The sequence below is a fragment of the Pseudomonas sp. NPDC086278 genome (assembly GCF_050280905.1).
Classification (GTDB): domain Bacteria; phylum Pseudomonadota; class Gammaproteobacteria; order Pseudomonadales; family Pseudomonadaceae; genus Aquipseudomonas.
The window spans coordinates 1-55453 of the sequence record NZ_JBNNWE010000020.1 but is presented as its reverse complement, the minus strand read 5'-3'; the positions used below and the strand labels follow the sequence as shown (position 1 = coordinate 55453).

Genomic DNA, 55453 nt, shown 5'->3' with positions numbered 1-55453 from the left:
ATCCTCAGTAAGGCGGTCGGCCCATTTCCCAGTGCCTCCGTTGGCGCCTCACGCAATTACTCACTCTCGGCTTCGCGTGCCGAGGACGGCATTACGATCACGTTGCAACGCGATGGCATCGGGTCGGCGACTGGCGGTGTCGGGGCCAGCAAAGACTTCTTGCCGGGCATGGTCGGTCATGAAAATTATGGGTTGGGCATTGGCCAGCGAACCCTGACGCCACAGGTGCGTTTTGGCGCCGACGTCACCGCGTCCGCCAGCGCCACGCAGCGGGAAGCGATGACATTCACGGTGCCCAATGAAGAAATTGGCCAGTTTAGCCACGACCTTTTCAACGGCAAAATGAATCCCATGGAGTTGATGAAAAAAGTCCAGGACTCCTCAACCCAACAAGGCCGCCTGGTCAATGTCGATGTCAATGCCGGCATCAATGCGGAGGTTCGCGGCGGTATGGACCTGACGAGCGCAGGCGCCAATCCGTCGTCGAGCACCCGTGCCGGATTGGCCGCCGGTGCTTCCGTCAATCTGTTGAACTACAACAGCCAGGCAACCGAAAAGCACACGTACAAGGGCGATACGCTGGAAAACAGTCATAACCGACCTCGCGCATTCACCAGCGCCTCGGCGTCGGCATCTTTAAAAGCCACGCTGGCGGGTGGTCACAAGTCAGAGCACACCCAGCAAGGGATTGGCATTTCGTTAGGCGGCGGCGTGACGGCCAAGGTCGACAACAAGACCACCAAAGTCGGCAATGTCACCTACAAGCAAGCTGAACCGCTGACTGCCGACAACCTCAGCAAGCTGAGTAAAAGTCTGGGTGCCGCGTTCAAGGACCCCGCCTCGCAACGAGAGCTGGCCCGCCTGGCCGACCGCACCCAGCCAGAGTATGTCGGCGCTAGCCCCAAGGACGCGCTGAACACCCATCTGCAAGGCCTTGAGCATCACTTCTCGAACAAGGCGCCAGATAGCGAAGAACGGTACGCGGCGTTGCGCGAGCTGAGAAACAGTACCGTTCAACAAGCCGCTGCCGAGCAGAATCGCAGCTTGGTCGTGAGCGCCGGCTTTGCTACCAATTACACCGACTTGTCTCGTCTGAACCACCAAGGCGTTGCCTCCAAGCTGTTGAGCCTGGCCAGCCCGTATCATTCGCCAAGCAATGCCGAACATGTCGCTGACCTGCTGCTAAGAGCACCCAACCTCAAGACTGCCATCGAACGGATGCAGGCTACCAACGGAACCGAAGGCAAGGTCGAGCTGGAGCTCAAGGATGATGTCAAAGACCGTATAAATGCCGGTATTCACGACGGCACGCTGACGCAGAAAGGTATTGATTCTCTGACGGCGGACCGCAGCAACATGCGGATCAAATCCATTACCGTGTCACGCAACGTCGGCAAGCAAGAGAGCTTCACTTCGCCGTTGCCATTGGTCAGCTACTCCAGCGCCGCCTCAGTGAGCGAAACCAAGACACTCGGCAAAATCGAGTTCAGCTATGGCAGGGACCAAAACAATCCAAAGGGAAGCACCATCTCGGGTGAAATTGGCAAACCGACAACGAACCAGAAGGCGACCATGGCGGGACTGAAAAACGAGGGCATGCAATTCAAGAGCTGATCTTGGGTTGAAACACATTCGCCCCGCCCCACAAGGGCGGGGTTTGCGTTTTTCAAGGAGACTTTCATGCGCCCTGCATTTTACGCCCTCGACACCTTCCCGGCCCTGGCCAACCTGGCGGCTAACTGGCAACTGATGCAACAAGAACTGCTGGACTTGCAGGCCCCGCTGCTGGATATCGACCGCACCGACAAGGATCACCAGCAAGTTCACGGCGAAGTCATCGCGCACCTGAATCAGGGCGGCCACTATGGCTGGCTCAAGGGTTGGGGGGATGCCGGCGGCAATCGTGACTGGGTGCAATACCCTCTGATGTTCAGGGATCAGCCGATCGCCCCGGCCCTGGCCGCGCTGCCCAAAACGCTGGCGCTGCTGAGTGCCGTAAGCGGAGTGAAAGTGGCGGCTCTGGCGCGTCTGGAACCGCACTCATGGCTGAGCACCCACCGTCACCCCGAGGTGCTGGATGAGGGGTTGTTGCAAATGCACCTGACCCTGGGCGCCGCGTCCGACCGCAACTACGCCTACCTCAACGTCGCGGGGGAATTTCATCAGCACCATTGCGGCGCGGCCGTGATCTTCGACGGTTCCCAGGATCACTTTGTGGTCAATGCCAGCGATGCACCGCGAACGATTCTTTACCTGGAGTTTGAACAGGCACGCCTGACCCTCGACACCGCTGTGCAGTAGCGACAAAAAAAGGGCTCATCATTCGATGAGCCCTTGATGTTTCAGTGATTACACATGACTAGCGGGTCTTGTCGCCCGCGGCTTCGAGCAAGCGGTCGGCGATAATCCGCACGATCCAGAACGCCGTCACGGCCGCCGCTGCGTTGACCTGGTCAGTACCGGCATTTCGCTGGAAGTCAGTCTCCAGGCTGTCGACGTGTGCCGCCAGATCGAAGCGTCCATGAAGGCGCTCCGGTGGTTTGCCCAAGGTGGTGTGCAAAGAGTCGCTGACCATGCCAATCGCTTGCCTGAACGCCTGGCACTGAGCGGGATCGAGGTAACCATCGCCCTGGACCAGACTGCGCCAACTGTCCGCCGAAAAGTCATTGTCAGCCCGTTCAGAACTCATTTCAGTCGTCCTCCACCCTCACCGCCAGCCTCAGCGCCGCCCCCAGCTCCAGCCGCAGGTGTGCCAAACGTTTCCGGGTGGCTGTCCATGAACTGGCCGATCATCTCCAGCAACTCCTTGAGCTTGTCGTCCTGAGACACTTGGCCGCCGCCATCGCCGGTGGGGCTGATGGATTTATCCAGCGAACCTTCGCCCAGGCTTTTCAGCAAGGTATTGGCCTGCTCTTCAACACTTGAGCCACCGTCCGCACCACCGGCGCCTGATGCACCTTTTGCGCCACCAAGCCCTGAAACGCCGCCGTTTTCGGCGGATTTATTGCCGTCGGCACCCTTGGACCCGTCCCCACCGAGAATCTTCTCGAACAGTGCCATGAGCACCTGAGTCAGAATGTCCTTGGCGGATCCGCCCCCCGTACCATCGGCGGATTTCTCGTCCTGGCCGGGCTTGTCGTCTTCACCCTTGAGGCTTTTCAGCAAGTCTTCACCGGAGTTCTTGCCGGCACCGGCCGCACCGCCAGCACCACCAGCGCCGCCGCCCTTGTCCGAGGACGACCCCAACAACATGTCGGCCAGCATGCCGGCGAGTTCCTGAAGTCCCGACTGGCCGCTCGTGGCGCCTTTGGCTCCTTGCTCAGGCGCCGCGCCACCGCCCGCGAGGCCTACAAGACTCTGTGATGAACCGGAAAGTACACTCATGTCTGCCATTTGCTTCGCACCTCATTTCTGAAATTGTCCGAAAGCGACCACCTTCATCGCTACACCTGTTGGCCAATGTCCGGCAGCACGCGCCGGAAATTCCAAAGGGTCACCGTCACTGAGTGGTCCATGGGACCAGGTGGTTCCTTCGAACGTCAGCTGATTACCCGGACGAGCTCGGTACGCGTGGCTTGCGCCTGTGCGATGAAACCCTGGACGAGGTCGCAAAACCGCTGTTCGTCAAGTTGCGCCAGCGCATGTTGGGTGCACAGGCGCACATCCTGCTGGTCCAGCGCCAGCCAGCAGCCATGCAGGTTGGCCACATCAAAGTTCATGCTCAGCAGGCGTTGCATGTTGTTCGGCCCAGGGCGCAAACCTCCCAGTCGACAATGCAAGATGACACCGTCGCTGTGGTCCGGGACCTCGATGACAACCGCCTGCTGCTGCGCACTGTCATTCAACGCGCACACGCCATCTTGAAGGTTTAAAGGAACACCCAGTTGCGCGCCCAAATGGGCAATGAAACGCTGGATGTCCGGTCGGGAGTTCGCCATGTAATGCTCCTCAGGTTGAAGTCGCCAAGCTGATGCCGGCTTGCAGCCTGAGTGGAGAAAACAGGGAGGAGAGTTCCGCCCTGAATAATTTTTCTGAAGTCAGCACCTCAACCCGGCCAGCGACAACAGTTGCGAAACCAACGATTGCAGCTGAGCGCTTTGACAGGTGTGATCCAGCTCGTGCCAGACCACAAACGTTCGCCGGCTATCGAGACAGATGTAGTAACCCTCGTACGATTCGGCGTTTTCAAAACGTCGTCTAAGCGTTTCCGAAAACAGGTCGGGACGCTGCGCCTGACGCTCGATATTGAGCATCAATGCCCAGCCCAGACTTTCCTGGCGACAGACAAACTCGATACCCGGCGCCCATTGCCATTTGCTGGCGCGTTTTTCACTTACCTGATTAAGGAAGCGCTGCTGATCACTCATTTGCAGGGTAGATTCAGTCATTGAGAGATACCGTACTGTATTCGCCACCTCCGTCACGCAGTACCGGAGACCACCACACGCTCAACCCTGGTTTGTCGGCCTCATAAGGCGGACAGTTTTGTGCCGTACAGGAAGTGTCTGGCGTAACAGCACAACCATTCAAACAAAGCAGACTGATCACCAGGACTGCGGCATAAGAGAACTTCATAGCTTCACCTTCCTTGTTTGTTTTTGAACACCCTACTCTGTCGCGGAGCAACGTTTATGGACTGCGCGCCCCGTCACCGGGCGTCGCGCTACTGTGTCTTGCTATCCCACCCTTAGCGTTCGGGCAACATCGACATCCGTGCCGGAGCACCGGGGGTCGAAGGCATTGCCACGGGCCGCGTGGCGACGAAAATCTCTGTCGACTCACCCGGCTGGATCTGAAATTGCGGGGCAGCAGTGACCGCCAGTGTTTGCGGTCCCGCGCACATGGTTGGCGAAAGGTATTGCGGTTTGTCGCTGATGTTTTTGATCACACCCACCGCCACCGTAAATCGCTCCGCGCTGAACCACTGCATGCGCTCTCGATCCAGTGCAAACGAAGCGTTCACTTTGCACAAATCGTGCAGCGCGACGCCGGAAGATGCCGGTTTGATGTTGCTGGAAATCCGCCCCCGGACCAGGTCTGCGAACGTCGTACCGATTTGCGCGCGCAAATCCGCTGCTTGCCCCGGTTGCCTGCCCGAGGCCAGTGCGCTGTCCAGCTGAGCGCGATTTTCGCTGGCGACGTAACGTGACGGGTCGACCTGATCGCCGATCAGCCGAGGGGTCAGAATGAACAAGCGCTCGCGCCGGGACACTTCGCGTCGCGTCGAGGAAAACAACGACCCGATCAGCGGCAGTTTCCCCAGGAATGGCACCTGGTCCTTATGGTCGCCGCGCTCATCGACATGGAAGCCGCCGATGACCAGCGAGCGGTTCTCACTGACCACCGCCTGCGTGCTGACCGTGCCGCGCTTTACCGTCGGGGTTTGCTGGTCGGCTTGTTGTTCCAGCTGGCCGTCTTCGATATCGACAATCAACTGAAAACGATTGTGCTGCTCCCCCGGAATCGTGCGGGGAATCACCTGCAGGCTGGTGCCCGCCGTGATGGGCATGATGTCGGCGACACGCTCGCCGGTGGCCGTGATGTATTGGGTGCGACTGAAATCGATCACCGCCGGTTGGTTTTCCAGGGTCAGCACCGAAGGACGGGCAATCACCGAGGCGACGCCCTGCCCCTCCAGCGCCTGGATATCGGCGTAAAAGCGATCAAAGTCGCGAATGAACAACGTTGACGACCCGCTGCCAAGCAACGAGCTGCCAAAGTCCACGCCACCGGCTCGGGCCGACCAGCGAGAACCGAGGCTCTGCAACTGACTGCGATCGATATCAAGAATGATGGCGTCGATTTCCACCAGGTTACTGGGCAGGTCCAATTGCTCAATCAACTGCTGGTACTGCGCGCGTTTTTCCGGATCGTCGTAAATCAACACGGCGTTATTGCGCACATCCGCCGCCACCCGGCGCTTGCCACCGCCTCCGGTGGCGGGTTTGCCGCCGGACTGACCGTTGGCGGCCCCGGCAGCCAGATTCATGATTTTGCCCCGGGCCATATCGGCCATCCCTTGCAACGCCTCGACATTGGCTCTGGGATTCTGCGCCGAAGGCATGGGCGAGCGCTGGCTGTCCAACAGGCCTTCAAGAATGCCGGCCACGCCGGGGACAGTGATTTGCTGTTCGCGGTAGCTGATATGCCGGTCGGACACGGCGGCATACCGCAGTGGAAACATCATCACCTGCTGCTTTTCATCGGGCTTGACCTTTTCCTTGCTGAAGCTGCGGATAAACTCCACATAACGCGCCGGCCCGCTGACCAGGACCACGCCTTCATCAGGTAGCTCGCCCCAGCCGAAACGCTTGTCCAGCAAGCCTATATCGGTCAATGCCTGCTTCAGATCCGGGGCGGCGTCGGCGGACACTTCCAGACGCTGGGACACTTGCGCCGATTGCGGGCTCACGTACAGCTTGCCGTTGTAGAGGAACCACTGGAACTGATGCTCCAGCGCCAGGCGGTCAAGAAACGCCTCGGCGTTGGGCGCGCGCAGCTTGGCGTCCACCACGCCGCTGACGCCCCGCATGCTCAGACCGACGCCATAGGCATCGGCGAAGTCTTTGAGGACGGTTTCCAGCGGGGTTTGCGAGGCTTCATAGCCGTACGCCGATTGGCGCCAGTCTTCGGGCACTACTGCCTCTACCGGCCACGACAAGAGCGCCAACAGAGAAAACCCGCAGAGTTGCTTAAACATAAGGGCTTCCCAAGGTTGGGCGATGAACGGGACGAGACGGTGCGGTGCTGCGTTCGAGCATCACTTCCCAGACATCCCATTGATTGGCCAATTCTTCGAGGGCAGCGAGAATCACTGCCACATCGACAAATGTCAGGTAACGCATCAGGCACAGCCGCCGCTCCACCGGGTCAAGCGCCAGTGCAGCGCTGAAACGCCCCAGGCTGGGGCCGGACAGGTGCAAGGCGGCCTCCAGTCCGGCATCGTCTCCTCGCCATGCAGCACTCAGCACTGCAATGCACACCACGCCGCCTGGACGCCGCTGCAACCGAAACGATGCCTGATCGATCAACAACTTCAACTCGCTGTCGCCACTGTCTAGCCAGTGCAATAAGCTCAACTTCAGCTCAGCGGATTTCATTGATGATTGCCTTTGCCAGGTTGTGCTTGACCACGATCTCCTGGTTGGCAGCCCAACTGGCCGTTGAGGATTGGCGAATGGCGGAGTTGAAGGCGTGCCAGTCATCCGGGGAAAACGCATCCATATTGGTCGCGGCGGTGCCCAAGTCCTTTTGTGCCTGCTCGAAGTTGTTGTCGAGACGACGGCGCAGAGCGTCGGCAGAAATCATCGTAATTACTCCAGGTCCGAGAACTACTCACTGAGTGGCACTTCGCGAGAGTTGGTTCCATGGCATCGATCAATCAATCGCGCGATCGGCCGTCGCCCCCGGCCAGAAGGCGTCTGTGAGCGCGGTCCAGCTCAGGCTGAACTCGCCTTGTTCGGTGCGCAGGCAAAGCGTCTGCGGGGGCAACAACGGGTCTGCACGCAAGGTCCACGCCGCACTGGCCTGCTGCAACCTCTCGGCCGCCGGTTCGAACCAATCCGGATGGCAATAAAGCACGGCGGCGTCATCTTCCGGCTGCGCGGCGAGGAGTTGCTGCACCAGGGCACTGATGCGCGCTCCGTCCGTTTGCTCTGCCAGCAACTGCTGCAACGCCGTACCCACCAGCGCTTCTGCCGTAGCGGTGATGTTTTCCCACATCTGACGGCGTTGAAGCTGCCAGTTTTCCAACAGCGCATCGGCCTGACGCCAGACCTCGGCGACGGCCCCCTTCTGCGCATCTTCACGCAGACGATCGGCTTCCACGCGCGCACTCTCCAGCAGCGCATCGGCCTGCGCCTGCGCGTTCGCCAGCAATTGCTCGGCGAGCACACTGTCGCTGAGAATCTCGCGACGTAACACCAGGCCGTCAGGCAGAACCTGAAGTCGACTGAGGGTCAGGCTGCGATGGGTCAGCATGGGGCGGTCCTTCTGCAAATAGAGTAATGGCGTACCACGCGACCGCTTGCCACAAGGCCTCCAGCCGCGACGCGGGCAAATTGTCGAAAGCAACGCACTCGGCGTCTTCGATCCGGCGACGGTCAAAATGCAGGCGCAGGCGCTGCCAGACTGGCTCACCCACCCAGGCGCGCAACAGGCGCAAACCTTGCACGTGCGCAGCGCTGCCAGGCCATTGCGCCGGCAACCAGCGCCCCGGCTGTAATGCCCTGCCCAGCCGGCGACACCAAATCAGGTCGGCGGCGTCGAGGTCGGTCTCTCGCAGCGGGTCATTACCCGCACACACCTGCACCACCAGGTTCAAGACACGCGACCACTGCGCGGTGTTCAAACGCAGCAACGGCAACAAATTGGCTTGAGGTGTCGGCGGTAACGTCGCGGTGAGGCCCACATATCGATCGAGCCCGGCACTCGGGTGGCGTTGCAGCCATGCCCAAAGCTCAGGCCGCACCGGCGCGTCACCCAGACACCAACTCGAATCGGCGACGCGTGCTCCGCTCACCCACCATTGCACCCACGCCAACGCCTGCTCATCGCTGATGTTGAGCAAACTCATGAGGGATCGGGCGGCGGACGATTCGTCTCGCCGGTGGCACCCGTCAGGCGTTTGCGCCAGGCCGGGTTGATGGCGACCAGCCCGCCGAGCAGCATCAACAACGCCACAGCGCACAGGCCCCCGATCCACTGCCAGAATTGCAGACGTTCAGGCGTCAGGCTGAAGGGACCGATGTTGATGAGCTCTTCGGTTTCCAGATAGTCCTGCGCGGGCACGAAGATCACCGCAAGCTTCTTGTCATCGGCGCCATTCATGCCGGGAATACTGCTGGCCACCATGCGGCGGATGCGCGGCAATACGCTATCGGGGTCCAGCTCGGCCCGGTGCTTGATGAACACGGCGGCGGAGGCCGGCATTACCGGTTCACCCGGTGCAATGCGCTCGGGCAGCACGACGTGTACTCGCGCGACCACCACGCCATCGATCTGCGACAGTGTCTGCTCCAGTTCCTGGGACAGCGCATAAAGATACCGGGCACGTTCTTCCAGCGGCGAGGAAATGACCCCTTCCTTGCGGAACACATCACCCAGGCTCGAACGCGAACGGCGAGGCAGACCGACAGCCTCGAGCACGCGAACGGCTCGAGACAAGTCGCCCGTCGCTACCAGCACTGCCACGCCATTCTTGTCCAAACGTTTTTGCACATCGATATGCTTGTTCGCCAGCTCAGCCAGTACTTCGTTGGCGTCCTGTTCGGACAAGCCACGATGCAACTCCATGCGCTCGCCGCAGCCCGTCAACAGCAAGATCATCAAGGCCATCACGATTGGCCTGAATACCTTGGGATGCATGGTCACGCCTTATTGGAGACTTGTGAGTTTTTCCACGCTCTGCGTCGCCTTGCTCACCAGCTTGGCGCTGAGCAGGCTTTCCAGATAGAACGACGACAGCGATCGGTTGGCCTGTAGCGCTTGCTGCGGGTCAATGGACCGAGCGGCTCGCTGCAAATCCCGATTCGCTTTCTCGCCATCTTTCAACAAGCTGGTCGATGCCTGAGCAATCGACGATTTTGCCGATTCCTCATGCGCGGGGCGACTCGCGCCCTGCTGCATCTGCACATTGAACCAGGCTATGTCCGCCTGGGCAGGCGCTGCGCTCGGCACCGCTTCGGAACCGGATAGACCCGAGTGGTTAGCTGATACCCCTGAAATCGCCATTCACGCTCTCCTGCCAGGACAAAATTTCACAGTCAGCTGCGGTAGCTGGTTGCACTCTGTTGCGTCAGCACCGACAGCACATTGCCGGCGGTAATGCTGGCATCGGTCTTCAACGTGTTGCCCGCGCCGCCATTGGCAAAGTTCTGCTCGGCATCGGGAAACAAGCCGCCCAGTGAATTGCCTTGGGCGCTGTCTTTGACTTCGGCCTTGATCATGTTGATCGCTTTCTGGAACTGTTCGCTTTCGCCGCGAGACATAAACTGATCGCCTTCGGACAACTCACCCATCCAGTCCTTGGACTTGCCATCCGGCTTGCCAAACTCCTCGGGGTGCATGTCCATGAAGCGCGAAACTTCCTTGAGGACATCTTTGTCGTCGTTCGAAAATTCCATCTCCCCGCGCCCGTCGCGCGCGGCGTCGCCGGTAGGCTTGAGCAGATTGTCGAGCTTCTCCTCACCCAGACTGCCCAGCAGCGCCGACAGCAGCGCCTGGATGTCATCCGAGCCGCCAGCGTCGCCAACTTTCTGCTTCTGGTCCCAGCCACCGTTGTTGTTGGTGCCGAGGCCTTTGGTGTCTTGAGTGCCGCCGCCAAGGATGTCCTTGATCAACCCCTCCAACCCCTTGGTAAATGCCTTGGTTTCATTGGCATCAAGGTAGTTGTCCTCGCCTAGCTCATCACGCCAGTTACGAACTTTGCCATTGGCGTCGTCAGGTTTGCCGAACTCGCCAGGGCTCTTGTCCATGTAATCGGCAATCATGCCCAGCAATGGATTTTTCGCATCGCCGATTGTGGAGCCACTTCCGGATTTCTTGAACAAGGCGTCGCCTAACAAAGACGCAATCTGACCCGCTGCACCATCGGAACTGCTTTTGAAATCCGACATATTGGAAGCAGTGCCCAGGCTGGCTTGAAAACTGGCGCCTTGGGGCATGCTTATCGAATTAGCATTCATAGACTCACTCCTGATTGACTGCGCAAGCCTTCGCCCCCTCGACTAATGTCGAGGGGGCGGGACCTATTAGTAGTTGATCGCCTTGCCGTTTTGCTGAGCAGCGTTTTGCGCTTTAGTTGCGGAGTCCTGATAGGCGGCAGAAATACCGTTAACGGTATCGGTCATCATCTTGTTGGACTGGGCTTCTGCGTTCATCGTGGTAGTTGCAGCGGCAGTGGCGTCCATCTTTGTCATTGCTGCCATCGAAGCGCCAAGGGATGCGGCACCGGCCATAGTTATTCTCCTGATCATCGATAATGGTTTGAACACCGGATTGATGTTCGAACATTGAGTGGGCTGTTTTCCAAAGCAGTTCCATGATTAACGGCAAATAGCTTGATTGCAGTTCATGAGGGCAGCTCGGAACAGTCGATGCTCAGGGTTTTTATTCGGTGGTAGAGGGTTCGGCGTGGGATTCCCAGCTCGTTGACCACCGCCTCGATGCATTTGGGGTGACGGGACAGGCAATCCTGTATCAAGGCTTTTTCAAACAGCCGTAAATAGCTTTTAAGATTCTCGGTGCCCTCGAAGTCAGGCTCGTCATTCTCCGTCTGGATCGGTGGCATGCCCAATACAAAGCGTTCGGCGGCGCATTTCAACTCTCGAATATTCCCCGACCACCGATGGCACAGCAGTTGTTTAAGCAGATGGGGGTCGGGGTCCGGAATGGGCTGGTGGTGGCGTTTGGCGGCTTCATGCACGAAGCGCTGGAACAGCGGCTGGATGTGCTGCAACTCCGACCGCAAGGTCGGTAGCAACACCTTGATCACGTTCAGCCGAAAGAACAGATCTCGGCGAAACTTGCCCTCTTCCACCAGTTTTTCCAGCGGTGTCTGGGTGGCGACGATCACTCGCAGATCCAGGGGCACAAAACGTGTCGAACCCAGTCGCTCAATGCCGCGCATTTCCAGCACCCTGAGCAGCTTGGCCTGGAGCAACAACGGCATGCTGTCGATCTCGTCGAGATACAGGGTGCCGTGATTGGACGCTTCGATATAACCGGCGCGGGATTTTGAAGCGCCGGTATAGGCGCCGGCGATCACTCCGAACAATTCACTTTCGGCCAATTGTTCGGGAACTGCTGCGCAATTCAACGCGATCAATGGCCCCTCACGCCGGGATAGCTTATGGATGCATCTGGCGAGCGTGTCTTTTCCGGTTCCGGTTTCCCCCTGCAATACCATGTCAACCTTGAGTGGCGCAGCTTTGCGGATGAAATGTTTCAACGCACCGATGACGTCGAGGACTTCATGTTCGAGTGGTGGCGCGAGATCGTGCGGCCGCTCCCCAGTCATTTTTTCCCCCCCCGATGATAGTTGCCGTCACTTGGATCGAGGAATACCGAACGCTGCGTCACGCACCGGTCCGCCGGTGCAAAAACACGGAGCAGCAGTCCTCCAAGGTATTCCTGTTTCACCATGATTTTATTTTTAGAGTACTCACACCAGACATCGTCCTGGAATCAGGTATGGGAGCTGTCAATTGATCGTTAATGTCATGTAAATGAACAACTGGATGAACGACGAAAGGAAATATCAAAGAGCCTTAAAGGGATTTCCTGTACGCCATAAATTCAACGGGCGTGAAACAAGCATGCTCACCAAAAGACCTGCCGTTGAATCATCCAAACAGACCGACCAGCGTTTTTCTGAGCAGGAGCGGCGACAGCGGCTTATACAGTAACGGTATGCCCGTCGCGGTAGCCTCCCGTAGTCGTTCAGGCGCGGTATCGCCCGTCACCAACAAGGCCGGTACGTCATGTTCGTAATAGTCTCTGAGCAAGCGGATGACATCACCGCCACTGAAACCTTCGCGCAGACGGTAATCACAAATGATGGCGTCTGGGGTCTGCGTTCCCAGTTGTTTGGCCTGATCGAGCGTTTCGACTGTAAAACATTCACACCCCCATCCTTTCAACAAGAGATACATGCCTTGCCTGACCGCTTCGTCATCGTCGATGACCAGCATGTATTTGCCGCTGAGTTGCTGATCATCAATATCAAGTTGTTGTGACGGCTCATCCACAGCAGCAAGGCTGCCGCTGACAAGCGGATCCACCAGCGGCGCAATCACCCGGAACCGACTGCCCCTGCCCAACCTCGAGCTGAGTGAAAGCTGATGACCCAGCGATCGGATAAGCCCATCCGTAATCGCCAGTCCCAGTCCCAGGCCCTTTCGCCGGTCCCGTTCCGGATTGCCCAACTGATAGAACTCACGAAAGATATTAAGTTGCTGCGCAGGCTCAATTCCGATGCCGGTGTCATAGATTTCGATCAACACTTCACCGCCACGTCGTCGGCAGGCAATCAGTATTCCGCCGATATCGGTGTAACGAATCGCGTTGGAGATCAGATTGCGCAAGATAAGCTCCAGTAAGGCCGCATCGGAGCGGACCATTAGTCGAGTTTCCCGGCAGCGATAAATCAATCCTTTTGAATCCGCTTGAGGCGCCAGTTCATTTTCCAGTTTGTTCAACAACGGCTGTAACTGACAATCGCGAAACCTGGCCTCTATCACCCCTGCTTCAATGCGTGAAAAATCCAGCAGTGTGTTCAGCATTTCGGCGGAAGCCAACGCGGCGGCGCTTGCGTTGTCGAGTACCTGCCGTTGGCAGGGCGTCAGATTGCCGCGCGAAAGCACTTCCAGAAATAACCCCAGCGCGTGAATCGGTTGACGCAAATCGTGGCTGGCGGCTGCAAGGAACTTGGACTTGGCCAGGTTGGCCTCTTCCGCTTCATCTCGCGCTTGTGCGGCGGTTTCCGATTCAGATTTGAGATTGGCAATCAGCCCAAGGTTCTGAAAGCGCAACGCAATGGATTCACGCAGAGAACGCCGGTAAGTTCGCGCCTGACCGAACTGTGCCCCGACATACAACGGGCATGCGCCGGCCAGGACAAGGTACGCACTGTCGCCTTCAAGCCAGAGTTTTGTGGCCACCAATACCAGCATGGGCAACACCAGCGAAAGATAAACCGCAATGATCGGCGACAGCAGCGAAACGGCGTTGCCGCTGATCGCCGCCATCAGCGAAATCAGCAAGATTCTTTCGGCTAACGTTGCACTGTCGAAACTGATCCATACCAGCGCGCCCCAGGAAAGACCCTCGAGAATCTTGTTAAGCACCAGCGTTCTCTGAATGCTTTTTAGATAGCTGTCATCCCAGCCGATGAAGCAATGCCGCAACATGTGATGCGAGTACATGACGCCACTGAGGCGGATCACCACAAACGTCACGAACCAAATCACTAACAGCAGGTTGTCGGCAGGGCGATACAGTGCCCACAAAAGCATGCACGACAACAACATTCCGACAACAATCGACTCGCGCACGCCCGTCAGTATTAACCGCAACTGCTCGGAGAACATTGAGATTTCATCCTGCTCCGAGTTCAACGAACAAGCCCAAGCCGACGCGCTGCATACGTGGCTTCGGAACGGCTCGAGACTCGCAGAGTCGCCAGCATCGCCTGCACGTGCCCGCGCACCGTGTGCTCCGACAGATCAAGCTTTCTGCCGATCATTTTGTTCGACAAACCCTGGCAAAGGAGATCAAGCACTTCGCACTGCCGCGGCGTGAGCCTTGGCCGGTTCGATTCATTACTGGCAAGATTCGAGGGCGTCGAGGCGTCGCTATCGTCGAGAAGTGCACGGACCAGTTCCAGCATCCGCTCGGCTTTCTCCGTTTTGGAAATGAACGCCGCGGCCCCGTGTTCAACCGCTTCTATGACTGCCTGCGGCAGATCAAATGCAGAGACGACAACAATGCGCGTCAGCGGCCATTTACGTTTCAGCGACCCTATTCCCTCGAGCCCGCTCACCCCTTGCAACTGCACGTCAAGCAACACCAGCGCAGGGTCGCAACCTTCGAGCCGAAGCGCTTCCTGAAGCGTTCCAGCTTCGAACACGCGCATATTCTCCAGTCCCGTTTCCAGCACCATTGCGATGCCCGAGCGGAACAATGCGTGGTCATCAATGAGAAGAATCGAAGTTGTATTCATAGCCGTATGAATAGCGCGTCCGCTCGCTACCAGCAAGCGCTTAGATATAGTCCTTATGGACTATATAAATTTCTCGACAGCTGCCCTACCTTTAAGAAATTTCTTTTTATAACAACCAAATACGCGGTAGTCGAAAGGGGGGGCAATTCAGCTGTCGAATTCACGCGAGTGCGCATTGTAGACATCTTTCCCTCACCTATTCATCGAATGTATTTGGGCCCCGGAGGTGCGTAAGAAGCTCATTGAACACTATTATTTCGAAGTGACCCCATGTAATAAAAACTCAAACTCCGGCAGTGGAGAGAGGTGTTTTCAGAAACAGGGTGTCGAAGACATTTCACAAACAATGGTCGTTACGCAACGGCCTGGCACACTGCGCCCTAATAAGAAGTGAGTGACACTTCTCGGCAGCGTGATTTATAACAGGCGTCGATAAGCATGAGGGTTGCACCGCCCCTGGCTAATGATGCGATAAGTAATGGACGGCACTTTGTTCATCCGGGCTTGGGCCGCCATTTTTTCGCGCATGACAATCCCCATCCATCTATAGATAGATGCGCTTCATTGCAGTACGAAAAAACCGACCACATCGCTGCCACATTGGCCGGTTTTTCAGGCATCAATCATCAACAGACGCTTCGAGCACCTTCGCGTTGTCCGTGTGTTTGGTGCTACTTGGGGGTGATCAGGTGCAGCACGCCGCCCTCCAGCAACATCAACCCCGTCACGCCTTCCGCACTTAGCCCTTGCCGATCTACGCGTTGCACGTCTCGCAACTCCACCCGCACCCGCGTCAGTGCCACCAGTTGCTGAGATTTGAGGTTCTCCAGCCCGCCCAAGGCCGTCACGATGCCCTGTGCCAGACCAGAAGCCGGTCGAGTAGAGCCCGACGAATTGTCCACAATCAGATCCGGGGTCAAGGCTTTCCAAAACGCCCTTTGCATTTTCTCAAACATGTTCAGTTCTCCAGAACCAGTGAGGTATCGACTGTGGACACTTGATACGCGCGTAAGGTTTCGCGCACCTGCTCGGCACTTTCAAGGCCCAGCGTTTGTTTGGCGATGGCTTGGCAGTCCAGCAGACTCACTTCGCGTACCGCCGCTTTGATCGCCGGAATCAGCGGCACGCTCACCGACAACTCATCCACCCCAAGCCCCAGCAACAGCGGCACCGCCAAAGTTTCGGAAGCCATGGCACCACACACGCCGACCCATTTACCGTGCGCGTGGGCGGCCTTCACCGTGCTGGCGATCAGTCGCAACACCGAAGGGTGAAAACTGTCGGCCTGGCTGGCCAGACGTGGATGGTCGCGATCCATGGCCAAGGTGTATTGGGTGAGGTCGTTGGTGCCGATGGAGAAAAAGTCCACCTCGGGCGCGAACAGGTCCGCCATCAGCGCGGCGGCAGGCACTTCGATCATGATCCCCAGTTTCGGCAATTCGGTGAGGCCCATTGCCAACGCCTCCTCCTCGAGCAACTGCCGGGCCAGACGCAACTCCGACAGCTGCGCGACCATGGGTAACATGATGTGCAGACGTGCCTGTCCGGCGCTGCTCAGGATCGCCTTGAACTGGTCGCGCAACAGTTGCGGACGCTCCAGGCATAAACGAATGCCGCGCATGCCGAGGAACGGATTGGTTTCGCTGTCCATCGGCACGTAATCCAAAGGCTTGTCGCCGCCGACATCCAGCGTTCGGACCACCAGACGACGGGTCGGCCCCAACGCCTGGGCGATGGCACTGTAAGTAGCTACCTGCTCCTCATGACTGGGTGCATGGTGGCGGTCCAGATAAAGAAACTCCGATCGCAACAGCCCCACGCCCTCACCGCCCAGATTCATCGCCTGCTCGGTTTCACCCAGCGAGGCAACATTGGCCGTTACTTCGACGTGATGACCATCGCGAGTACAGGCCGCCAGCGTGGCGTGTTCCAGCTCATGCTGGTGACGCTTGTGTTGTTGCTGACGGTTGGCCTGCAACTGCGCGATAGCTTCCGGATCCGGTGCCAGGTGCAGCTCACCCTTGTCGGCATCCAGCAAAACCTGGGTGCCATTGACCAGCTTCAGTATCTGAATGGGCAAACCGCAAATGGCCGGCAACCCGAACGCCCGGGCGAGGATCGAGACGTGGCTGGTGGCGCCACCGCCGACCGTGGCGAAACCCAGAACCTTGCGCGTATCGAGTCCGGCGGTTTGGGACGGCGTCAGTTGATCCGCGATCAGAATCGCCCCTTCAGGCATATCAATCGAATGATCCTGAACCCCCAGAATCAATTTGAGTACTCGCTGGCCGACGTCAGCCAGGTCCGCCGCCCGTTCGGCCAGCAAAGGGTTATCAAGGCCCTTGAACAGCGTAGCCGTCGCCTCGGTCGCCGCCCGCCAGGCGAACGCAGCGCTTTTGCCTTCGCTGATCAGCGCCTGCGCCTGATCCAGCAAACTCGGATCTTCGAGCAGTTCCTGGTGAGCCTTGAAGATCTCTGCCTGCGCGTCCCCGGTGGCGTTATCTCGCAACCGCTGCAAGGCCCCTTTTGCTTCAGTCAAGGCGCGCGACAGATGCTCGCTTTCAACCTGCGCGCCGACGCCGCTCTCCTTGACCTCAAATGTTTGCTCGGCAATCTGCACCACCTGGCCGAACGCCGATCCTGCCGACGCACACACACCACGCAAAACCGTCAGTGATGAAATCACATCTGGTTCAACGTGCGCCGCCACTGCTTCTCCGCAACCCGCCGTCAGCAATTCGGCCAATGTCTTGATCGCCACTTCGGCATCCGGCCCCACCGCGCTGACTTGCAGACTGTCACCAAAGGCTGTCTGCAACGCCATGATCGCCACCAGGGATTTGGCATTCGCACTCGCCTGCTGTTTATGCAGGCAAATGCTCGCTGAAAATCCTTTCGCCGCCTGGGCAAAAACGGCGGCCGGTCGGGCGTGCAAGCCATTGGGGTTAGCCAGCGTCACTGGTTTGGAGAACAGCGCTTCGCCCTCTTGCGGCGTGGGCTCAGCGGTGGCCTGATCGACGCGCTGCAAACCCAGCAGAGGCTGACCACTTTCCACCAGACCGGTTTGCGGGATCAGCCAGGTGAATGGCTCACCACTGATCACCAGCATCAAGGTCAACAAACTGCGCGCGTTCAAGGCGACGTAATCGGCGTCGAACTCGATCAGCGCCTGCCCCGCTTCAACCCGCTGTCCTTCCACCACCAATGGGGTGAAGCCCTTACCGGCCAGGTTCACCGTGTCGAGTCCAATGTGCATCAACACCTGCACACCGTCGTCGTCGGTGATGCTGACGGCGTGCCCGCTGGCTTGCACATTGCTGACCACCCCGGCGATCGGCGCGCACAGGATCTGGGAAGTCGGATCGATGCACAGACCATCGCCGATCACGCGACTGGAAAATACCGGGTCCGGCACCTCATCCAGCGGCATCAGTACGCCGGACAAAGGTGCCAGCAGTTGCAATTGTTGGGATGTGGCCATGACGTCACCTGCTGTTCTGTTCTTTGAAGTGCCGATGGAGCGCAAGGCTCCGACAGCATTGCTTATTTCCACCAGTACTCGACCTGTAACCCGACGTTCGAACCGTGTCGCGCGGTGCCGAAAGCGCCGGTGTCGGACAGCGCCGAACCCGCCGCCAGTTCATTGGCCGCCCGCTTGGCCGCCTCGTTCCAGCTGGCATAGGTGTAATACAGTCGCACCTCGGGCCGTGCCCAGAACTCCGGCCCCTTGGGCGACCATGTCGGGGCGAAGGTGAACTTGCTCAGTTTGCGCGTGCCGCCCGTGGCTTCGACCTGATCGTGCCCCAGCTCGGTCACCAGTTTGAACTGCTCAGTGAGCGCATAAGTCGGACGCACGCCCAGCGACAGCCAATTCTGACCGGCGCCATCGGAGCGGATATCTTTCTGATAGACCGCCTCGATCTGCCCGCCAAAGCGCGGCGTCACCTGCCAGTCGAAGAACTCCACCACGCGGTAGCTTTTGTTGCTGTCGTCCAGCTTCACGTTACCGGTATAACCCAACCCGGTACCGGGACCTTCGCCGTACTGGAACGCCAGTTTGTTCTTGCCGCCGAGAAAGCCTTTTTGCACATGCTGCGTGGTGATCGCCCAGCCGCGATGAGCGTCTCGACTGTCGGGTTTGTCGATGTAGCTCAAGCCGACTTCCAGCTGGCCGCCAGGGTTGGTGTTGAAGCCGGCCACATTGAAGTCGTGACGGTTGATGTAGTCCTTCTGGTACAGATTGTCCTTGCGCGAAAAGGCGTAGCTGTATTTCAGATCGCCGATCAACACATCTTCGATACCGGCACCCGTGGCACTCTGGTTCCAGTAGTAGTAGTCGGAAATGTGGATATCGTTTCGTTTGTAATAACGCCGGCCGGCCCACAGCGAACCGCCGTTGAGGCTGGGCATGTCTGACCATTGCGCATACATCTGCGGCATGCGCACCGAGCCGTTGTCGCCGTTGAACGTCAGGTCTTTGTTGTACTGGTTATACAACGAAGCCATGCCGTCGACGCTCAGCACCGAACCATCCTCCAGCTTGTACAAATCCTGGCGCAATTCCAGCTCTGCATACTGCTCGCATTCGTTGCCCAATCGGTACTTTGTCTGCGCCCCCGGCAATTGAAAACATGACTGGGCACTGCTGTTGACCGACGTCCCGACACCGCTACGCACGTAACCTGCGAACTCCAGCGCTTCAGCCGACAGTGGCAACACCAGGCACACGCTCGCGGCAGCCAGTCTGCGTTTTATTATTGTTTTCAAGCACCACCCCATTATTTTTATTGTTGGTTCGCAAATTCGGCGCGCAAAAGTCCTCCGCGCAACGTTCTGCGTGTTTTTTGAAAGTGTGTTTTTTAGTGGTTGATCAGGTGCAGCACGAACGACTCATAGGGTCGCAACCGGATGTGCCGAGTTCGCTCCGCGCAGTCCTGGTAGTTGCTGATCACCAAGCGTTGGGTCATGGCCTCGTTGATCACCTCTTCGGACAGTTCGACCTCGCACGGCGAGCCATGGAAGTTGTTCAACACCAACAGTCGCTCGCCATCGCCTTCGCGGACATACGCCCAGATCTGCGAGTGTTCGGGCAACAACTGCCGGTAAACGCCATCGAGCATCAATGCTTCACAACGCCGCAGAGCGATCAACCGGCGGTAGTGATGCAGCACCGAATCCGGATCTTCCAGTTGGGCGGCAACGTTTATCTGCGCGGCGTTGGCTGGCACTCCGATCCATGGCTTGGTCACACTGAAGCCTGCATTCGGCCCGCTGTTCCATTGCATCGGCGTTCTGCCGTTGTCTCTGGATTTCTGCATGATCGCGGCCATGTTGTCGGCATCGCTCACCCCGGCCTCGCGCTTGAGGCGATGGATGTTCAAGGTCTCGACATCGCGGTATTGATCGATCTGATCGAACCCCGGATTGGTCATCCCCAACTCTTCGCCTTGGTACACAAAAGGCGTCCCCTGAAGGAAGTGCAACGCCGTGGCGAGCATCTTCGCCGAGACAACGCGATGCTCACCGTCATTGCCAAAGCGCGAGACGACACGGGGTTGATCGTGATTGCACCAGAACAACGCGTTCCAGCCGCCGCCCGCCTGCATGCCGGTCTGCCAGTCCGAGAGGATTCTCTTGAGTTCGAGGAAATCGAAATCGGCGCGAATCCACTTCTGCAGGTTTGGGTAGTCCACCTTCAAATGATGGAAATTGAAGGTCATCGACAGCTCTTTCGAATCCGGTCGAGAGTAACGGATGCAGTGTTCCAGTCGGGTGGAGGACATCTCGCCGACATTGATCAGGTCATGCCCCTCGAACACTTCGCGATGCATTTGCTGCAGGTATTGGTGGATGTTCGGGCCATCGGTATAGAAACGACGACCGTCGCTGTTGTCTTCGGGAAAATCCGCCGGTTTCGAGATCAGGTTGATCACGTCCAGACGAAAACCGCCGACACCTTTGTCACGCCAGAAACGCATCATCTTGAACACTTCCGCGCGCACCTGCGGGTTGTCCCAGTTCAGGTCGGCCTGGGTGTGGTCGAACAGATGCAGAAAGTATTGGCCGGTCTGGGCTTCGTATTCCCAGGCCGAACCGCCGAACTTGGATTCCCAATTGTTCGGCTGGTCGCGCCAGATGTAGAAATCACGGTACGGGTTGTCGAGGCTGCTGCGGGCCTGCTGGAACCAGGTGTGCTCGATCGAGGTATGGTTGACCACGATATCGAGCATCAATTTGATTCCGCGCTTCCCGGCTTCGGCGATCAACAACTCGCAATCGGCCATCGTCCCGTAGCTCGGATCGATGGCGTAGTAGTCGCTGATGTCGTAGCCGTTATCGCGCTGTGGCGAACGCAAAAACGGTGTGATCCACAGGCAATCGACCCCCAGCCAGTGCAGGTAGTCGAGCTTGTCCACGACACCCAGCAAATCCCCCGTGGGATTGCCGGCGTGGCTGTGAAAACTCTTCGGGTAGATCTGGTAGATCACCGAACGTTGCCAGTCTTGCATGGCGCATTCCTTCAATTAATTGATGCGTTATGCAACCCGGTACCCAGGCCGAACGAGCTTCATGCTCAACCCACAGGTCAAAACAAAAGGCACTACCAGGGAAATCATCATCCCGATGACGAACATCGGTATGAACTGCGGAATGATCGAAATAAAACCGGGCAAGCCGCCGACGCCGATCGCCGAAGCCTGCACCTTGTTCAGCGACAGGAAAATGCACCCCAGTGCGGAACCGATCAGTGCGGCATAGAACGGGAATTTGTAACGCAGGTTGACCCCAAACATCGCCGGTTCGGTGATGGCGAAGTACGCGGAAATCGCCGAGGACGAAGCCATGCTTTTATCTCGCGCGTTTCGGGTCGTATAGAACACCGCCAGCGCTGCGCTGCCTTGGGCGAGGTTGGACATAACGATCATCGGCCAGATAAAGGTGCCGCCATGAGTCGAGATCAGTTGCAGGTCTACCGCAAGAAACATGTGGTGCATGCCGGTGATCACCAGCGGCGCATACAACAGACCGAAAATCGCGCCGCCGACCATCGGAGCCAGGTCGAACAGCGTGACCACGCCTTCAGTGATGAGAATCCCCAGGTGACGGGTGATCGGGCCGATCACCGCCAGCGCCAACATTCCGGTGACCACAATCGTGGTGATTGGCACCACCAGCAATTGCACCGCGTTCGGCACCCGGGCCCGCAGCCATTTTTCGATAACGCTCATTACGTAGGCTGCCAGGAGGATCGGCAGGATCTGCCCCTGGTAACCGACCTTTTCGATCTGGAACAAGCCAAGAATGTCGAAGTACGGCAGGCTCTGGCCATCCAGCCCGGCCACCGCCTTGCCGTAGTTCCAGGCGTTCAGCAGGTCAGGGTGAACCAGCATCAGGCCAAGCACGATGCCGAGGATTTCGCTGCCACCAAAACGTTTCGCTGCCGACCAGCCCACCAGCGCAGGAAGAAATACGAACGAGGTGTTTGCCATCAGGTTGATCAGGCTCCAGAGCCCGTCAAGCGTCGGGTAGGCGTCCAGCAGGGTTTTGCCCTCGATGAACATGCCTTTGGCGCCGAGGAGGTTGTTGACGCCCATCAACAGGCCGGCAACCACCAGCGCCGGCAGAATCGGCATGAAGACGTCGGAAAACACCCGCACCAACCGCTGCATGGCGTTGATCTTGTCGGCGCCTTTCTGTTTCACATCGGCGATGGTCGACGCGGCAAGACCGGTCTGGCGGCGAAGTTCGGCGTAGACCCTCTCCACTTCGCCGGGGCCGATGACGACCTGGAACAGGCCGCCGGTGAAGAACGAACCTTTCACCAGATCGATCTGGTTCAAGGTGGCGCTGTCGACAAGACCGGGGTTTTTGAGTGCCAGGCGCAACCGTGTCACGCAATGCGCGGCCTGCTCGATATTGTCTGTGCCGCCGAGGCTTTGCAGCAGCTCGCTGGCGATATTCGCATAGTCGTGGCTCATGCTTGTTCTTCCATTGTAGTTTTTTGTTATTGGCAGCATGCCGACGTGAAAAGTACTCGTCTGTACGAGTTAAAGCAACATCTCGTACAGACGAGTTACATTTTTTCTTCTACGCTATGAGTGGAAGGCGAAGGTTTTTCAGTTCCGCAAGCTCGAAATTCAAACCCGCATGGACAATTCCCCACCCTGCCCTTATGGTTCGAAACCTTAAGCGCAGCCCGGTATAGAGCCATCACCATGAGTAAATACAATCAGATCTACAGCGATCTGCTTGCCAGCATCACTACCGAACGGCTGGAGCGCGGCGCGCGGTTGCCTTCCGAGACTGAGCTGATGGAAACCTACCAAGCCAGTCGCGGCACGGTACGCAAAGCCATCGAACAATTGCAGGAGCGCGGTTTCGCCCACAAAATCCACGGCAAAGGCGCGTTTGTATTAGCGACTAATCCAATTGAATTTCAGCTCGGTGGCATCGTCAGTTTCCAGGAAACCTATCCGCGACTGGGCAATGACGTCAGCACGGAGGTGGTCGAATTCAGTCAGATCGCTCTCGGCGGCGCGCTGCTGGAACACATTCAGGCCGCAGAAGGCAGCCTGATTACCCGTATCAAACGAGTGCGGCATATCAACGGCCGCCGCGTCATCCTCGATATCAACCATTTCGTCAGTGAGGTCATCCCGGGGCTTTCCCGCAACATTGCCGAACAATCGATTTACGCCTTCATCGAGCAAAACCTGCAGCTGCAAATCGCCTATGCCCGGCGCACGATCGAAGCGGTACCTCGGAGCAAGGACGACCAGCAGCACCTGGATCTTGACGGCCAGAGCCATGTCATTGTGGTCAGTAACCAGACGTTCCTGCAGGACGGCCGCCAGTTTGAATACACCGAGTCACGGCATACCCTGGACAAATTCTATTTTTCGGATATCGCCCGCCGTTGACGATGCCGCAAACGCTCGGACAGCGCCGTAGCATTACGCCCGCGTAGGCACTGCGGCCTTTGAAACGAAAGCATTGCACCTTCGCTGCCCGCCTGATCAAACAATCGGCTGACTCGCCACGACCACGATGACTGCCCCGCCACTCGCCGCGAAAAAAAATCCGATGCCTGCCCAAGGCATCGGATTCTGATTTATCGCAGCACATGGTTAATTAACGAGGCTCAATAAGCCCATGCCGGCCGACAGTGAAGCCCGCCATATGGCCCTCGCCAGCAGCGGCCACCACCGTAAGGCCCCCAAGGCCCGGGATGCCAATAATGGCGTGGCCCCCAGCCCGGCCCATACCACCAATCAATAAACAGGGTGGCAGGTTGGCCGACGGCAGGCGGCGTGCCATCAAGCAACTTGACGGTATACGTCAGGGTATCGCCCTTGAGTTGTGGGTTGGTCAGCTCGACGACAGACAGTTGCGGTTTGCCGTCGACTGTCACAGAAAGAGTGGCGTTCGGCGGATCCTTTTCGAAGTCATTCTTGCCCGAAGTCCAGAAGCTGACGAACTTGCCAGTGGAGGCGTCGCCCGTCATGCGCTCGGGCCGGTCAGCGAACATGAGTGTTTGCGGCGCCACGCCTTTGAGCGTGAGCGTGTTGCCTTCGAAAGTCATGGAGCTGGCGGTCTGGACAAACAGCCAGGTAGCGGCGGGCATCGGCTCTGCGTTTTCTTCTGGATCTCCTGGTGTGGCCTGTTGCTGGGCGATGACTGGCGCACTGATCAGCGCGGCAATCGTCAGGGTGAAAGCGACTAAAGCATTTCTCATACTGAAACCCCTTCCATCAATGAAGCGACAATAGAATGTGTCGTTCCGGCCGCAGCCCATCCCCCACCGTAGACTGCAAATATCCGTCGAATGACTGTAGTAGATACGCAAGCGGCCGGCCAATGCCCATTCGCGGGAGCTTCCAGGCGGATACAAGCAGCGTCCCTGATTGAAAGCGAACACCATCGCGCTTGATGCTGGTGCCTGGAAGACGACTTGGCCGGACGCTTGCGAAGGGTGCTATCCGAGATGGTTGTGGGACCCTTGCAGCCTTCGACAGGCCGCTATCGGCATTGCTTTAAAGCCACACATTTTTCAAGGCACTGACATCACCCATGCCAACGGCGCTGTTGGGTTCATCATGTTCGCCTGTAGCAAAAGCGGCCCCCTCGATGTGATAGACCCTCGGTTCTTCCGAAAAATATTTCTCCAGGCCCATCATGAACAGCCGATGGTCTTCACTCGCCTCAAAGCCTGGCGTGTGATCCTCGAGCGATTGCCATCGGACGATCAGGTTGAATTGCTGGGGGGTTTCGATGCCTTGCGCGAGCAAGTGACCGCGGTAACCCTTTGCGCGCCTGAGCAAAGGAGCGACCTCGGCAAATGCACGTCTGAACGTTTCGATGTGTTCCTTGTGGACGGGGAGCAGAGCGATTTCGTAAATCATGGCGTTCCTTTGAAGTGAATTGAACGGTGAAAAACAAGTGCTGACGAGATAAGCCTACGGCTCGACGGCGATCGCGATTTTTCCCTGGAGACCGTTGTTGAGACTCTCCAGCCGGGCATGGGCGAGCGGGATTTCGGCAAGCGAATAGACGGCGCCAACATGGGGCCGCAGCTGACCGCGCGCGATCAATGCGCTCAATTCATCAAGCTTGCCGCGGTTTTGTCTGGTGAAAACGAAGTGATAACTGGCGTTCTTGCCCCAGGCCTGAACGAGGTTTTGTGGCTGCGCAATGTCCACAATCGTGACAACGCGGCCAAGTTGAGCGAGCGCGTCGGGGCTGCGCGACAAGGTGTTGCCGCCGATGGTGTCGAAGATCACATCGACGCCATGGCCAGCCGTTTCCCGAATGATGGCGTCGACGTAATCCTCTTTTTCATAGTCGATGACCACGTCGGCACCCAAACTTCGTGCGAACTCGACGTTTGCTTCGCGCACGGTCGTGAACACCCTGGCGCCCATGGCTTTCGCCAACTGGATCGCCACATGACCGACGCCGCCCGCGCCGCCATGTACCAGAATGCTTTCCCCCACCCTGAGCGCCGCACGTACGACCAGTGCTTCCCATGCCGTCCCGCCGACCAAGGTCAGGCTTGCCGCCTCAAGATGGCTCAGCGAAGGAGGCTTCATTCCGATAATGCTTTGGGCAGCAACGTGGTACTCGGCATAACTGCCAGGCCCATCGAATATTTGCGGGGTGTACCAGACTTCGTCTCCAGGCGCGAAAGCCGTCACGCCCGCCCCGACTGCTTCGACGACACCCGATACGTCATGTCCGGTAATGGCTGGCAGTTGCACCAGGTCGGGATAATCGCCACGCCGGACCTGGTAATCCAGCGGATTGATGGAGGTGGCGTGTACCCGCACCAGGACTTGTCCCGCCTGCGGCACGGGCTTGGGCACGTCGCAGAGTTCGAACGATTCCGGGCCGCCAAATGATTTAAGTATCAACGCTTTCATTGCAGTACCTCGTTTCGACAAAAAGGGATATCGAGATTTTTCGATATCTTGGGGTAAAAAAATCGGGCGATTCTTTCCTATGGTTTCAGCACATTCTAAATCCTCGCTTCGATAAAACGGGATATCGGGATTTACCGATATAACAAAGTAAAAAATTACAGCTCTTTCCCGATGATTTCGGCAAGAACACTGATGGTTGCTTCATTGCGCTTGTAGTAGGTCCACTGACCGATGCGCCTGACTTCGACCAGGCCCACTCGTTGCAGAGTTGCCAGGTAATCGGACACCGTTGACTGCGACAGCCCGACGCCTTCCTGAATACTGCTGACGCAAACGCCCACCGTATGAACGTCACCTTCATCTTGCGCAGGGAAGTTCTTCACCGGGTCCTTCAAACCTTTCAGGATTTCAAGACGCGTGCGGTTGGAGAGAGCTTTGAATATTTCGAGTAAGTCCATGAACGCGAGAGTATCGACATTTACCGATATGTCAATGCGAAAATTAATCGTGTTATGCAGCGTCGGCCCGACTCTGAAGGAACGATCGATTGAATTCCACTCGATAGCAGTCCAGCTTTGTCGAATGGTTGCTGAACAATCTGCCCGCCCCGACTACTTGATCAGGCGTTTTTCCTTGGAGGGGCGGTAGCCGAAGTACGCGCTATAGCATTTGCTGAAATGGCTCGGCGACACGAAACCACACGCCACCAGCACATCCACCTGGGACAGTTCGGTGTGCTGCAACAGGCGCCGCGCTTCGGTGATGCGCAATTCCATGTAATAGCGTTGCGGCGTGGTGCCCAGTTGCTCCTTGAACAAGCGCTCAAGCTGTCGACGCGAACGGCCGGCGTACACCGCCAGTTGCTCCAGCTCCAGCGGCTCTTCGAGGTTGGCGTCCATCAGCTTCACCACCTCGCGCAACGGTGCGCTGACGCACCTGTTTTCGGTCGGTTTGATGCGCCGGTAGCGCGACTCTTCGAAGGCCAGAATGTCTTCGATGCCCTCGACCAGCGCCTTGTCGTGCAGGCCTTTGATCCAGTCCAGCGCCATGTGGAACGCGCCGGACGGGCTGGACGCGGTGAGCCGGTCGCGATCAATCACGTAGGGCTCGCTGGTGACCTGCGCAGCCTTGGCAACTTCCGCGAGAGCGGGACGATGCTCGGGGTGAATCGCGCAACGATAGCCGTCCAGCAAACCCGCACTGCCGAGAAACCACGCACCGTTCCACAACCCGGCCAGGCTAACGCCGTGGTCTGCGGCCGACCGCAACAGACTGGCCAGCTCATCACCGGCCTTCAGTTCGGTACGGTAGCCGCCACAAATAACCAGCAGATCAAGCTCATGAATTGCCGAATGATCGAGCCGCGCATCGGGCCGGATCACCAGCCCCAGATCGCTGACAACCTCGCCCTCGCTCAAGCCGAATGTTCGGGACGCGAACAGTTTGGGCCGCAGCAGATTGGCGGTGACAATCGTGTCCAGCGCCTGGGTGAACGCGGGCAACGAGAAATGTTCGAGCAGCAAAAAGCCTGTTCGTGTGAGTTGAACAGGCTCGTTGGGATTGTCATTCAGATAGCGAAGATTCTTGCCCTTCATGCCTCCGCTAAATTGGCGTCGTTCGATCAATGCTGAGCCACTCGGTTGCGCTGCCCTGGAATAGCCCCATGCTACCCGATTGGCGTCAGGTTGGTTTCAAGGGCGACGTTTCAAATCTGACCGGTGAGCAGTACAGTCATCGTGGTTCTTACCCAGGCCGTCCAATGGTGAATTCGTGTTACGCATTTATTTAGATTGTGTGAGGGTCGCGAGCGCGGCGGTTGTGCTGCTGGGCCTGCTCGCCCCCGGCCTTGTCAACGCCGAGCCACGGCCCGAAAACATGGTGTATTTGCGCTCGATTGACCCAAGCATCGAGCAAGACATGCGCTACGCCGGCGCCCACAACTTCACCGGGCACAGGCTCGATGGCTACGACGCGGCCGAGTGCGTGTTGTCACGCGACACCGCCGAGGCGCTGGCCCGCGTCCAGAAAACCCTGCAAGCCGAGGGCTACGGCTTGAAGGTCTTCGACTGCTATCGCCCGAGCCGCGCGGTGGCCGACATGGGCCGCTTCGCCACTGAACCGGGCGACCCGCGCAAGGTCGAGTTCTACCCGCGCGTCGACAAGCAGGACTTCTGGCGATTGGGCTATGTGGCGCGGGTGTCCGGGCATTCCCGAGGGTCAACCGTCGACCTGACCCTGACAGGCCCGAGCGCCCTGCCCGCTGCCACGTGGTCGCCCTCGGCGGCGCAAGTCGATTGCACCGCACCGTATGAGCAGCGCTGGCATGACGGCGGACTCGACATGGGCACCGGTTATGATTGCTTCGACGAGCGCGCGCACACTGCCAATCCGTCGATCAACGCCACCGCGAAAGCCAATCGCCAACGCCTCGGCAGCGCCATGGAAAAACAGGGTTTTACCGGGTATCCGCAAGAGTGGTGGCACTTCACCCTGGGTAGCAACGGCGCGCAAAGGGACGTGATGGATTTCCCGATCACGCCGCTGAGTTCAAGCGCCGCCGATGTCATCGGCACCAGCGGCCAGTTGATTGTGGTCACCAGCAAACACTGGGATGACCTTCAAGCCAGCGCCCAGCGTTATCAACGCGACGGTTCGGGTTTTGAAAAAGTCGGCGATGCGTTTGCGGTGGTGGTGGGCAAGAACGGCATGGCCTGGGGCAAAGGTTTGAACAGCGCGGTGGCTGACGGCCCGCAAAAACGCGAAGGCGACGGCAAAGCCCCCGCCGGGATTTTCAAGTTAGGCACCGCGTTCGGCTACGACGCCAGCGCCACGACCAAACTGCCCTACCTCGCACTGACGCCGGACACCGAATGCGTCGATGACAGCCAGTCCAGTCACTACAACGCGCTGGTCGACGGGGCCGCAACGGCGAAGGACTGGAACAGCGCCGAACACATGCGCAGCGAGGCTGGCTATCGCCAAGGCATTTTCATCGAGCACAACACGCCGGCCGCCCCGGCCTCGGGCTCGTGCATTTTCTTCCACATCTGGCGCGGCCCCACCTCGCCGACGGCGGGATGCACCGCCATGGACCCGGCCAATATCTCTGCGCTGTTCAACTGGCTGGACCCGCGTCAATCGCCGCTGCTGGTGCAAATGCCCGAAGCGCAATACGAGCAGTTTCGCCAACGCTGGAACCTGCCCCAACGCTGATCAGTCAGGATTTTTTCAGATCCAGGCAATAGGTGTAATACCCCTCATCGCGCACGTAGCCCAAAGACTCATACAAACGTTGCGCGACGAGGTTGTCGGTGGCGGTTTCCAGCGTCATGCCTTTGGCCCCGGTCAGCAGCGCAAAGGCGCGGGCGCTGTTCATCAACTGCGTCGCGACCCCTCGCCCTCGCGCCTCGGGCGTGGTGAACAGGTCGCCGAGCAGCCAGGTGCGGTGCGCATCGATGGAGGAAAACGTCGGGAATAACTGCACGAAACCTAGCGCCGCCCCCGTGACATCTTCGGCGAGGAAAATCACCGATTCGTCACGAGCAATGCGCTCGGCGATGAACGCCCGCGACTGCGTCAGGTTCGAAGGCTGGCCGTAAAAGCCTCGGTAGGCGTCGAATAGGCTAGCGACGGTGTCGATGTGCTGTGCGTCGACGCGCAGGACCTGAACGGCCATGTCTGAACTCTCCAAAAAAAATGGGTTACTTCGGTTGCGCCACCGTGCGCAAGTAAGGTTTCACCGTTTTGAAGCCGTCCGGATATTTCTTTTTCGCGTCTTCATCGGAGACCGAGGTCGGGATGATCACGTCCTCGCCCGGGCGCCAGTTCACTGGTGTGGCAACGGTGTGTTTGGCGTTCAATTGCAACGCGTCCAGCAGGCGCAGCACTTCGTCGAAGTTACGTCCGGCGCTCATGGGATAGATCAGCATCGCCTTGACCTTTTTGTCCGGCCCGATGATGAACACCGAGCGCACGGTGGCGTTGTCCACGGCGGTGCGGGCGCCGCCGCTGGCGTTCGGGTGGATCATGTCATAGAGCTTGGCCACCACCAGATTCTCGTCGCCGATCATCGGATAGTTGACCGCATGGCCCTGGGTTTCTTCGATGTCCTTGGCCCAACTGGCATGGTTGCTGACCGGGTCGACGCTGAGGCCGACGACCTTGGTGTTGCGTTTGTCGAACTCGGGTTTAAGGCCGGCCATGTAGCCGAGTTCCGTGGTGCACACCGGGGTGAAGTCCTTGGGGTGCGAAAACAGGATCGCCCATTTGTCGCCGATCCACTCGTGGAAATGCAGGGTGCCTTCGGTGCTTTCGACGATAAAGTCCGGGGCTTCGTCGCCAATGCGGATGCTCATTTTCGTTCTCCTGGCTGGGGGTCGCAGGGACACCGCCGGCGCGCTGATAACGGCGCCGACGGCGTTCGGAATCCGGGTTGAACCGGTCAACGCGGATCAGTATAGGAGACGCCGGAAGACACGTTGGCCGCCGTCCACGCTCGATCAAGCCCCACGAACGGCGCCTTGGCCCACACGACCTTGCCGCCGACCAGTGTCAGCAGCACGTTATTGCGCGCCAGTTGATCCTCGGGCACTTGCATGAAGTTCTTGTCCAGCACGATCAGGTCGGCGAACTTGCCGACTTCGACCGAGCCGACAACCGTGTCCAGTTTCAACTGCTCGGCAGCGTTGAGGGTGATGGTGCGCAGTACTTCGGCGCGCGACAGCGCCGGGTCGGCGTTCAATCTGCCCGCGTACTTGGGGCCGTAACTGTGCGGGTTCAGCGGATCGCCCGAGCGGGTGACGCCGACCTTCAGCGCGAGGAATTCGTCGAGCGGATCGACCGGCCAGTCGCTGCCATACGCCACGCGACCACCGGCGAGGGCGATGCTGCCCGACGGTTCCATGCGCGCAAATCGCGCGACGCCCAAATGTTCGCTGGTGCCGTCAACGGTCGACGGCGCCTGCTGCGCCCACTGGAAGGACATGTTGGCGGTCACGTCGAGTGCCTTGAAGCGCGGATAGTCAGCGGGGTCCACTGATTCGTTGTGGGTGATGGTCGGGCGAAACGCGTTGCCCGGCAGCTGCTGGCGCACGTATTCGATAGCGTCCAGCGAGTCTCGCACCGCACGGTCGCCGGTGGCGTGAAGGTGGGGATCGAAGCCGGCCTGCACGGCTTGCAACAGCAGCGGCTTGAGCACTTGCGCCGGGAAATACAACTCGCCGACATTTTTGCCCGGCGCCCACTTCGGCGCCTTGTCGGTGCCGGCGTTGTGCAGGTACGGCGTCAGCATCGCGCCGGTGTCGGCCGGCGCATTGATGATGCCGTCCATGAACAGTTTGACGTGACGCATGCTCACGCCCGGCGCGACCTTGGTTTCGCCCTGGTCGTAGACGTTGGCCAGGGTCTTGGCCTCGGCGATGGTTTTCACCGGGTCCGCCGCCGCAGCCGACGGGTCCAGTTTGATCGCCAGCAAGGCCCGCGCCGTGAGTTCGCCGGATTGCTGCAGGCTGGTGAAGGCTTTGCCATTCTCCGGCCCCGACAACGCATCGAAGAAACTGGTGATGCCTTGCTGGCGCATGGCGTCGAGCGCCGCGCGAATCTGGATCAGCTTCTCGGCATCGGTGGCGGCCGGCACCACGGCCGCCATGGCATCGGCGGCACCGTCCTCGCAAATCCCGTTCGGATTGCCGGCGGCATCGCGCACGTATTTGCCATCCCCCGGATTGGCCGTGTGCTTATTGATGCCGGCCACTTCCAGGCCGCGCGAGTTGGTCAGCACGGTGTGAAAGTCGGTGGAACGCACTTGAATCGGCCGCTTGGTGTTCAGCGCATCCAGCGTCGATTTATCCGGGTCGCCGTCGAGCCCGTCCATGCCCATGCGATCCCAACTGCCCACTTCCAGCCACACGTCCGGGCCTTTGTCCTTGTCGGCATCCAGGCACGCCTGAATGGTTTGCTGAAACACCTGGCGCGTCATCGTCTCGTACTTCAGATCGCACAGTGTCATGGCGCGACCGCCATCCCCCGGATGCATGTGCGCGTCGATGAAGCCCGGCATCAGCATGCGCCCGGCCAGATCGATCAGTTGCGTCTGCTTGCCAACGTAGGCGGAAACGCCTTCATTGCTGCCGACATAGACAATCTTGCCGCCCGTTACCGCAATCGCTTGCTGCACCGAATTGTTGCCATCGACGGTATAGACATAGCCATTGCGCAGGACCATGTCGGCGCCTGTCGAACCCTGCGTCTGACACCCGACCAACGCCATGCCGGAAACAGCCGTTGCCGCCGCAACGCCAATAAACAACCTGGAAAATTTCAAATGCCTCACCTCTGTTTTTATAGTTTTGAAGGTGGCCCGAACGGGCTGCCGCACCCTTTGATATGCAGGGCATACCCTATAGCGCGCGGCGCGCGGTGGGACCTCTGCAAATGAGGAGGGGTAAGGCAAATAGTTGAGCGCTCAGGCGTTACTCGCGGCGCGTTGCATCCGCCGACGCGTGTGGCGAACGCAGCACATAACCCAGTTCGACCTTGCTCTTGACGCCAAGCTGCAAGTAGCAGTTGCGCAAATACGTGCGCACGGTCGCCGGGCTCAAAGTAAGGATTTTGGCGATTTCCTTGTAGGAATGCCCGGCCGCGAACAGCATGGCTGCCGTCCGTTCGCGAGGCGCCAGCACCGCCCCGCGCGCCTGCGTTTCAAGGGACAGAATCACTTGATCGGCGTTCGGGCTCAGCGTCAGCGCACACCGGCCGAGGCGCATGACACACGGCGCTGTAGGCAGCTGCGCAATGACCTGCGCCGGCAGCATCGAACCGCTCCAACCCGGCAATTCACGCTGAATCGCGGCGCACAGCGTGGCCCCGACGAACAGCAGACGACCGTCCAGCCGAGCGACGCCAAAATCGCTCGCCCCGCTGCCTGTGTCGAAGCGAATCATGTCCTGTACTTGAAAGCGCCACAGCTGCAACAGGTGATCGCAGAATGCCGAGAACAGCTGGGCTTCGTCGTCGCTGAACGCCGGTGCGCCCGCGCCACGGTAGAGACAGACGAAAAACATCAGGCCACTTTCCGGCAATTCGAAAGTGATGCACATCGGGTGGTAGAGATCGTGGCGCCGGGCGAAGGCGTCCACTTGTGCATCGGGATCCGTGAAACCGCTGTCTCGTACGACTGCACCGGGCTGACTCAGGGTGTCATGGGAAAACTTGTCGCTGCCCGCGCTCTGGTGCCATTCGGCAGCGAACGACTCGGGCAGATTGATCCGTCCGTGCATCCAGCTTTTCGGCGGTGCGTCGGCGACCGACGCCGACATCTCGCCCCACCAGGCTGACGCGAAAGGCACGAGTTGGCGAAAGGATTGCAGGCCGTCGGCGATGAATTCGGCGGCGCCGCAATCCCGGGCAAGGCGCCCGAGGTGTAGCACGCAATGGTTGAACGCCCGCAGTGTCTCCATCGACATGGTTGCGCCCGAATCATCAGTTGCTTGCATCGAACACGTTCCGTATTGAAAAGAGTTAATTACGTGAAGTTCGCCGCGAGGGCAACGGTGACGAATGAGTCATCCATCGACCGGCAGTCTTCGCCGCTGGCCCTAACGCTATATAGTTTTGTATATTGCGAAGCTCAAAACGCCAAGACACTCTCATGAGCCGCATTCGCCAGCATAACCAACACCTCATTCTGGAGGCCGCCAGCGAAGAGTTCGCGGCCAGGGGCTTCGATGCCACGCAGACCCGCGACATCGCGGCGCGCGCAGGGGTGCCCAAGGCGAATCTCTATTACTACTTTCACAGCAAGGAAAATCTCTACGCCAAGGTGTTGCTGGGTTTCGTCCAGCCATTGCTGGAGGCGTCCGCCGTGTTGCGTGAAAGTGATAATCCGATCGCCGGGTTGCAAGCCTACATCACCGCGCGGATCCGGATCGCTCGGGAACACCCGCACATCGCCAAGGTGTTCAGCGGCGAATTGTTGCTGGGGGGCCGGCAATTGCCGCAGGAGTGCCGCGACCTGCTGTACGCCGAGGCCCAGCGCAATGTCGAGTGCCTGCGCAGCTGGATCGACCGCGGGTTGCTGGCGCCGGTGGACCCGGAGCATTTGATGCTGTTCATCTGGTCAGCCACCCGCACCTACACGAATCTGGGTTGGCAGATGGCGCATATCACCGGGCGGCAGGCGCCCCAGGATGAGGATTACGCCATGGCGGCAGCGACGATTACACGGCTGGTGCTGGAGGGCGTAGTGCCGGAGGTTGCGCAAACACGAAGCGTGTTGCTGTTTGCGACATGAAGGGCATCGGGATCTGCCGTTCGCGCGTCATGCCTACGCGTTGACACCTCGGGCATTATCGGTCACGGCCTGTACCCCTTCGCGATTTCGCGCGGCAGCGCGCGCACTACAGATCGGCTGCGGGGCGCAGAGCATGAATCTGCGTGGCTGATTCTGCGTTTGAAAACCGGAGCGGGTTAAACGCGGATTTCGCGGGTCGGCAGGACGTCGATCCGCGCGACAGGCCCGGTCAGATGCCCCAGCTCCGCGTTGTACCCGGCGATGATGTCTTCGGCGGTGAGGTGGCCGTCGTCGACGGTGGAATGCGCGTCGGCCGCCAGGACTACTTCGTAACCCAGGGTCAGTGCCTGGCGCACGGTGGCGTTGATGCAGTAATCGGTTTGCAGGCCACAAATGATCAGCCGTTCAAAATCCTCTAACGGCAGCAGCTTTTGCAGGTTGGTCTTGTAGAACGAATCCGGTGTGGTTTTGCGTACGCGCTGGTCTTCGGGTGAAGTGTCCAGGCTTTCGGCCAGTTGCCAGCCTTCGGCGTCGTGCGCCAACGGGCTTCCCACTTCTTCGTGCTGGATCAGGATGACCGGTATGCCGGCATCGCGAGCCCTGGCACTCAGGCCGTTGATGTTGGCAATGACGCGTTCAATATCAAAACATTTGTACTCGCCGGCGCAGAGGGCGCGCTGGACATCGATGATCAACAGTGCGGTCGCCATGGGTCCATCCTTGCAATGTCGGTGAATCAGGGGACAGAAAATAAATCCGCCCCCTGATAAAAACAAGCCTCAATAACCGAGCGACAACCCGGTATTACGCCGAGGATCGTTGGCGCCGTAGAAACGGTTTTTGCCGACCGGTTTGCCACCCAGCGAAGGTGCGCCGACCAGAATCGCCGCGACGTGGTTGGCGTCTTGCGGACCGGCAAACTTGTGACCCCAGCTCTCGAGTATCTTCACCGTATCCGGGCTGGTGGTGAAGGTTTCGAGGTTGGTCTCTTCCGGCAGCCATTGCTGGTGGAAACGTGGCGCGTCGACCGCTTCCTGAATGTTCATGCCGTAGTCGATCACGTTGAGCATGGTCAGCAGGGTCGCGGTGATGATGCGACTGCCGCCTGGAGTGCCGACCACCATCACGACTTTACCGTCCTTGGTGACGATGGTCGGGCTCATGGACGACAGCGGCGCCTTGCCCGGCGCGATGGCATTGGCTTCGCCCTGCACCAGGCCGTACATGTTCGGCACGCCGATTTTAGAGGTGAAGTCGTCCATTTCATCGTTAAGGATGACCCCGGTTTTGCTGGCCATGACGCCGGCACCAAACCAGTCGTTGAGGGTATAGGTCATCGACACCGCGTTGCCCGATTTGTCGACGATGGAGAAGTGCGTGGTGTTGCTGCCCTCATGTGGCGCTACGCCAGGTTTGATCTCGCGGGACACGCCGGCCTTTTGCGGGTCGATCGCGGCGCGAAGTTTGGTCGCGTAGTTTTTATCCAGCAAATGAGCGATTGGATTCTTCACGAAATCCGGGTCGCCGAGGTAGCTGTTACGGTCCACATACGCGTGGCGCATCGCTTCGATCTGGTAATGCATGCCTTGGGCCGAGCGGTAACCGAGGTCTTTCATCGGGTAACCGTCGAGGATGTTCATGATCTCGCAGATCACCACCCCGCCAGAGCTTGGCGGCGGCGCCGAGACCACGTGATAGCCACGGTAATCGCATTCAATCGGCGCCAGTTCGCGGGTCTTGTACTTGTCGAGATCGGCCTGGGTGATGATGCCTTTGTTGGCCTGACTGGAGGTAACGATGGCGTCGGCCACCCAACCTTTATAGAAGCCGTCCGTGCCCTTCTCGGAAATTTCCCGCAGGGTTTTGGCCAGGTCCTTCTGCACCAGTTTGTCGCCGACCTGCATTGGCTCGCCGTTTTTCAGGAAGATCGAGCCTGAATCGCGCATGTCCTTTTTGAAGACATCGGTCGCGTAATCCAGCAGGTCGACATCGCCCTGCTCCAGCACAAACCCGTCTTCGGCGAGCTTGATGGCCGGGGCAATCACTTCCTTGCGCGGTTTGGTGCCGTATTTCGTCAGCGCCAGCTCCATGCCCGACACGGTGCCCGGCACGCCGACGGCCAAATGGCCACGGGTGCTGAGGTCGGGAATGACGTTGCCGGCCTTGTCGAGGTACATGTCGGCGGTGGCCGCCAGCGGTGCTTTTTCACGGAAATCGAGGAAGGTCTTGCGCCCGTCGGCCAGCTGAATGGTCATGAAACCACCGCCGCCGAGGTTACCCGCCGCGGGATACACCACGGCCAGTGCATAAGCCACCGCAACGGCAGCATCGACGGCATTGCCGCCGCTTTTGAGCACATCGACGCCCACATGGGAGGCCAGGTGCTGGGCGGTGACGACCATGCCGTTTTCGGCGGCGACCGGCGCTACGGACGCCGCGTGGGCAGTGAGGCAACTCAGTACCAATGAGGTCGCAATGAGCGATCTGGCAAAAGGTTCGAACTTCATGATTCAGTCTCTTTTTGTTTTTGGTTATGTAAAAACAGGATGAACGCTTCAAGAGCAGTAGGCAGTATGGCTGGGATTACGGTTTGCGCCTCCCGATCGAGGCGGTATGTTGAACATCTGTTCAGCCTTTTGCGGAGTCCGTCGGCATGCTTTACACCTTCACCACCCTGGCGTCTCCGGTCGGCGAATTGAAGCTGGTGGCGAACGGCTCACGACTGGCAGCCATCCTCTGGGAAAACGACAAACCGGGTCGGGTCAGGCTGGGGCCGATGACTGCAGCCCCAGACACTCCGATCCTTTTACGCACCGCTCAACAATTGCAGGAATACTTCGCCGGTACCCGCAATCGCTTTGAGTTGGAGCTGGATTTCTCCGGCACCGACTTTCAGAAACAGGTCTGGCAAGCGCTGCTGACCATCCCGTTTGGCGAAACGCGCAGCTACAGCGAAATCGCCCGACAGATCGGCAACCCCAGCGCGGTTCGGGCGGTGGGCGCAGCGAATGGCAAGAACCCGATATCGATCGTTGCACCCTGCCATCGGGTGATTGGTGCCTCGGGAAAACTGACCGGGTTTGCCGGCGGGCTTGAGGCGAAAGAGCGGCTACTGACGCTTGAAGGTTGCGCGTGGTCGGGCGTCAGCAGGACCGGGGATTTGTTCTGACTGACGCTCAGGCGTTATCGAAGATGTTTTTCATCGCCGCATATTGCAGCAGCATGATGGTCTTCGCATCGCAGATTTCACCGCGATAAAACGCGTCGAGCGCCTCGTCGAATCGCCACTCCAGCACTTCCAGCTCCTCGGTTTCTTCCGCCAGACCGCCGCCCTCGCCGACTTTCGACGACGCGTCATATTCGGCAATAAAGAAGTGCAACTTTTCCGTTACCGAACCAGGACTCATGTACGACTCGAACACCTTCTGCACATGGTGCACGCGGTAGCCGGTTTCCTCCTCCGCTTCGGCGCGAATACGCTCTTCGGGCGCAGCGCCCTCAAGCAGTCCGGCCGCGACTTCAATCAGCAGGCCATCGTGACCGTTGACGAACACCGGCAACCGGAACTGCCGCGTGAGCACCACGGTTTTCCGTTCCCGGTTAAACAGCAAAATCGCCGCGCCGTTGCCCCGGTCGTAGACTTCACGGGTCTGCCGTTGCCAGTCACCGTTGTTGCGCAGGTAGTCAAAGGTGATTTTCTTGAGCAAGTACCAGTCGTGGGACAACACCTGAGATTCGATGATGTTGACCCGCTCGGCGGTGTTGGGCATGACAATTCATTCCTTTTTCTGTCAGAAGGGCAGCCATGGTAGGCGAAAACAAAAAGCCCGGCAGCGCTGCCAGGCTTGTTTTTTACCGCTGACGGGCGATGTCGGGCCTCGCCGCCAATTGTTCCTGGGGCGTCAGCAGCTTGCCGTGAATCAACGGCCCATAACGGCGGCTGAATTCCCAGTCATACGGCACACCGGCGTCGTCAACCCCGCCGTCCCAGTTCACCGACCAGGTCATCAGGCCCCTGATCGGATAGCCTTTGATGGCCAGTCGCTTCATGGCATTGCCAACGTCCACCGCGTTGATCACATACCCGGTAGCGGCGGCATCGACGTTGGCGGGCAAGCCAATGACGAACTTATCCGCCGCAATCCTGGTGAACCCGCGAGTACCGGTGACGAGGCTTTCTGTCAGGTAGAACAGAAAGTCCTCCTTCATCGCGTCGTTGTTCTGCGCGATCCACGCCCCGTTGTCGTTATTGGCTTCCGGCACCCAGATGCCGTCGCCGCCCTGGTTGTAAAACTGCGGGGCGATGAAGTCGTAATAACCATCGAGTGCCTGAAGATAATCGACATATTTGCCGGCCGTGGCGAGGTACGGAAACTCAGGCGCCATGCTGATGATGAAATGCTTGCCTTCACCGACGTAGTGATCCTTGACCAGTTTCAGCGCGGCGGGCAGCACGGTCTTGTTGTCGGCGTAATCAATCGCCCGCTGCTCAAGATCGATATCCAGCCCATCAAAACCGTAGGTTTCCACCAGACGGATGATTTCGTTGGCCAATGGCTGCTCATTGCCTTTTTGCAACTCGATGTGGGCATCGGCGCCACCGAGGGAAATCAGCACCGCCCGGCCCTGGCTGTTCAGCACGCCGACCTGGCGACGAAACTCGGCGTCACTCAGGTTGCAGGGCTTGAAGGTCGGGATGCCGTTGCCTTTCATGAAGGCCACCGCCACGACGTTGTAGGCGCTTGGCACATCTTCGAGGGCGATATTGGCGAATCGGCCACGCTGATAACCGTCGCTGTGGCCGGCTGGCCAATTGTGCCAAAAGCCCATCAGGATTTTTTTGCCGGCAAGGGTTGGCATCAATGAAGCGGCGTCGCTCAGTGGTGATTTGAGTAACGAAAAGTCGATTTTTGACATGTTCTAATCCTTCAGAACGTGTTGGGTTTAAACGCGGTTGCGTTACTTGAGATCCACGTCGAACGCTGGAGAGAAGGCGATGCTGACTTGCCAGCCAGCCAACACTTGCATGGAAACCACGCCGCAACTGGCTGGGGCGGTGACACGACCGTGGCGTACCGTGGCTTGCGCCTGTGATTGCTTCATTTTTCACTCCGTTGATTTAAGAACTCTCCTTCCCGAGAAGAGGCCTTAAACCTAACGGAGCTGGTTTTTTTGTCCATGGGGACATTTTCGGTGTCGGCAATGGCTTTCTAAGAAAACGCCCCGCAAATACTGGATGCATGACCAGTATTATCGATCAACGCCTACCTGCACCGTGGCCAAAGGATTACAGCGCGAGGTAACGATCAGCTTCAGGACAGCTGCGCCTGGTATTCCTTCTCATACTGCCCGGCCAGGGATTCCTTCTGTTTGTCGTCCAGCAGCTTGCCGGCCATCTGGAAGAACTTCTGCTCTTCTTCCTTCAGGTGGTGATGAACCTTCTCAGACAGCTTCTTCGCGGTTGCCAGCCACGCCGGGCTGGACATCTCGGTCTCATCCAGTTCTTCCATCATCTCGTCCATCTCGTGATGCTCGGAGATGGCATGGCGGCTCAGGTCGACGCCGTTATCGAACTCCATCAGCGGGATATAGAAATGGCGCTCCTCGGCGGTTTCGTGGGCCTGGAGTTCGGACTTGAGCTGCTTGTAAGCTTCGACCCGCTCCGGGGTGTCGCCGCTGGTTTTGACCAACGCGTCGGCATAACTGCGCTGGCGGTCATGGCTTTCGCGCAGGGCTTCAAAAATATTCATGGTGTGTCCTCATTGGCGGCGTTCTGGAATGACGCTATTTAGGCTAGACAGCCGCCAATGAGCGACGGTTCCACCCGCATCAGGGGGATAGAACAATCGTCGCAAGCCGGATAATCTCCCGCTTCATCGCCATAAGGATGTAGCCCATGACCCTGAGAATCGAACGGTCGCAAGACCCCACCCAAGAAGAGCGCGAAGCGATCCTCGCACCGCTGCGAGCCTATAACGCGGCGCAAGCCGGGCCGGGTAATCCGCAACCACTGGCCTTGCTGGTGCGTGACGACAACGGCGAGATCCTGGGTGGACTGTACGGCCGGTTTTTCTACCAGTGGTTGTTCATTGAATTGCTGTCCGTGCCGGAACAGGCCAGGGGACTGGGCATGGGCTCGCAACTGATGCAGATGGCCGAAGACCTGGCGCGAGAGAAGGAATGCGTGGGGATCTGGCTGGACACCTTCGACTTTCAGGCGCCTGAGTTCTACAAAAAACTGGGCTACAGCGAGTTAGGCCAGATTACCGACTACCCGCCCGGCCATCAGCGCTTCTTTTTCCAGAAGCGCCTGATCAATAACGCATAAACGCTGGAGTAGCAGGCCTGCCGGCGACGGTCATGCCATCTCTGGCAAGGCGGGCTTCTACAGGGGGCCAAGTCACCGACGGATCAGAGGCAAGTCGCCAATGCCGCCAAACGGCGCTTGGCGACGAAGTCATCCTGTTGCGCGTAGTAGCTCAACACGGTGCCGGACGCGTCGGTTGTCACGTCGACGAAAGACTCTGCCGAACGCGTGTAAACCGTCGTGCCACCCTTCTCGCCCGGCTGCAGATACCCGCTGGCATCGACGCCGAATACCGCTTCGTCCTGCCAGGAAAATTGCACGCACTGGGCGACGACTTTTTCCGGCTTGTCCGACTTCAGGGTTTTGTAAGGGGTTTTGGTGCGAGCATCGTTCATCGCCGAGCCGGCGCATCCCGCCAGCAACGTTACGGCCAGCGCCACCATCAGAATTCGCATTGCGTTCGCTCATCAAGAAAAAGCGGACTGTATCACCGTGGCGCAGCGTATCGTTCTGCTTTACTTCATTTATACCGCGACACCGCGCAGTGATTCGCGCACCCTGTCGCGCCATAAACGTCGCACCGCCCTTTTTTCTGGAACACACATGACACCCAATGCCGAGTTTTACAAACCGACCCCCGAGTACGCCGACAAGCTGATCAGCCAGATCGGCCAGACGCCGTCCTGGATCGCCAAGCGAATCGGCGTCACCGACAAGCGAATCCGCTACATCCTCGACGGTGAACGCACGGTCAAAGGCGAAACCACGCCGATCAAAATGACCTACACCGAGCAATTCGCGCTCGAATGCCTGGCCGCTGCGGCCAAGGCCAGCAAGAAGCAGGCTTCGTAATCCATTCTCAAGGAGCGACCATGGCAGCAACCGAACAGCAACACGAACAGGCGCTGCAGAAGTTTCTCGATGAGCGCCCTGAACTGCGCCACGAACTCGACAACCTCAACCCGCTGCTCGCTCAGGCCAAGGGCGAAACCTCGGCGCAGTATCGCGACGAGCGCCTGCATGAAGCCTTCGAAGCCGAGGCCGAACGTCGGGGGTTGTTTGCCTGGGAGCTGACGCTGCAACTGACTGCCAGCACCGCTGAGGACTATCAGGCCCAACGCATGGAAGTGCACAAGGAAGTCGCCGAGATGGCCGGCATGGACTGGCTGGAGTATTGCGAGTTATATGGCCTAGGCAAATAACGCCGCTGTTCAAGGATACCCCCGCCGATGCTGCCGTCGCTTTCAAGTACCCGCGCCACCGCCGGTCATCTGCACACCCGCAAGTGGCGCGGCCGCATCGGCCTGTCACTGGTCGCCAGCCTCTCGGTACTGGCCGGCATGACCGACGCCATCGGTTTCATGGCCAGCGGCGATTTCGTTTCGTTCATGAGCGGCAACACGACCCGACTGGCGGTGGCGATCAGCGATGGCGACCTGGGCCTGACGTTGCGCCTGTTGATTCTCGTGGCGACCTTCATCGTCGGCAACGCGCTGGGCATTGTCGTCAGTCGACTCGGTGGCCGTCGGGCGCTGCCACTGTTGCTGTGCATCGCCACGTTGCTGTGCGGCGCGGCAGCCTGGCCTTATGACGAGCAATTGCCGGCGCTGCTGGCGACAATCGTCGCCATGGGCATGCTCAATGCGGCCGTGGAGGAAGTGAACGGTTTGCCGGTCGGCCTGACTTACGTCACCGGCGCCCTGTCGCGCTTCGGCCGTGGCCTGGGGCGCTGGATGCTCGGCGAGCGGCGCGATGGCTGGCGGGTTCAGTTGATTCCGTGGACCGGGATGTTTGTTGGCGCGGTACTGGGTGCGGTGCTGGAGCATCACCTCGGGCTGAAAGCCTTGTTTGTCAGCGGGTTGCTGGCGGGTGTGCTGGGATTGGTGTCGTTGAAGATTCCTCGGCGTTGGCAGTTGGGGTATATGCCTCGCTGAGTTTTGTGTTGACCGGGCGGGCCTCATCGCGAGCAAGCTCGCTCCACAGGGGATTTGCGTCGCACATCAGATTGGAATTCACCACAAACCCCTTGTGGGAGCGGGCTTGCTCGCGATGAGGCCCGCAAAGACAACATCGATTTAGCCCCCCCGCCGAGAAAGCTTTATCATGGCCGCAGTTTTGCTATCGAGTCCGTCATGAAGTTCGCCATCGCGCTGTTTTCCGCCGCCCATGCGCCCTCCTCGCGCCGCGCCTTGCTGTTTGCTCAGGCTGCGCTGGCCGGCGGGCATGAAATTGTCCGGCTGTTTTTCTATCAGGACGGTGTCTACAACGCCTCCGCCAGCGTGGTCACCCCGCAGGACGAACTGGATGTGCCCAGGCAATGGCGTGCCTTTGTCGCCGAGCATCAACTGGACGGCGTGGTCTGCATCGCCGCCGCCCTGCGCCGAGGTGTATTGAACACCGAAGAAGCCGGGCGCTATCAGCGCGATGCCGTGGCGGTGAGTGCTCCGTGGGAATTGTCCGGGCTGGGTCAATTGCATGACGCGGTGCAAGATGCCGACCGCCTGATCTGTTTCGGAGGCGCGTGAGATGGCCAAGTCCTTGCTGATCATCAGCCGTCAGGCACCGTGGGCCGGACCGAGCGCGCGGGAAGCGCTGGACATCGTGCTGGCCGGCGGCGCTTTTGATTTGCCCATCGGCCTGCTGTTCCTCGATGACGGCGTGTTCCAGCTGGCCGCAAAACAGGACGCCAAGGCGCTGCAACAGAAAGACCTGAGCGCCAACCTGCAGGCGTTGCCGATGTTCGGCGTTGATGAGCTGTTTGTCTGCGCCGACAGCGCCACCGAACGGGGCCTGGACCCGGCCAATTTGTCGCTGGAAGAAGCCCAAGTATTGGCCGCCGCTGACATCACCGCCCTCATTGACCGTTACGACCAGGTGATCACTCTCTGATGTCGACTTTGCATGTGTTGTCTCATTCCCCGTTTGGCGACGATCGCCTGACCAGTTGCCTGCGCGTGATCGGCGCCAACGATGCGTTGCTGCTCACGGGTGACGCGGTGTATGCGCTGCAGCCTGGCACCGCCCCGTGCAGCGAGCTGAAGGCGCGTGGCCTGAAGTTGTTCGTATTAGCCGAAGATGTTCAAGCGCGGGCCATTGAGGTGCCGGGCTGGGCCAAGGCTATCGATTATCCCGCGTTCGTCGAACTGTCGATTCACTACGACAAGGTCAACAGTTGGCTATGAATTCCATGACCGTCGGAGCCCGCGCCATCGCCTTGGACAAGGACGGCTTTCTGGTCGAACTCGATGACTGGTCCAACGAGGTCGCCACGGCCCTCGCCGCCGCCGAAGACATCGAATTGAGCCCGGAGCACTGGGAAATCCTGGAACTGCTGCGCAGCTTCTACGCCGAATTCCAGCTGTCCCCGGCCACTCGCCCGCTGATCAAGTACACCGCGTTGAAACTGGGGCCGGAAAAAGGCAACAGCCTGCACCTGAACCGACTGTTCAAAGGCACCCCTGCCAAACTCGCCGCGAAACTGGCGGGCCTGCCCAAACCGACGAATTGCTTATGACTGATTTCCCCGCGCTGACCCTCGAAACGCCCGCCGAACACCCGTTCGCCCAGTTCGTCAGGATCCTCGGCAAAGGCAAACGCGGCGCCCGCGATCTGACCCGCGAAGAAGCCCGCGAAGCCATGGGCATGGTGCTTGACGACCGGGTCGAGGACACCCAGCTCGGCGCGTTTCTGATGCTGTTGCGGCACAAGGAAGAAAGCGCCGAGGAAATGGCCGGCTTCACCGAAGCGTTGCGTGCGCGTTTGCAGGCGCCGGCGTTGAAGGTCGATCTCGATTGGCCGACCTACGCCGGCAAGAAGCGCCATTTGCCCTGGTATCTGCTCGCGGCCAAGTGCCTGGCGCAGAACGGCGTGCGAATTTTCATGCACGGCGCCGGCGCCCACACGGCCGGTCGGCTGTACAGCGAACAACTGCTGACCGAACTGAACATCCCGCTGTGCCGCACCTGGCAAGAGGTCGGCGCGGCGCTCGACAGCGGTGGCCTGGCGTTCATGCCACTGGTGGATTGGGCGCCGCAACTTCAGCGCATGATCGACTTGCGCAATACCTTGGGCTTGCGCTCGCCGATCCATTCGCTGACGCGCATCCTCAACCCGCTGAGCGCACGCTGCGGTCTGCAAAGCATTTTTCATCCCGGTTACCAAGCGGTGCATCGTGATGCCAGTGGTTTACTCGGCGACACAGCGATTGTGGTCAAGGGTGACGGCGGCGAGATCGAGATCAACCCGGACGCCGACAGTCATCTCTACGGCACCACTGGCGGCGAAAGCTGGGATGAGGAATGGCCACAGCTTTCCGCCCAGCGCCACGTCAAACCTGCTTCGCTTGAGCCTGGACATTTGAAAGCCGTGTGGCGCGGTGACGTGGTCGACAGCTACCCGCAAATGGCGCTCATTTCGACCATGGCCCTCGCGTTGCGTGGTCTCGGTCAAACCCGCGAACAGGCCTTCGCAACGGCCCAGCAGTATTGGGATGGGCGAGACAGATCGATTTAACCGATCATTCTCCCCCAACCTTTGCGCTATTTAATCGAACCTATCCGAATAGACTCCTCTCCAACGGTTATTGGCTTGAGGAGTCTTAAACATGGGTTTGTTAGTCGAAGGTCGCTGGCATGACCAGTGGTACGAAAGCAGCAAGGACGGCGCATTCCAGCGTGAGCAGGCGCAACGTCGCAACTGGTTGACCGCCGATGGCCAGCCCGGCCCGACCGGCGTCGGTGGTTTTGCCGCAGAAGCGGGTCGATATCACCTTTACGTATCGCTCGCCTGTCCTTGGGCACATCGCACGCTGATCCTGCGCAAACTCAAGGGCCTTGAAAGCCTGATCGATGTGTCGGTGGTCAGCTGGCTAATGCTGGAAAACGGCTGGACCTTCGACCAGAACCTGGGCTCGACGGGCGACAAGCTCGATCACTTTAACTTCATGCACCAGCGCTACACCGCCGATACCGCCGACTACACCGGGCGCGTCACGGTGCCGGTGCTGTGGGACAAACGGCAGAATCGCATCGTCAACAATGAATCGGCGGAAATCATCCGCATGTTCAACGGCGCGTTCGATGATCTGACGGGCAATGACCTGGATTTCTACCCAGAACCCCTGCGCGGCGAGATCGACGCGCTGAATGAGCGGATTTATCCGGCGGTGAATAACGGTGTGTATCGCGCCGGGTTTGCGACATCGCAGTCGGCCTATGAAGAGGCATTCGATGACGTATTTGCCGAACTGGACCGGCTGGAATTGCTACTGAGCCAAAACCGCTATCTGGTCGGCGAATACCTGACGGAAGCGGACATTCGGCTGTTCACCACGCTGATCCGCTTTGATGCGGTGTACCACGGGCACTTCAAGTGCAACCTGCGACGGATTGGCGACTATCCAAACCTGTCGAACTGGCTGCGCGAGCTGTACCAATGGCCGGGGATTGCCGAGACGGTGGATTTCCAGCACATCAAGAATCACTACTACGGCAGCCACAAGACCATTAACCCGACTGGGATTGTGCCTAAAGGGCCAGCGCAGGACTTTACCGCGGCGCATGATCGGGCGCGGTTGAGCGGGAAAGGGGTTTGGCGCAAGAGCCAGATTTGATCTTAAGGATTGGGTGGCTTTGAGGGCCTCTTCGCGAGCAAGCCCGCTCCCACAGGGGATTTGTGAATGACACAAATGCACTGTGGGAGCGGGCTTGCTCGCGAAAGGCGCGACTGGGTGTTCAGACCTGCGCCTGAGCCCCTTCAAACCACGCCAGTTTCTCGCGCAGTTGCACCACTTCCCCAACAATCACCAAGGTCGGCGCATGGACTTCATGCTCCGCCACCAGCCGTGGCAAATCCGCCAGGGTGCCGGTGAATACCCGCTGATTCGCCGTGGTGCCCTGCTGAATCAACGCCGCCGGCGTGTCCGCGCCGCGACCGTGCTTGATCAACTGCTCGCAGATGATCGGCAAGCCCACCAGCCCCATGTAAAACACCAGGGTTTGCGCGGGCGCGACCAGGTCGGCCCATGGCAGATCGGTTGAACCGTCCTTCAAGTGCCCCGTCACAAACCGCACCGACTGCGCGTAATCGCGGTGAGTCAGCGGAATCCCGGCATAGGCTGCGCAACCGCTGGCTGCGGTGATACCCGGCACCACCTGGAACGGAATGCCATGGGCCGCCAGTTCTTCAATCTCTTCGCCGCCACGGCCGAAGATGAACGGATCACCCCCCTTCAACCGCACCACACGCTTGCCTTGTTTGGCCAGATCCACCAACTGCTGGTTGATCTGCTCTTGAGGCACCGCGTGGTCGGCGCGGCGCTTGCCGACGTAAACCCGCTCGGCATCGCGACGGCACAAATCGAGAATTGCCGGGGCCACCAGGCGGTCGTACAGCACCACGTCGGCCTGTTGCATCAGACGTAAGGCGCGGAAGGTCAGCAAGTCCGGATCACCCGGCCCGGCACCCACCAAATACACCTCGCCGGTGGCTTTTGGCGCCTCGCCGGCGATTTTTTCCAGCAGCAAACGCTCGGCCTCGGCGCCTTGCCCGGCCAGTTGCCGGTCGGCAATCGGGCCCTGAAACACGTCTTCCCAGAACGCTCGACGCTGCCGTACATCCGGCAACAGACCTTTGACCTGGCCGCGAAAGCGCGCCGCCAGACCGGCCAGTTGACCGTAGGTGGAAGGAATCCAGGTTTCGATCTTGGCCCGAATCAGCCGCGCCAGCACCGGCGCATCACCGCCGCTGGAGATGGCAACGATCAGTGGCGAACGGTCGACGATGGCCGGAAAGATCACGCTGCACAACGCGGGCGCGTCCACTACGTTGACCGGCACGCAACGCCGATGAGCATCGGCGGAAACCTGCGCATTCAGCGGTTCGTCATCGGTGGCGGCAATGATCAGCCCGCAACCGTCCAGATCCGCTTCGACGTAGCCACGCAACAGGCACTCGCCACCGCTGCCGAGCACCAGCGCACGCAATTGCGGTTCTATTTCAGGTGCGACCACCCGCAGCAGCGCACCGGCTTCGGCCAGCAGGCGGGATTTGCGCAAGGCAATCTCCCCCCCACCGACGACCAACACACGACTGCCGCGAAGGTTGTGAAACAGCGGCAGATAATCCATTTAGCCGATGACCTCAAGGCCACCCATGTACGGCTTCAGCACCTCAGGCACACGGATCGAGCCGTCAGCCTGCTGGTAGTTTTCCAATACGGCGACCAGGGTACGCCCGACAGCCAGACCCGAACCGTTCAGGGTGTGGACCAGTTCAGGCTTGCCGGTTTCCGGGTTGCGGAATCGCGCTTGCATGCGACGGGCCTGGAAATCGCCACAGTTGGAGCACGACGAAATCTCGCGGTACTTGTCCTGGCTCGGGATCCACACTTCCAGGTCGTAGGTCTTGACGGCGCTGAAGCCCATGTCGCCAGTGCACAGCGCGAGCGTGCGGTAAGGCAGTTCCAGCAGTTGCAGGACTTTCTCGGCGTTGGCGGTCAGGCCTTCCAGCGCTTCCATCGAGGTCGAAGGTTCGACGATCTGGACCATTTCGACTTTATCGAACTGGTGCTGACGGATCATGCCACGGGTGTCGCGACCCGATGCACCGGCCTCGCTGCGGAAGCATGGCGTGTGCGCGACGAACTTGATCGGCAGCAGTTTCGAATCGACGATTTCGCCCGCGACGATATTGGTCAGCGACACTTCAGCGGTCGGAATCAAGTACAGATCGGCTTCGCCTTCGCGCGTGATCTTGAACAGGTCTTCTTCGAATTTCGGCAATTGACTGGTGCCCATCAAGGCAGGCGCCTGCACCAGATAAGGCGTGTACGCCTCTTCGTAACCGTGTTCGGTGGTGTGCAGGTTGATCATGAACTGCGCCAGGGCGCGGTGCAGACGCGCGATCGGACCGCGCAACAACGCAAAGCGTGCGCCGGACAGCTTGGCAGCGGTTTCGAAGTCCAGCCAGCCGAACTTCTCGCCCAGGGCCACGTGGTCCTGAACCGGGAAATCGAAGGCGGTCGGGGTGCCCCAGCGACGGACTTCGACGTTGCCGTCTTCGTCTTCGCCAATCGGCACCGACTCGTGCGGCAGGTTCGGGATGCCCAGCAGGATCGAATCCAGCTCGGTCTGGATCGCGTCCAGCTCGACTTTACCGGCGCTCAATTCGTTCGCCATGCGCTCGACATCCGCCATCAACGGCGCGATGTCTTCGCCGCGCTGCTTGGCTTGACCGATGGATTTGGAACGGGCATTACGCTCAGCCTGCAGCGCTTCGGTGCGGGTCTGGACGGTCTTGCGCTGTTCTTCCAGCGCTTCGATGCGCGCAACGTCCAGGGCAAAGCCACGGGATGCCAGGCGGTCCGCTACGTCCTGAAGGTTGCTACGTAACAGTTTGGAATCGAGCATGTCGGTTTCTCGTTATCAAAGTTTGGTCAAGGACAGGCCGGCCCAGGTGGCAAGCAGCCCGCCGAATACGCTGATCGCCGCATAGCCCAGGGCCAGCGGCACTTGCCCGCTTTCCAGCAAGCGCACCGTATCCAGTGAAAAAGATGAAAAAGTCGTCAGCCCCCCGAGGAAGCCGACCATCAACCCGGCACGCACCTCGATCGGCACTTCCGGGCGAATCAAAAACAGACCGTATAGAACGCCGATCAGCAAACAGCCCACGATATTAACGGCCAGCGTCGCGGTATAGAAGTGCCGCGGCCAATTAGCGTTGACCCAATTACCCGTGGCGAAACGCAACAGCGTACCGGCGATACCGCCCACTGAAACCGCAAGGATCAAAGGAATCACTATTTTCTCCGCTGCCGGGGACTGAGTCGGTCAAGTTGCGCGAGGCGATTGAGCTTCTCGCCAATCTTTATCTCAAGGCCACGCGGCACCGGCTGGTAGAACGGCTGCGGTTCCAGCTCCTGCGGGAAGTAGTCTTCACCCGCAGCGTAGGCGTCCGGTTCGTCGTGGGCATAACGGTACTCGTCGCCGTAACCGAGTTGCTTCATCAATTTGGTCGGCGCATTGCGCAAGTGCAGCGGCACTTCCAGCGAACCGTGCTCGGTGGCGCTGCGCATGGCCGCTTTGAAGCCCATGTACACCGCGTTGCTTTTCGGCGCGCAGGCCAGATACGTGATGGCCTGGGCCACGGCCAGTTCGCCTTCGGGGCTGCCGAGGCGTTCCTGCACTTCCCATGCCGCCAGGCACAGGCCGAGGGCGCGCGGGTCGGCGTTGCCGATGTCCTCGCTGGCCATGCGCACCACCCGCCGAGCCAGGTACAGCGGATCGCAACCGCCATCGATCATCCGCGCAAACCAGTACAGCGCGCCATCGGGATTGGAGCCGCGCACCGACTTGTGCAGCGCCGAAATCTGGTCGTAGAACGCTTCGCCGCCCTTGTCGAAACGCCGCCGGGTATCGCCGAGCAGACTTTGCAGCAGATCGACGCCGATCTCGCTGTTGTCTTCGGCCAGGTCCGAGGCGTTTTCCAGCAGATTGAGCAAACGCCGGCCATCGCCATCGGCGGCGGACAACAGCATCTGAAAACCTTCATCGCTCAGGGTCAGTTGCCGTTTACCCAAACCGCGCTCTTCGGTCAGCGCGCGCTGCACCAGCTTGCGCAGCGCCGCTTCGTCGAGGCTTTTGAGCACGTAGACGCGCGCCCGGGAGAGCAAGGCGTTGTTGAGTTCGAACGAGGGGTTTTCGGTGGTCGCGCCGATAAAGATCAGCGTGCCGTCTTCGACATAAGGCAGAAATGCATCCTGCTGCGACTTGTTGAAGCGGTGTACCTCGTCGACAAACAGGATCGTGCGTTTGCCGTACTGCCCGGCCTGTTGCTTGGCGATTTCCACGGCCTGACGGATTTCCTTCACGCCGGCCAACACCGCCGATACCGTTTCAAAGTGCGCATCGGAGACTTCCGCGAGCAACCGTGCCAGGGTGGTTTTGCCGACGCCCGGTGGTCCCCAGAAAATCATCGAATGCAGGGCACCCTGCTCCAGCGCTTCACGCAAAGGCTTGCCGCGAGCGAGCAGATGTTCCTGACCGACGTACTCGTCCAGATTGGCCGCACGCAAACGGGCGGCCAGGGGCTGAGCTATCGGGGCACTGCGAAACAGGTCCATCACGTACCGTTGAAACCTCGCTTTATTGCCAATGCCATTGAGTTAAATGAAATCCCTGTGGGAGCGGGCTTGCTCGCGAAAGCGGTGTGTCAGGTGACAGATGCATCAACTGCCACGACGCCTTCGCGAGCAGGCCCGCTGCCACAGGTTTTGCGTCGGCCGTTATTCCTGGATCACGTCCGCCCCTTTAGGGATGTCGAACTTGAACTTGGACGCCGGGATCGGTTCGTTGGCCTTCACCCCGGTAAACAGGATATTGGTGCGCTGACCGACGCTGTCGATCAACTGCATGTCGTTGACCAGACCGTTGCGGAACGACAGACGCAGGCTATCAAACAGGGTGTCCTTGGTTTTCGGCTTCAAGGTGAAGTCGATCACGCCGCCCGCTTCCTTGGCACTGATATCGAAGCTCTGGCTGATTTTGGACACATCACCGGACAGCAACAGCGCCGGGGTCTGGGTCAGACGCAGGTCGAGGGTCTTGATGGTGACCTGTTCCAGGTCAGGGTCCCACAAGGTGACCTTCTTGCCGTCGGAGACCATGGTCTGTTCCGCAGGCGCATCGGTGTGCCAGTAAAACAGGCCCGGACGCTGCAGCGACATCTCGCCAGCGGTTTCCTGCAACTGGGTGCCGCCGCCATCGAGGGTCAGTTGCGAGAAGCGCGCGGTCAGGGTCTGGGATTTTTCCAGGAGTTGAGTCAGACGCGCCACGTCCTTGTCATCGGCGTGGGCCGAGAGTGTGGTCAAAGCCAGTACCGGCAGCAACAACATGCGGATAAGACGCATGGGAGTCCTCATAACATTCGTGGGGGAAACGGGCAGCGCACTGCCCTTTCGAATCAAATCAGTCGCGTACCGGGCCAGGCGCCAGGACTTCACGCGAACCGTTGGTGTTCATGGACGTCACGACCCCGGCCATTTCCATGGCTTCGATCATGCGCGCGGCGCGGTTGTAGCCGATTTTCAGTTTGCGCTGAACCGCCGAGATGGACGCGCGGCGGCTTTCCAGAACGAACTGCACCGCTTCGTCATAGAGCGCGTCGGATTCGCTATCGTCGTCGCCACCGCTGCTACCGCCGTCGAAACCGCTACCGGCCTCTTCGACACCGGCAAGGATGTCATCGTTGTATTCCGGTGCGCCCCGCAGTTTCCAGGCTTCAACCACCCGGTGAACTTCGTCGTCGGACACGAACGCACCGTGTACACGAATCGGCAGACTGGTGCCTGGCGGCATGTAGAGCATGTCGCCGTGGCCGAGCAATTGTTCGGCGCCACCCTGGTCGATGATGGTCCGCGAGTCGATTTTGCTCGACACCTGGAACGCCATCCGCGTCGGGATGTTGGCCTTGATCAGGCCGGTAATCACGTCCACCGACGGCCGCTGGGTCGCGAGGATCAGGTGGATACCGGCGGCACGGGCCTTCTGGGCGATTCGCGCAATCAGCTCTTCAACCTTTTTGCCAACGATCATCATCATGTCGGCAAATTCGTCGACCACCACCACGATGGTCGGCAACTTGGACAGCAGCGGCGCTTCGTCGTGAATGCTTTCGCGCTTGTACAACGGATCGCTCAGCGGCGTGCCGGCGTCCTGCGCTTCCTTGACCTTGGCGTTGAAGCCGGAGAGGTTACGTACGCCCATCTTCGCCATCAGTTTGTAGCGACGCTCCATCTCCGCCACGCTCCAGCGCAGGGCGTTGGCCGCGTCCTTCATATCGGTCACGACCGGGCACAGCAGGTGCGGAATGCCTTCGTAGATCGACAGCTCGAGCATTTTCGGGTCGATCATGATCAGCTTGGCGTCTTCCGGGCCGGACTTGAACAGAATCGACAGGATCATGGCGTTCACGCCCACCGACTTGCCGGAACCGGTCGTACCGGCCACCAGCAAGTGCGGCATTTTTGCCAGGTCGGTGATAACCGGCTTGCCGCCGATGTCATGACCCAACGCCAGCGTCACCGGGGATTTGAAGTTGTCGTACTCGGGGGTCGACAGCACTTCGGAGAAACGCACGATCTGCCGGTCCTCGTTCGGAATCTCGATACCGACGGTGGTCTTGCCCGGAATCACTTCCACCACCCGCACGCTGGTCACGGCCAGGGATCGCGCGAGGTCTTTCGCCAGGTTGGAAATACGGCTGACCTTGACGCCAGCGGCTGGCTGGATTTCGTAACGGGTGATCACCGGACCGGGGTGAATCGAATCTACCGAGACTTCGACGCCGAATTCCTTGAGCTTGATTTCCAGCAAGTGGCCAACCGCAGCCAGGGATTCAGGCGAGTAATTGAGTTGTTTCTTTTCCGCCGGGTCGAGGATCGAGATCGGTGGCAAGGTGCCTTCGACGGCGCTGTCGACGAACAACGGCGCCTGTTTCTCTTTTTCCACGCGATTGCTCGGTGCGGCCGGTTTCGGCGGCGCGGGCGCAATCACTGGCGGAACCTGTTTCTCACGGTCCGACATGTGCTTGCTAAGGGCTTGTTCGCGCTCGATCAGACGTTCCTTGACCTTGGCTTGCTCACGCTTGTCGGGGACGGACGGTGCGACCACATCGTGCACGCGATCATCGACTTCACGCAGCTGCGCGACCAGTTGCTTACGCTCGGTACGGGCCGACCACCAACGATTGGCCGCGCCCTGGAACAGCTCCAGCAAATCGAGGGTGATCTTGCCGGTGACGTCCATCACCTTGAACCACGACAGGTCGGTGAACACCGTCAGGCCGAACAGGAACAGCGCAATGAACAGCAATGTGCTGCCCTGAATGTTCAGTGCGTTTCTGGCCAGATCGCCAAGGCTTTCACCCAACGCACCGCCCGCACCGGCCGGCAAACCGGTGGCGGCATGGAAATGAATGTGCGCCAGCGCCGCGCCGGACAGCACCAGAAACACCAGACCGATCAGGCGCCAGGAGAACAGCCAACCGCTCCACTGCCAGGGCTCGTGGCGTTGACGGAAGATCTGATAAGCCTTGATCGCCAGCAACAACGGGAAGATATAGGCAAAGTAACCCAACACCATGAACAGGATGTCGGCGCTGTAGGAGCCCGCCGGACCGCCGAAGTTTTGCACGTCGTCGATCTTGCTGTTGTGGCTCCAGCCTGGATCGTCTTTGCCATAGGTCAGCAAGGCCATCATCAGGAACAGGCACAAGGCGCCGATGGCGATCAGTGCACCTTCCTTGAGTCGGTAGTGCAAATGCTGGCGCCAGAGTGGAACGACGGCTGGTTTAGGTGCTGCGGTGGATTTCTTCAAAACGCTACTTTTCCTGCGCCTGTGGCGCGTCCATCTGTTGAATGACTATAAAAAACTGCCCAATCCAGGCAGGTAAAAAAGTGAACAGGCACAACTGGGACTACTTTTAACACTGCGTCCCGGTTTTTATAAACCTGATGTGCATCGAATATTCTGTAACAGGCTGGCATTGTACGGATTTGTTCGCCCGATGCCATGCTTGAAACCCTTGGGTTGAGCATAGCCAACTGTCCGGCCGATGCGTTTCAATTTGAGCATGCATTCTCTTTTGTGACAAAGGCTTATGAGGTGTATTTATGAGCGGAGCCAAGCATTCACGCCTGATCATTCTGGGTTCCGGTCCCGCCGGTTACAGCGCAGCCGTTTATGCCGCTCGCGCCAACCTCAAACCCGTGGTCATCACCGGGATACAGGCAGGTGGCCAGCTCACCACCACCGTCGAAGTCGATAACTGGCCCGGCGACGTCGAAGGCCTGACCGGCCCGGTACTGATGGAACGCATGCAAAGACACGCCGAGCGATTTGCCACAGAGATCGTTTACGACCACATCCACACTGCCAAGTTGCAGCAGCGCCCCTTCGAGCTGATCGGCGACAGTGGCACCTACACCTGCGATGCGCTGATTATTGCCACCGGCGCGTCCGCTCAGTACCTGGGCTTGCCCTCAGAGGAGGCGTTCGCCGGCAGAGGGGTTTCGGCCTGCGCCACCTGCGATGGCTTCTTCTACCGCAACCAGGTGGTCGCCGTGGTGGGCGGCGGTAATACCGCCGTCGAGGAAGCACTTTATCTGTCGAACACCGCCAAAGAGGTTCATCTGATTCACCGGCGCGATAAATTGCGCTCGGAAAAAATTCTTCAGGACAAACTGTTCGAGAAAGCCGCAAACGGCAATATCCGCCTGCACTGGAACCAGCACCTGGATGAAGTGCTGGGCGATGCCAGCGGCGTGACCGGCGTTCGCCTGCGCGATAGCCTGACGGGTGAAACCGGTGAATTGGCCTTGGCCGGCGTGTTCATCGCCATTGGCCACAAGCCCAACACCGATCTGTTCGTGCACCAACTGGAAATGCGTGACGGCTACCTGCTGGTCAAGGGCGGCAGCGACGGCGACGCCACGGCCACCGCCATCGCTGGCGTGTTTGCTGCCGGCGATGTGGCCGACCACGTTTACCGCCAGGCCGTGACCTCGGCCGGAGCGGGCTGCATGGCCGCACTGGACGCCGAGAAATACCTCGACGACATTCCCGTCGTTTGACGGCAAACTTGGCGGTGGGCCGACGGCCCATCGCTGCCCTCCCCTTCTGTAAGCCCGGATGCCATGCTGACTTGGTTACAACGCA

General features: G+C 59.2%; 60 protein-coding genes (1 of these 60 cut by a window edge). 17 read left to right on the top strand and 43 right to left on the bottom strand.

Annotation, left to right across the window (positions count from 1 at the left end):
* On the top strand, positions 1–1614 hold the 3' portion of the coding sequence (locus ACQKP4_RS08915) for an AvrE-family type 3 secretion system effector (RefSeq protein WP_427632297.1). The gene continues 3345 nt to the left of window position 1, outside the view; the window shows 1614 of its 4959 coding nt (coding positions 3346–4959); its start codon lies off the left edge, out of view; its stop codon occupies positions 1612–1614.
* Positions 1615–1680: 66 nt separating this feature from the next.
* Positions 1681–2301, top strand: coding sequence for an aspartyl/asparaginyl beta-hydroxylase domain-containing protein (locus ACQKP4_RS08910; protein WP_427632295.1), 621 nt, complete (start codon positions 1681–1683; stop codon positions 2299–2301).
* A gap of 58 nt (positions 2302–2359) precedes the next feature.
* Here the strand turns inward: ACQKP4_RS08910 and ACQKP4_RS08905 are convergent, their stop codons facing one another.
* The 21 genes from ACQKP4_RS08905 to treP form a co-directional block, all read right to left on the bottom strand.
* Positions 2360–2689, bottom strand: coding sequence for an HrpW-specific chaperone (locus ACQKP4_RS08905; RefSeq protein WP_427632293.1), 330 nt, complete (start codon positions 2687–2689; stop codon positions 2360–2362).
* On the bottom strand, positions 2686–3384 hold the full coding sequence (locus ACQKP4_RS08900; RefSeq protein ID WP_427632291.1) for a hypothetical protein: 699 nt from the start codon (positions 3382–3384) through the stop codon (positions 2686–2688). Before ACQKP4_RS08900 ends, ACQKP4_RS08905 begins: the two co-directional genes overlap by 4 nt.
* A 155-nt stretch (positions 3385–3539) precedes the next feature.
* Positions 3540–3938 (bottom strand): type III secretion system chaperone, encoded by a 399-nt coding sequence (locus ACQKP4_RS08895; RefSeq protein ID WP_427632290.1) that lies wholly within the window; start codon positions 3936–3938, stop codon positions 3540–3542.
* A gap of 99 nt (positions 3939–4037) precedes the next feature.
* Complete coding sequence (locus ACQKP4_RS08890; protein WP_427632288.1) at positions 4038–4388, bottom strand: negative regulator of hrp expression HrpV; 351 nt, start codon at positions 4386–4388, stop codon at positions 4038–4040.
* A 299-nt stretch (positions 4389–4687) separates the two neighbouring features.
* Positions 4688–6700 (bottom strand): type III secretion system outer membrane ring subunit SctC, encoded by a 2013-nt coding sequence (gene sctC, locus ACQKP4_RS08885; RefSeq protein WP_427632286.1) that lies wholly within the window; start codon positions 6698–6700, stop codon positions 4688–4690.
* A complete protein-coding gene (locus ACQKP4_RS08880; protein WP_427632284.1) occupies positions 6693–7100 on the bottom strand; it encodes a type III secretion system chaperone in 408 nt (135 codons plus the stop codon). Before ACQKP4_RS08880 ends, sctC begins: the two co-directional genes overlap by 8 nt.
* The gene (locus tag ACQKP4_RS08875; protein WP_427632282.1) at positions 7087–7308 is read right to left on the bottom strand and encodes a serine kinase; all 222 of its coding nucleotides are present in this window, start codon (positions 7306–7308) and stop codon (positions 7087–7089) included. Before ACQKP4_RS08875 ends, ACQKP4_RS08880 begins: the two co-directional genes overlap by 14 nt.
* 69 nt (positions 7309–7377) lie before the next feature.
* Positions 7378–7980, bottom strand: a complete 603-nt coding sequence (sctL, locus tag ACQKP4_RS08870) for a type III secretion system stator protein SctL (protein ID WP_427632280.1) — start codon at positions 7978–7980, stop codon at positions 7378–7380.
* The gene (locus ACQKP4_RS08865) at positions 7931–8575 is read right to left on the bottom strand and encodes a hypothetical protein (protein WP_427632278.1); all 645 of its coding nucleotides are present in this window, start codon (positions 8573–8575) and stop codon (positions 7931–7933) included. The genes sctL and ACQKP4_RS08865 overlap by 50 nt, the downstream gene beginning before the upstream one ends.
* On the bottom strand, positions 8572–9366 hold the full coding sequence (gene sctJ / locus ACQKP4_RS08860; RefSeq protein ID WP_427632276.1) for a type III secretion system inner membrane ring lipoprotein SctJ: 795 nt from the start codon (positions 9364–9366) through the stop codon (positions 8572–8574). Before sctJ ends, ACQKP4_RS08865 begins: the two co-directional genes overlap by 4 nt.
* Before the next feature lie 9 nt (positions 9367–9375).
* Positions 9376–9732 carry a type III secretion system inner rod subunit SctI gene (sctI, locus tag ACQKP4_RS08855; protein ID WP_427632274.1) on the bottom strand — a complete coding sequence of 119 codons (357 nt, stop codon included), beginning with the start codon at positions 9730–9732 and terminating at the stop codon, positions 9376–9378.
* 32 nt (positions 9733–9764) lie between these two features.
* On the bottom strand, positions 9765–10685 hold the full coding sequence (locus ACQKP4_RS08850; RefSeq protein WP_427632273.1) for a DNA-binding protein: 921 nt from the start codon (positions 10683–10685) through the stop codon (positions 9765–9767).
* A gap of 66 nt (positions 10686–10751) precedes the next feature.
* A complete protein-coding gene (locus ACQKP4_RS08845) occupies positions 10752–10958 on the bottom strand; it encodes an ATP-dependent helicase HrpA (RefSeq protein WP_427632271.1) in 207 nt (68 codons plus the stop codon).
* 113 nt (positions 10959–11071) lie between these two features.
* Positions 11072–12019, bottom strand: a complete 948-nt coding sequence (locus ACQKP4_RS08840) for a sigma 54-interacting transcriptional regulator (RefSeq protein ID WP_427632269.1) — start codon at positions 12017–12019, stop codon at positions 11072–11074.
* A 325-nt stretch (positions 12020–12344) separates the two neighbouring features.
* Entirely contained in the window at positions 12345–14090 is a 1746-nt protein-coding gene (locus ACQKP4_RS08835) for an ATP-binding response regulator (protein WP_427632267.1), read from the bottom strand.
* Positions 14091–14113: 23 nt separating this feature from the next.
* Positions 14114–14722, bottom strand: a complete 609-nt coding sequence (locus tag ACQKP4_RS08830; protein ID WP_427632265.1) for a response regulator — start codon at positions 14720–14722, stop codon at positions 14114–14116.
* A gap of 671 nt (positions 14723–15393) precedes the next feature.
* Positions 15394–15678 (bottom strand): PTS transporter subunit EIIB, encoded by a 285-nt coding sequence (locus ACQKP4_RS08825; RefSeq protein ID WP_427632263.1) that lies wholly within the window; start codon positions 15676–15678, stop codon positions 15394–15396.
* A gap of 2 nt (positions 15679–15680) precedes the next feature.
* Entirely contained in the window at positions 15681–18203 is a 2523-nt protein-coding gene (ptsP, locus tag ACQKP4_RS08820; protein WP_427632261.1) for a phosphoenolpyruvate--protein phosphotransferase, read from the bottom strand.
* A 62-nt stretch (positions 18204–18265) separates the two neighbouring features.
* Positions 18266–19489, bottom strand: a complete 1224-nt coding sequence (locus tag ACQKP4_RS08815; protein ID WP_427632259.1) for a maltoporin — start codon at positions 19487–19489, stop codon at positions 18266–18268.
* Positions 19490–19581: 92 nt separating this feature from the next.
* Complete coding sequence (treC, locus tag ACQKP4_RS08810) at positions 19582–21231, bottom strand: alpha,alpha-phosphotrehalase (RefSeq protein ID WP_427632257.1); 1650 nt, start codon at positions 21229–21231, stop codon at positions 19582–19584.
* A gap of 27 nt (positions 21232–21258) precedes the next feature.
* Complete coding sequence (treP, locus tag ACQKP4_RS08805; protein ID WP_427632255.1) at positions 21259–22701, bottom strand: PTS system trehalose-specific EIIBC component; 1443 nt, start codon at positions 22699–22701, stop codon at positions 21259–21261.
* Between the two features lie 237 nt (positions 22702–22938).
* Here treP and treR point away from each other — a divergent pair, with 237 nt between their 5' ends.
* Positions 22939–23643: a trehalose operon repressor gene (gene treR / locus ACQKP4_RS08800; protein WP_427632253.1), complete on the top strand. Its 705-nt coding sequence runs from the start codon at positions 22939–22941 to the stop codon at positions 23641–23643.
* A 221-nt stretch (positions 23644–23864) separates the two neighbouring features.
* Here treR and ACQKP4_RS08795 read toward each other — a convergent pair whose 3' ends face one another.
* The 5 genes from ACQKP4_RS08795 to ACQKP4_RS08775 form a co-directional block, all read right to left on the bottom strand.
* Positions 23865–24458: a hypothetical protein gene (locus ACQKP4_RS08795; protein WP_427632251.1), complete on the bottom strand. Its 594-nt coding sequence runs from the start codon at positions 24456–24458 to the stop codon at positions 23865–23867.
* 298 nt (positions 24459–24756) lie between these two features.
* A complete protein-coding gene (locus ACQKP4_RS08790) occupies positions 24757–25125 on the bottom strand; it encodes an antibiotic biosynthesis monooxygenase family protein (RefSeq protein ID WP_427632249.1) in 369 nt (122 codons plus the stop codon).
* Between the two features lie 54 nt (positions 25126–25179).
* A complete protein-coding gene (locus tag ACQKP4_RS08785; RefSeq protein WP_427632247.1) occupies positions 25180–26142 on the bottom strand; it encodes a zinc-dependent alcohol dehydrogenase family protein in 963 nt (320 codons plus the stop codon).
* 155 nt (positions 26143–26297) lie between these two features.
* The gene (locus tag ACQKP4_RS08780) at positions 26298–26600 is read right to left on the bottom strand and encodes an ArsR/SmtB family transcription factor (RefSeq protein WP_427632246.1); all 303 of its coding nucleotides are present in this window, start codon (positions 26598–26600) and stop codon (positions 26298–26300) included.
* 153 nt (positions 26601–26753) lie between these two features.
* Positions 26754–27737, bottom strand: coding sequence for a GlxA family transcriptional regulator (locus tag ACQKP4_RS08775; RefSeq protein ID WP_427632244.1), 984 nt, complete (start codon positions 27735–27737; stop codon positions 26754–26756).
* A gap of 280 nt (positions 27738–28017) precedes the next feature.
* On the opposite strand from ACQKP4_RS08775, the gene ACQKP4_RS08770 reads away from it, so the two are divergent.
* Positions 28018–29355, top strand: coding sequence for a M15 family metallopeptidase (locus tag ACQKP4_RS08770; protein WP_427632320.1), 1338 nt, complete (start codon positions 28018–28020; stop codon positions 29353–29355).
* Between the two features lie 4 nt (positions 29356–29359).
* On the opposite strand, the gene ACQKP4_RS08765 is transcribed toward ACQKP4_RS08770, so the two are convergent.
* The 4 genes from ACQKP4_RS08765 to ACQKP4_RS08750 all read right to left on the bottom strand — a co-directional run bounded on the left by ACQKP4_RS08765 (position 29360) and on the right by ACQKP4_RS08750 (position 33635).
* Entirely contained in the window at positions 29360–29818 is a 459-nt protein-coding gene (locus ACQKP4_RS08765; protein WP_427632242.1) for a GNAT family N-acetyltransferase, read from the bottom strand.
* A gap of 25 nt (positions 29819–29843) precedes the next feature.
* On the bottom strand, positions 29844–30497 hold the full coding sequence (locus ACQKP4_RS08760; protein WP_427632240.1) for a peroxiredoxin: 654 nt from the start codon (positions 30495–30497) through the stop codon (positions 29844–29846).
* A gap of 86 nt (positions 30498–30583) precedes the next feature.
* On the bottom strand, positions 30584–32464 hold the full coding sequence (locus ACQKP4_RS08755) for an amidohydrolase (RefSeq protein WP_427632238.1): 1881 nt from the start codon (positions 32462–32464) through the stop codon (positions 30584–30586).
* Between the two features lie 148 nt (positions 32465–32612).
* Positions 32613–33635, bottom strand: a complete 1023-nt coding sequence (locus ACQKP4_RS08750) for a helix-turn-helix transcriptional regulator (RefSeq protein ID WP_427632236.1) — start codon at positions 33633–33635, stop codon at positions 32613–32615.
* Positions 33636–33790: 155 nt separating this feature from the next.
* On the opposite strand from ACQKP4_RS08750, the gene ACQKP4_RS08745 reads away from it, so the two are divergent.
* Entirely contained in the window at positions 33791–34432 is a 642-nt protein-coding gene (locus ACQKP4_RS08745) for a TetR/AcrR family transcriptional regulator (protein ID WP_427632234.1), read from the top strand.
* Between the two features lie 176 nt (positions 34433–34608).
* On the opposite strand, the gene ACQKP4_RS08740 is transcribed toward ACQKP4_RS08745, so the two are convergent.
* Complete coding sequence (locus tag ACQKP4_RS08740; RefSeq protein ID WP_427632233.1) at positions 34609–35142, bottom strand: cysteine hydrolase family protein; 534 nt, start codon at positions 35140–35142, stop codon at positions 34609–34611.
* A 69-nt stretch (positions 35143–35211) separates the two neighbouring features.
* Positions 35212–36939, bottom strand: a complete 1728-nt coding sequence (gene ggt, locus ACQKP4_RS08735; protein ID WP_427632231.1) for a gamma-glutamyltransferase — start codon at positions 36937–36939, stop codon at positions 35212–35214.
* Positions 36940–37085: 146 nt separating this feature from the next.
* Here ggt and ACQKP4_RS08730 point away from each other — a divergent pair, with 146 nt between their 5' ends.
* On the top strand, positions 37086–37601 hold the full coding sequence (locus ACQKP4_RS08730; RefSeq protein ID WP_427632230.1) for a methylated-DNA--[protein]-cysteine S-methyltransferase: 516 nt from the start codon (positions 37086–37088) through the stop codon (positions 37599–37601).
* 7 nt (positions 37602–37608) lie between these two features.
* Here the strand turns inward: ACQKP4_RS08730 and ACQKP4_RS08725 are convergent, their stop codons facing one another.
* From ACQKP4_RS08725 to ACQKP4_RS08710, 4 genes are all read right to left on the bottom strand, one after another.
* Positions 37609–38202, bottom strand: a complete 594-nt coding sequence (locus ACQKP4_RS08725; RefSeq protein ID WP_427632228.1) for an NUDIX domain-containing protein — start codon at positions 38200–38202, stop codon at positions 37609–37611.
* Between the two features lie 82 nt (positions 38203–38284).
* Positions 38285–39349, bottom strand: coding sequence for a chitinase (locus tag ACQKP4_RS08720; protein WP_427632226.1), 1065 nt, complete (start codon positions 39347–39349; stop codon positions 38285–38287).
* 42 nt (positions 39350–39391) lie between these two features.
* The gene (locus ACQKP4_RS08715) at positions 39392–39535 is read right to left on the bottom strand and encodes a hypothetical protein (RefSeq protein WP_427632224.1); all 144 of its coding nucleotides are present in this window, start codon (positions 39533–39535) and stop codon (positions 39392–39394) included.
* A gap of 209 nt (positions 39536–39744) precedes the next feature.
* The gene (locus ACQKP4_RS08710) at positions 39745–40182 is read right to left on the bottom strand and encodes a hemerythrin domain-containing protein (protein ID WP_427632222.1); all 438 of its coding nucleotides are present in this window, start codon (positions 40180–40182) and stop codon (positions 39745–39747) included.
* A gap of 146 nt (positions 40183–40328) precedes the next feature.
* On the opposite strand from ACQKP4_RS08710, the gene ACQKP4_RS08705 reads away from it, so the two are divergent.
* Positions 40329–40760, top strand: a complete 432-nt coding sequence (locus ACQKP4_RS08705; protein ID WP_427632220.1) for a GNAT family N-acetyltransferase — start codon at positions 40329–40331, stop codon at positions 40758–40760.
* An 83-nt stretch (positions 40761–40843) separates the two neighbouring features.
* Here ACQKP4_RS08705 and ACQKP4_RS08700 read toward each other — a convergent pair whose 3' ends face one another.
* Complete coding sequence (locus tag ACQKP4_RS08700; protein ID WP_427632218.1) at positions 40844–41194, bottom strand: hypothetical protein; 351 nt, start codon at positions 41192–41194, stop codon at positions 40844–40846.
* A 148-nt stretch (positions 41195–41342) separates the two neighbouring features.
* On the opposite strand from ACQKP4_RS08700, the gene ACQKP4_RS08695 reads away from it, so the two are divergent.
* From ACQKP4_RS08695 to ACQKP4_RS08655, 9 genes are all read left to right on the top strand, one after another.
* Positions 41343–41591: a hypothetical protein gene (locus ACQKP4_RS08695; protein ID WP_427632216.1), complete on the top strand. Its 249-nt coding sequence runs from the start codon at positions 41343–41345 to the stop codon at positions 41589–41591.
* Between the two features lie 20 nt (positions 41592–41611).
* Positions 41612–41941, top strand: coding sequence for a DUF6388 family protein (locus tag ACQKP4_RS08690; protein ID WP_427632215.1), 330 nt, complete (start codon positions 41612–41614; stop codon positions 41939–41941).
* Between the two features lie 27 nt (positions 41942–41968).
* The gene (locus tag ACQKP4_RS08685; RefSeq protein WP_427632213.1) at positions 41969–42673 is read left to right on the top strand and encodes a YoaK family protein; all 705 of its coding nucleotides are present in this window, start codon (positions 41969–41971) and stop codon (positions 42671–42673) included.
* A gap of 198 nt (positions 42674–42871) precedes the next feature.
* Positions 42872–43264 (top strand): sulfurtransferase complex subunit TusD, encoded by a 393-nt coding sequence (tusD, locus tag ACQKP4_RS08680; protein WP_427632211.1) that lies wholly within the window; start codon positions 42872–42874, stop codon positions 43262–43264.
* Between the two features lies 1 nt (position 43265).
* The gene (gene tusC / locus ACQKP4_RS08675; protein WP_427632209.1) at positions 43266–43628 is read left to right on the top strand and encodes a sulfurtransferase complex subunit TusC; all 363 of its coding nucleotides are present in this window, start codon (positions 43266–43268) and stop codon (positions 43626–43628) included.
* The gene (gene tusB, locus ACQKP4_RS08670; protein WP_427632208.1) at positions 43628–43921 is read left to right on the top strand and encodes a sulfurtransferase complex subunit TusB; all 294 of its coding nucleotides are present in this window, start codon (positions 43628–43630) and stop codon (positions 43919–43921) included. Before tusC ends, tusB begins: the two co-directional genes overlap by 1 nt.
* The gene (locus ACQKP4_RS08665; protein WP_427632206.1) at positions 43918–44253 is read left to right on the top strand and encodes a TusE/DsrC/DsvC family sulfur relay protein; all 336 of its coding nucleotides are present in this window, start codon (positions 43918–43920) and stop codon (positions 44251–44253) included. The genes tusB and ACQKP4_RS08665 overlap by 4 nt, the downstream gene beginning before the upstream one ends.
* Positions 44250–45251 carry a glycosyl transferase family protein gene (locus ACQKP4_RS08660; RefSeq protein ID WP_427632204.1) on the top strand — a complete coding sequence of 334 codons (1002 nt, stop codon included), beginning with the start codon at positions 44250–44252 and terminating at the stop codon, positions 45249–45251. The genes ACQKP4_RS08665 and ACQKP4_RS08660 overlap by 4 nt, the downstream gene beginning before the upstream one ends.
* Before the next feature lie 91 nt (positions 45252–45342).
* A complete protein-coding gene (locus ACQKP4_RS08655; protein ID WP_427632202.1) occupies positions 45343–46350 on the top strand; it encodes a glutathione S-transferase family protein in 1008 nt (335 codons plus the stop codon).
* 121 nt (positions 46351–46471) lie between these two features.
* Here the strand turns inward: ACQKP4_RS08655 and cysG are convergent, their stop codons facing one another.
* The 6 genes from cysG to ACQKP4_RS08625 form a co-directional block, all read right to left on the bottom strand.
* On the bottom strand, positions 46472–47866 hold the full coding sequence (gene cysG, locus ACQKP4_RS08650) for a siroheme synthase CysG (protein WP_427632200.1): 1395 nt from the start codon (positions 47864–47866) through the stop codon (positions 46472–46474).
* Positions 47867–49147, bottom strand: coding sequence for a serine--tRNA ligase (gene serS / locus ACQKP4_RS08645; RefSeq protein WP_427632198.1), 1281 nt, complete (start codon positions 49145–49147; stop codon positions 47867–47869).
* A 15-nt stretch (positions 49148–49162) separates the two neighbouring features.
* Entirely contained in the window at positions 49163–49537 is a 375-nt protein-coding gene (gene crcB / locus ACQKP4_RS08640; protein WP_427632196.1) for a fluoride efflux transporter CrcB, read from the bottom strand.
* Positions 49537–50859 carry a replication-associated recombination protein A gene (locus ACQKP4_RS08635; protein ID WP_427632194.1) on the bottom strand — a complete coding sequence of 441 codons (1323 nt, stop codon included), beginning with the start codon at positions 50857–50859 and terminating at the stop codon, positions 49537–49539. The genes crcB and ACQKP4_RS08635 overlap by 1 nt, the downstream gene beginning before the upstream one ends.
* A gap of 162 nt (positions 50860–51021) precedes the next feature.
* A complete protein-coding gene (lolA, locus tag ACQKP4_RS08630) occupies positions 51022–51645 on the bottom strand; it encodes an outer membrane lipoprotein chaperone LolA (protein WP_427632192.1) in 624 nt (207 codons plus the stop codon).
* A 58-nt stretch (positions 51646–51703) separates the two neighbouring features.
* Positions 51704–54112, bottom strand: a complete 2409-nt coding sequence (locus tag ACQKP4_RS08625) for a DNA translocase FtsK (RefSeq protein ID WP_427632191.1) — start codon at positions 54110–54112, stop codon at positions 51704–51706.
* Between the two features lie 296 nt (positions 54113–54408).
* Between ACQKP4_RS08625 and trxB the strand changes: the two genes are divergently transcribed.
* Positions 54409–55368, top strand: a complete 960-nt coding sequence (gene trxB / locus ACQKP4_RS08620) for a thioredoxin-disulfide reductase (RefSeq protein WP_427632189.1) — start codon at positions 54409–54411, stop codon at positions 55366–55368.
* Positions 55369–55453 lie beyond the last annotated feature (85 nt).

Bases quoted from the DNA above. Each gene is read 5' to 3' on its own strand.
- ACQKP4_RS08910 (WP_427632295.1), top strand. From the start codon at position 1,681: ATGCGCCCTGCATTTTACGCCCTCGACACCTTCCCGGCCCTGGCCAAC.
- ACQKP4_RS08905 (WP_427632293.1), bottom strand. From the start codon at position 2,689: ATGAGTTCTGAACGGGCTGACAATGACTTTTCGGCGGACAGTTGGCGC.
- ACQKP4_RS08900 (WP_427632291.1), bottom strand. From the start codon at position 3,384: ATGAGTGTACTTTCCGGTTCATCACAGAGTCTTGTAGGCCTCGCGGGC.
- ACQKP4_RS08895 (WP_427632290.1), bottom strand. From the start codon at position 3,938: ATGGCGAACTCCCGACCGGACATCCAGCGTTTCATTGCCCATTTGGGC.
- ACQKP4_RS08890 (WP_427632288.1), bottom strand. From the start codon at position 4,388: ATGACTGAATCTACCCTGCAAATGAGTGATCAGCAGCGCTTCCTTAAT.
- sctC (WP_427632286.1), bottom strand. From the start codon at position 6,700: ATGTTTAAGCAACTCTGCGGGTTTTCTCTGTTGGCGCTCTTGTCGTGG.
- ACQKP4_RS08880 (WP_427632284.1), bottom strand. From the start codon at position 7,100: ATGAAATCCGCTGAGCTGAAGTTGAGCTTATTGCACTGGCTAGACAGT.
- ACQKP4_RS08875 (WP_427632282.1), bottom strand. From the start codon at position 7,308: ATGATTTCTGCCGACGCTCTGCGCCGTCGTCTCGACAACAACTTCGAG.
- sctL (WP_427632280.1), bottom strand. From the start codon at position 7,980: ATGCTGACCCATCGCAGCCTGACCCTCAGTCGACTTCAGGTTCTGCCT.
- ACQKP4_RS08865 (WP_427632278.1), bottom strand. From the start codon at position 8,575: ATGAGTTTGCTCAACATCAGCGATGAGCAGGCGTTGGCGTGGGTGCAA.
- sctJ (WP_427632276.1), bottom strand. From the start codon at position 9,366: ATGCATCCCAAGGTATTCAGGCCAATCGTGATGGCCTTGATGATCTTG.
- sctI (WP_427632274.1), bottom strand. From the start codon at position 9,732: ATGGCGATTTCAGGGGTATCAGCTAACCACTCGGGTCTATCCGGTTCC.
- ACQKP4_RS08850 (WP_427632273.1), bottom strand. From the start codon at position 10,685: ATGAATGCTAATTCGATAAGCATGCCCCAAGGCGCCAGTTTTCAAGCC.
- ACQKP4_RS08845 (WP_427632271.1), bottom strand. From the start codon at position 10,958: ATGGCCGGTGCCGCATCCCTTGGCGCTTCGATGGCAGCAATGACAAAG.
- ACQKP4_RS08840 (WP_427632269.1), bottom strand. From the start codon at position 12,019: ATGACTGGGGAGCGGCCGCACGATCTCGCGCCACCACTCGAACATGAA.
- ACQKP4_RS08835 (WP_427632267.1), bottom strand. From the start codon at position 14,090: ATGTTCTCCGAGCAGTTGCGGTTAATACTGACGGGCGTGCGCGAGTCG.
- ACQKP4_RS08830 (WP_427632265.1), bottom strand. From the start codon at position 14,722: ATGAATACAACTTCGATTCTTCTCATTGATGACCACGCATTGTTCCGC.
- ACQKP4_RS08825 (WP_427632263.1), bottom strand. From the start codon at position 15,678: ATGTTTGAGAAAATGCAAAGGGCGTTTTGGAAAGCCTTGACCCCGGAT.
- ptsP (WP_427632261.1), bottom strand. From the start codon at position 18,203: ATGGCCACATCCCAACAATTGCAACTGCTGGCACCTTTGTCCGGCGTA.
- treC (WP_427632257.1), bottom strand. From the start codon at position 21,231: ATGCAAGACTGGCAACGTTCGGTGATCTACCAGATCTACCCGAAGAGT.
- treP (WP_427632255.1), bottom strand. From the start codon at position 22,701: ATGAGCCACGACTATGCGAATATCGCCAGCGAGCTGCTGCAAAGCCTC.
- treR (WP_427632253.1), top strand. From the start codon at position 22,939: ATGAGTAAATACAATCAGATCTACAGCGATCTGCTTGCCAGCATCACT.
- ACQKP4_RS08795 (WP_427632251.1), bottom strand. From the start codon at position 24,458: ATGAGAAATGCTTTAGTCGCTTTCACCCTGACGATTGCCGCGCTGATC.
- ACQKP4_RS08790 (WP_427632249.1), bottom strand. From the start codon at position 25,125: ATGATTTACGAAATCGCTCTGCTCCCCGTCCACAAGGAACACATCGAA.
- ACQKP4_RS08785 (WP_427632247.1), bottom strand. From the start codon at position 26,142: ATGAAAGCGTTGATACTTAAATCATTTGGCGGCCCGGAATCGTTCGAA.
- ACQKP4_RS08780 (WP_427632246.1), bottom strand. From the start codon at position 26,600: ATGGACTTACTCGAAATATTCAAAGCTCTCTCCAACCGCACGCGTCTT.
- ACQKP4_RS08775 (WP_427632244.1), bottom strand. From the start codon at position 27,737: ATGAAGGGCAAGAATCTTCGCTATCTGAATGACAATCCCAACGAGCCT.
- ACQKP4_RS08770 (WP_427632320.1), top strand. From the start codon at position 28,018: ATGGTGTATTTGCGCTCGATTGACCCAAGCATCGAGCAAGACATGCGC.
- ACQKP4_RS08765 (WP_427632242.1), bottom strand. From the start codon at position 29,818: ATGGCCGTTCAGGTCCTGCGCGTCGACGCACAGCACATCGACACCGTC.
- ACQKP4_RS08760 (WP_427632240.1), bottom strand. From the start codon at position 30,497: ATGAGCATCCGCATTGGCGACGAAGCCCCGGACTTTATCGTCGAAAGC.
- ACQKP4_RS08750 (WP_427632236.1), bottom strand. From the start codon at position 33,635: ATGCAAGCAACTGATGATTCGGGCGCAACCATGTCGATGGAGACACTG.
- ACQKP4_RS08745 (WP_427632234.1), top strand. From the start codon at position 33,791: ATGAGCCGCATTCGCCAGCATAACCAACACCTCATTCTGGAGGCCGCC.
- ACQKP4_RS08740 (WP_427632233.1), bottom strand. From the start codon at position 35,142: ATGGCGACCGCACTGTTGATCATCGATGTCCAGCGCGCCCTCTGCGCC.
- ggt (WP_427632231.1), bottom strand. From the start codon at position 36,939: ATGAAGTTCGAACCTTTTGCCAGATCGCTCATTGCGACCTCATTGGTA.
- ACQKP4_RS08730 (WP_427632230.1), top strand. From the start codon at position 37,086: ATGCTTTACACCTTCACCACCCTGGCGTCTCCGGTCGGCGAATTGAAG.
- ACQKP4_RS08725 (WP_427632228.1), bottom strand. From the start codon at position 38,202: ATGCCCAACACCGCCGAGCGGGTCAACATCATCGAATCTCAGGTGTTG.
- ACQKP4_RS08720 (WP_427632226.1), bottom strand. From the start codon at position 39,349: ATGTCAAAAATCGACTTTTCGTTACTCAAATCACCACTGAGCGACGCC.
- ACQKP4_RS08715 (WP_427632224.1), bottom strand. From the start codon at position 39,535: ATGAAGCAATCACAGGCGCAAGCCACGGTACGCCACGGTCGTGTCACC.
- ACQKP4_RS08710 (WP_427632222.1), bottom strand. From the start codon at position 40,182: ATGAATATTTTTGAAGCCCTGCGCGAAAGCCATGACCGCCAGCGCAGT.
- ACQKP4_RS08705 (WP_427632220.1), top strand. From the start codon at position 40,329: ATGACCCTGAGAATCGAACGGTCGCAAGACCCCACCCAAGAAGAGCGC.
- ACQKP4_RS08700 (WP_427632218.1), bottom strand. From the start codon at position 41,194: ATGCGAATTCTGATGGTGGCGCTGGCCGTAACGTTGCTGGCGGGATGC.
- ACQKP4_RS08695 (WP_427632216.1), top strand. From the start codon at position 41,343: ATGACACCCAATGCCGAGTTTTACAAACCGACCCCCGAGTACGCCGAC.
- ACQKP4_RS08690 (WP_427632215.1), top strand. From the start codon at position 41,612: ATGGCAGCAACCGAACAGCAACACGAACAGGCGCTGCAGAAGTTTCTC.
- ACQKP4_RS08685 (WP_427632213.1), top strand. From the start codon at position 41,969: ATGCTGCCGTCGCTTTCAAGTACCCGCGCCACCGCCGGTCATCTGCAC.
- tusD (WP_427632211.1), top strand. From the start codon at position 42,872: ATGAAGTTCGCCATCGCGCTGTTTTCCGCCGCCCATGCGCCCTCCTCG.
- tusC (WP_427632209.1), top strand. From the start codon at position 43,266: ATGGCCAAGTCCTTGCTGATCATCAGCCGTCAGGCACCGTGGGCCGGA.
- tusB (WP_427632208.1), top strand. From the start codon at position 43,628: ATGTCGACTTTGCATGTGTTGTCTCATTCCCCGTTTGGCGACGATCGC.
- ACQKP4_RS08665 (WP_427632206.1), top strand. From the start codon at position 43,918: ATGAATTCCATGACCGTCGGAGCCCGCGCCATCGCCTTGGACAAGGAC.
- ACQKP4_RS08660 (WP_427632204.1), top strand. From the start codon at position 44,250: ATGACTGATTTCCCCGCGCTGACCCTCGAAACGCCCGCCGAACACCCG.
- ACQKP4_RS08655 (WP_427632202.1), top strand. From the start codon at position 45,343: ATGGGTTTGTTAGTCGAAGGTCGCTGGCATGACCAGTGGTACGAAAGC.
- cysG (WP_427632200.1), bottom strand. From the start codon at position 47,866: ATGGATTATCTGCCGCTGTTTCACAACCTTCGCGGCAGTCGTGTGTTG.
- serS (WP_427632198.1), bottom strand. From the start codon at position 49,147: ATGCTCGATTCCAAACTGTTACGTAGCAACCTTCAGGACGTAGCGGAC.
- ACQKP4_RS08635 (WP_427632194.1), bottom strand. From the start codon at position 50,859: ATGGACCTGTTTCGCAGTGCCCCGATAGCTCAGCCCCTGGCCGCCCGT.
- lolA (WP_427632192.1), bottom strand. From the start codon at position 51,645: ATGCGTCTTATCCGCATGTTGTTGCTGCCGGTACTGGCTTTGACCACA.
- trxB (WP_427632189.1), top strand. From the start codon at position 54,409: ATGAGCGGAGCCAAGCATTCACGCCTGATCATTCTGGGTTCCGGTCCC.